Here is a 57,671-nt window from a genome sequence, read left to right as displayed (position 1 = left end):
TAGATATGAGTAATAAATCTTAAATTCATTTATTGCTTAAGAAACTTTTTCTCCACAGATTTACTATTGGGCTGGGAAATTTCAACCACGTAAATTCCGGAAGGAAGCTGCCCGATATCGATTCGGTTTCTACCGGAGCGTAGCGGCTGCTCATTTAAAACCCGAGTCCCTTTAGCATCAAATACAGAAGCGGTACCTGAAGATTTCAGCTCTATAAAAATCTCACTTTTAGCCGGACTTGGATAAAGTGCTACACCATCTTTTTCTGCAAGAATATCATTGGTACGCAGTGTTGTAAAACTTAACGGAAGAACAGATGCCGTATAAGTATTTTCCTCCGTAAGATAAGCTCTGAAAGGATTGATGAGAGGTTCGCTTCCCGCTGCCACCTTATAAAAGCCTGTAGTTCCGTTAACGGTTTTTAAAACATAGCTGTTGGCAGGAACTTTTATGATATTATAAACTCCGTTCATTTGGTTTACGGTGATGGCTTTCGGAGTGGAAATGCTTCCTGTTCCCTGGAAGGTAATGTTTCCGGTTGCATTGATGAGTACAGGAGTGTTCGCAGGGATAGTTCCGTTGGTAATCGTAGTACATGTGATAGCAGAAGTTCCCGGTGTCATCATATAGGCGGTTACTCCGGAAGGAATGGTCGCAGTGAAAGGTAATATCATAACTTCCAAACCATTAAATGTACGAGAATATGAAGCTGCCGTAGCATTAAATGCAAACGGAACCTGGAAATCTTTCCCCTGATCTGAAAGTACAAGATTGGTACAGCTGGTTCCTGAAATTACATTGTTGCTGGATGAGGTCACTGTGTTGGGTATGTAATAAATGCTGTTGGAATTAGCACTTGCCGGTTGCCAGTTGTTGGCCGATGTAGTTCCAGTGGTATTTCTAAAATCTACTGAAGTATAATATCCATTTTCCAACGCATCCATCAGGTTGCTGTCGCCATCAGAATATGTTCCTGAAAATTTAGAGGCAACTTCGTTTTCGATATTGAAATATACATCGCCTAAATTCAGGGTAAGGACAGAACTGTAATTGGAATTACGGAGTCCTAAAATTCCTTTACATCCGTCAGTAAGCACCTGTCTTGAAATATCCAGCGTAATATCAAAATTACCACCGGTCGGGAAATTTATTTTTCCGTAATTATAAGATTTTACAGCGCCCTGACTATTAATATAATACAGTGTGGTATTGTCTGAATAACTTTGTCCTGCGGTGGTAAAACTGTTCACATGCAAAACCATTTTGTTGTAACGGTCGTTAAGCTGTAAATAACCGTTGGATGCTGTAGTATTTGAACTAAAGAGTGGACTTGCATTGGAGAATGTCGCAGTCGTATTGCTGATGTTGTATCCCGTTCCGAAAGCTGAATTCGTAGGTGTCATGGTTTCAATCTTATTGTAACGGATATCACTTCCTGTCATTTGTGAAACAGGACGATCACCGCTTTTATTGAATACAAAAGTCATTACACTTGAAGCATTGATCGTCACTCCCGGACGGAAAGTCTGAGCCATTGTCAAAGAAGTGGTTGTCATATTGTTCTGTGCATCGGTCAGCACTTTTGTCCCTGAGGTGGTATAAAACGGAATATCAACTTTAAGATCATAAGAATTCGCTGAAGGATTAATCACCATTAATACCACCTGATTTCCATCCATTGAAATATAGGAAGATCCCTGAAGTACGCCTGTATTATCGCCCCAGGTAGCGGCGATACGTGTTTTTCCGGTCGTATATTTCGCGTAATGAGAAAGAATGTAGCCTCTTTTTGTCATAACACCTGTAGTCGTTCCGTTGGTTCCGTCACCCATCAGCCCATAATATCGTTTTGCAGAATAATGAATCCAGGCATTCACATTCCCAAGCATTGTATTATTGATGCTGGTAGCAAAATTAAACGCATCCAGATTCCAGTCAAAATTACGCGGCGTAGCATTGGAAGGATTCCAGTTGATGAGATATTCTGTCTGCCAGATTTCTTTGTTGTAATTCTGAAACTGCTTGTAGGCAGACTGCATCAATCCGTACTGGTGACCACCATACACTTCAAAATTATCCATCGTTGCGGAATTCAGCATCGCATTGGCAAAATTATCCGTTAAACCCACACTTTCAGGAGCAATCACCTTACAGTTAATAAGATGTCCATAATCCCTTACAAAAGTTGCAATCTGCGTAGGCGTCCAGATACACCCTTGATATTGAGCCATTTCATCAGGCTCATTTTGAATAGAAATATAATCTAAAGTCACTCCGTTATTTTGCAGATAAGTCACAAAACTATTCAGATAGAGTGCATAATCCTGATAGTTTTCTGTTTTAAGATAACCGATCTGCTGTACGCCATTGGCATCTGTGTACACCGCGTTCACACTATTGTTCGTTTTCCAGGCGGCCGGCATGGTCCACGGACTGGCAAAAATAGTAAGTCCCATAGATTTTGCAAGTTGCGCCGTTGGCAGCACAGAACTCCAGTTGCTGCTTCCTTCCGGGATATACAGTCTCATGATGTTGTAGCCAGCCTGGCTGTTGGTTCCCCAAAGCGTCTGGATTTCCGAAGTCGTCATGTGATTATAACCAAACTGCGGACTGCAGACGAAGCCTCCGAAGCCTGTTATTTTTTGATACGTAATGTTTTTGTTGATTTTTACTGTCGTAAGCTGCCCGAATACGGTAATGTTTGTAAGTAAACACACGACAGCCAGGGCAATACGCTGAGCCAGTTTTTTCATAGTTTTATTTTGATTGGTTTAAATGCTTCAGCCATGTATGGTGAAGGAATATTTCAGGTATTGTTTCAGGATGAGTAAGATTAAATCCGCCATCGGGAAACTTTCCTGACTATTAAAGTCAGGCTAAGAATCTTTTAAATAAAGTCGTGGCAAATCCTCCTTCGTATTCAATTCTTGCTAAGTCGAACGATATTTAAATACGAAATCTAAAGTGGAGTCATGTATTCATAATAATTGGTGTGTTTGGTTGTACATTAGTTTTTAATGAAGCATAGTGCTTTCCGGTGCTCCGAGATAAGTAGGTTTTAGACCACCCGTATCTATTAATATTTTCTCCAAAACGATTCCCGGTTCTAAAACTCTGAAACGTAATGTATGTTTTCCGGGTTGTGAAATCTGATGTTTTGTAATGGATTTAATGATGTGTTCAGACTGCCATCTTCCGAGTTCGCCTTTGTAATGTCCGTTAAAATTAACTGTCTGTGGCGTTTGTCCGTCGAAAGAAATTTCATAACGCAAACCTTTATTGTGATTATAATTTAAAGTTGGCGCCAATAATAATTGAACATCAAACTCACCTTTGGATTCAAAATTAATATCGTATTCGAGGTAAATATTTTCATCAGTTTTCGGATACGCATTTTGTGGAAAAGTCGTCACACCGGATTTGGTTTTCCCGAAATCAGGAATCACTTCCCAATGAATTCTGTCCGAATTATTCATTATTGCAAAATTTTCCGCTTCAATTGAAATGTAACCATCTTTCTCCTGGAACACTTTCTCCTTCTCAAAATTAGCTTCAGAAACATAAGTTACTTCAGGCATTACATTTACTTTTCCGTCAAACCAAGCTTTGTATCCTATCTTCATCTGGTCCATCATATGCTGCCACTTTCCGCCGGCAATTACATTGTTGTATTGATTGTCCAGATAGGCATTTCTATCAAAATATTCTTTTACTTTATCTGCGTAATAATTGGCTTTCAGATCATATTTGGCAGCCAATTCCCTGTTTTTAGCAACGGCATAATACATTTCATATAAATTACTGCAAGCATCAATCGGATATAAAACCAGCTGATAATACGCATCCTGATATTCTGCAGGAATCTGCTCTTTCAATCGCAAAGCTTCTAAAGCCAACGCTCTGTAATCATTCAAAACAGTTTCAAATTCGTTATAATTTTCCAGGCTGAATGTTTTGCTGTCCAACGTTTCCGGCGTTACCCTGCGGTTGTATTTAGCATAAAGATTAATCATTCTTGCAATTTCCTTTGAATGTTTTTCACCAAACTGTTGAGCAGACCATTTTTCCGTGTAATCTAAAAGATTTTTTGAATTGAATTGTTTGGGATTCCAGGCCATTTCTAAGAAAAAGCTGATGGGGAACTCCATAGGTTTCAAATCTCCGACATTCACGACCCAAACCTTGTCTACTTTATGTTCGTAAGAAAGATTCATCTGTTCCCATACGCGCTGAATCGGACTGATATTGATCCATTTAGAATTTCTCGGTCCGCCCACATAATCAAAATGATAATACATCCCGTAACCACCTTTGTGTAAAGGTTTTGAAAGGTCCGGAAGTTTTCTTACATTTCCCCAATTGTCATCACAAAACAGCAAAATAACATCATCCGGAACCCGCATTCCTTTGTCATAATAATCCTGAACTTCTTTGTACAAAGCCCAAACCTGAGGCGTTTTATCGGCTCGTTTCCCTGTGACATCCGCAATGATTTTCCGCTGATCGTTCACCACTTTTTCCAGAAGGGAAATGTTCGTTCCCTCTCCCATCGCTTCGTCGCCGTCCCCACGCATTCCGACAGTCACAAGTTTTTCCCAGTTTTTGCTTCTTTCCAATCCTGACTTCCAGAATTCTTTCAACACTTTCTCGTTTTTGGCATAATCCCAAACATTAGGCAGATTATTTTTCTTGATGTATCGGTGCCAATCGGTCTGCGCCAAAGCCATCGGTTCGTGGTGCGAAGTTCCCATTACGATTCCCATTTCATTCGCCAATGGTCCGCTCAAAGCATCGTCATCATAAAACGCTTTGCCCCACATTGCAGGCCAGATGTAATTGCCTTTCATTCTTAAAATCAGCTCAAAAACTTTTTCGTAAAATTTAGAATTAATTCCTCCAAAAGTCGCTCTCGCCCAACTTCCTAATGAAGGTTCTTCATCATTAAGGAAAATCCCGCGGTATTCTACGGCAGGTTCGCCATCGGTATAAATTCCTTTTTTGAAGTATAAATTTTCCTTCGCCGAAACCGGAACATCTGCCCAATAATACCACGGCGAAATGCCAATCTGCTGAGACATTTCGTAGATTCCGTAAATCGTTCCGCGTTTGTCACTCCCTGCAATTACAATGGCTTCAGAAACACCTGGAAATGGATTAATAATATTCTGAATGATATATTTTTCGTTTTTTCCCGTTAAAGATTTTCCGTCGATTTTTTTTTGTTTAATTAAATCATCGATCACCGATTTTGTTCCGATTGTTCCGATGATAATTAAAGGCGAATTCATTCCTGAAATCTGATTCAAAATCGTTGGCTGAGTTCCCGTCACTTTCTGAAAATCTGATTGCAGATTCTTAACAGCTCTCAAAATTCCATTGTCGATTCCACTATTGGTGAAAATGGAAAGATTGACGGATTTTTCTTTTAAAACGATATTTTCTGATTTTTTTTCTGTGCTGATAAATGGTTCTGTTGCATCAATCTGCAGACAACATCCGAAAAAAAGCGACGAGAAAAAATATTTTTATTTTATTCATAATTTTTTATTTTTAAATTATTTCAGTTCCTCAAAACAAAACCTCCGTTTGGCTGAATTTCTACATTGAAATCTCCTTTAGCACTTATTTTCACTTCTTTTTCTGATGAATTTCCCTGCATATCGTCGTTAATGATTTTCACCAATTTTCCGGCTAACATTGGAAGATTGATTTTCAGTTTTTTCACCGTTTTTTCTGCATTGATTCCCGCTATAAACCATTGATTCTGATGTCTTCTGGCAATCACCGAATATTTCCCCGGATAACCTTCGATGAGAACTGTTTCGTCCCAAAGCGTCGGAATTTCTTTCATAAAATCAAGCTGAAATTTTGGAGCGTCTGTAAGGTTATTCGGCATCACAGCAAACATCTGAACCGGATTTTGAAACAGAACTGCGGTTGCCAACTGGAAACCGTCCGTCGTGTGTCTCTTATTTTTCTCTTTATTGGATTTCGTTAGATATTTATTAAGGAAAGTACCACCAAATTCCATACTCCCGACCGTGTTTCTGATGAACGGATGCAAAGCCGCAAAAAACGCTTCCTGCTTGCGCACATCTTCCGAAAAGTAAAGCATTTCTGAGGCAAGAACCGCTTCGCTTCCTGCATAATTCGGATACATCACTTCCCAACCTCTCGGCAAAGTAGCACCGTGGAAAATTATCTTTAGTCCAAAATCATTGGCATCCGACAAAATATCTTCATATAAACGCATTGTTTCTTGTTTGTCTCCTCCAAAAAAATCAACTTTAAGACCTTTCACGCCAGCTTCTTTCAGCCATTTCATTTCTTTTTTTCGCTCTACGGAACTGCTCATTTTGTTTCTCGGTCCCATCGGCGCATCGTTGGCCGAACCGTTGGAATTGTACCATAATAAAACACCTACATTCTTAGATTTTGCGTATTGAATGAGGTCTTTCATTCTTTCTTTTCCGATATTTTTATCCCAAAGTGCATCCATCAAAATGTATTCATAACCAAGTTTTGATGCTAAATCGATAAAGAGACTTTGATCTTCATAATTCATACTGTTATCCTGCCATAGAATCCAGCTCCAGGTAGATTTTCCGAAAGTGTATTTCTGCGAAGGTTCATACATTGGTTCAACAACGTCAAAAGGAATTGTAGTTTCAACAATTGGGTTTAAAGAATCGCCAATCGTGATGGTTCTCCACGGCGTTTTTCCCGGAAGTGAAATCGCGGCTCCGGTACTTCCGAAACCATTGTTTTCCGCCATATTCGGATAAGCAACCTGATAAAGATTTTTTTCGGAAGTCGTATCTAAATGAGAAGCACAATAGAGACTGTTCACACCCGTTTCGGAAAGTAAAATCCATCCGTCATTTCCAACGTGAAATAAACCTGGGAAAACATAACCATAATCGGCTTTTGTTCCTAATTCTGCATCTGCTTTGTAACCACTTTCGTAGCTTGGCGCCGTTCTGGCAAAACCGGTCATCGGTTTCATCATAGGCGAAAGGAAAGTTGTGGTTTGGGAAGGGAATCTGTAACCCGTAATTTCTGACTGCACGACGGCACTCAGACGCTCTTTCATCGGTGCAATATCATACCTGAAAGCAATATTGTTGTTGCTGACCTGAAACTCAATTCCGATATTGAATTGGTCTGAATTGGTAAAATTAACCATTAAAGAATTGGCTTTATAATCAACCTCCGATTTTTTAATTTTTTCGTTGAAATATTTTTTAGAAACCTGGTCTTTTTTTACTGTCAATGAATTTCAAGTTTTTAGAAAAATCAGATTCATTGGTGATTAAACCCAACGGAGATTTATCCAACATCTGCTTTCCCTGAAAAGTCACAGAGTATAATGCATTCCCATTCTCCGAAAAAACATTCAGTTTCAGTTTTCCATCGGGGCTTGAAACCTCCGCCACCTGTGCTGAAAAAGTGTTTAGCAACAAAACACTTAGGATGAATGATAGTTTTAGAATAAATTTAGTCATAATTAATTATTTTCAAGAAATGTCCAAGAATCGAAAAACATAATATCCTTTTCTGCTTTTCCGTTAAACACAAAATAGATGTCATGAACGCCCGTAATTTTTTCTTTTAATTCAGCTTTCACGTTTTGCCACCGGTCGTCTCCTCCGGTCAGCGGAACTTTTACCGACGCAATAACATTTCCGTTGAGACTGTCTACACGAACATCCATTGTTACTTCACTGTTATGCGTCGTTCCCACTCTTGCAGAAAAATTAGCTGGTCCTTTTTTACCAAAATCGACATTTTTCACACTGGTGTAAGCACCGCTTTTTTTAGCTTTTATGAAAACGCCGGCTTCTTTATTCTGATACGATTTTACATTTTCCGACCACGCAATCATTTCCGCCTGATTGAAAACGTAAGGATTGACCGTTACAATGGCTTTTGTTATTCCATTATTCATTTTGAAAGGCGAAATCGAACCGTCTTTGTTGAATTCCATTTCCTGCACGCTTACTGACCTTGTGAATCCGCTTCCGCCCGGCAAAGCACCGTTGTGATAGAAAAAATAGGTTTTCCCTTTAAAATCAATTACACCGGGATGGTTGGTAAATGATTTTCCTTCTGAAGGCATCACAATTCCGCCATATTTCCACGGTCCCTGTGCGCTTTTACTTGTGGAATATCCGATGAATTCAGGAAGCGGACCGCCCGGCCAGAAAAGGTAATACAGATTTTTTCTTTTGTAAAGCCAAGGTCCTTCTTCGTATTTTGTAGGTCTTTCAGGGTTTTCTTTTCCATCTCTTTTGCCGAAAGATTCTGCCGTCATCGGAACCTCAACAATATCACCGGAATAGGAAATCATATCCTGATTCAGCTTTACATATTTCAGTTTCGGATTTCCCCAATACATATGCGCCTGTCCGTCATCATCCACGAAAATGGTCGGATCGATATCGCCCCATTCGCTCTGCACCAACGGTTTCCCAAGCGGGTCGTGAAAAGGACCGAACGGACTGTCGCCCACCGCAACACCAATTGCACCTTTGTTATTGGTTTTACTAATCATCGGAACGTACATAAAGAATTTGCCATTCCTTTCGATACATTGCGCCGCCCATGCATCACGCTTTGCCCAGTCGAAATCTTTATAGGAAAGAATGGTTCCGTGGTCTGTCCAATTCACCATATCGTTGGTAGAATAGACTTTCCAGTCGTTCATCGTAAACCATGTGGAATCGTCTTCATCGTGGGTGGTATAAACGTACAGCCTGTCATTATAGACCATTGGTGCCGGATCGGCGGTGTAATTGGTTTGAATAATGGGATTCTGAGATAAAAATGTTCCCGAACATCCTATTAGACAAATATTTATGATTGATTTTATTGTTTTTTTCATATTTAATTTTTTGATTGTTGTTTGAGTCTGAACACTAAGCCCACAAAGTTTTTAATTAAAAATATTTTCTTTTAGGTTTCACAAAGCCGCTAAAGCTTATAAAAGCTGCATTATTTTTTTCAAGTAATTCTAATAAACCACCCCGTCAAAAATCTGCGATTTTTGCCACCCCTCCAAGGGAGGGGAATTTTTATCTTATTTCTTTTTAAAATTCCAGTGGTCGAAGTTGAAAAGCTTTCTTCCTGCCGTGATATTTTTACCTTTAAAAACAAAATACACATCGTGAACTCCGGAAACAGCTTCAGTTATTTTCGCAGTTAACATTTTAAATTCTTCCCAACCGCCAGTTCGAGGAACCTCAATTTCAGCAATTTTATTTCCGTCTAATTTATCCAGTCTGACTTCTAAAATCCCACCATCGATTCCTGCCCCTACAGAAGCTGAAAACTCAGACGCACCTTTATCAAAATCTACCGCACGAACTTTAATATAACCTCCCACTCTGATATCTGAAACAAAAACGCCAGTTTTTTTGTTCTCCGACGTACTACATTTCTCTGACCACGCCATCGTCTCCGCTTCATTTCTTTGGTAAGGATTTAAAGTTCCCACAGGATTTACGCCTTCTTTGGTCATTGCAATTTTTGGGATGCTTCCATCGGCATTATATTTAAATTCCTCAATCGAAGTTGAACGACCGTAGCTTCCGCCATTCGGCAATAATGCTGTGTGATAAAATAGGTAGGTTTTCCCTTTATAATCGACAATTCCGCCGTGATTAGTGAAACTGTTGGTTGGCTGGTCGGTCATTATTTTCCCCTGATATTTCCAGGGTCCGGTTGGTGAAGAGCTTGTTGAGTACGAAAGACATTCTGTGCGGTTTGTCATTCCGGCATACATCATATAATACTGATTTTTACGCTTGTACAACCAAGGTCCTTCCACGTAAACATCTTCAAATTTTTCCTGTTTCTGTAAAACTTCCTCACTTTTTCCGGGACGTCTCAATCCGCCGAAAGCTTCTACCGATTGCGGAATTTCAGTAATTTTATCATCATAAGTTGTCATATTTTTATTGAGTTTAACATAAAATAATTTGCTGTTTCCCCAATAAAGATAGGCCTGTCCGTCATCATCAATAAAAACGGTCGGGTCGATATTATCCCAGGTTCCCGTTGTTACCAAAGGCTTTCCCAAAGCGTCTTTGAAAGGACCTGTCGGACTGTCTGCCACCGCAACGCCGATTGCCATATTGTTATCAACCGTCTGAGCGCAGATGTACCAGTAAAATTTACCATTCCTTTCAATACATTGTGCCGCCCACGCCCGGTCTCTTGCCCAACTGAAAGATTCCAGTGAAATCGGGGCGCCGTGGTCTGTCCAGTTGACCATATCTTCGGTGGAATACACCCGCCATTTGGTCATCGTATAAAAATCAAATCCCGGTTGGTCGTCTCCTGTATAAACATAGAGTTTATTTTTGTAAACCATCGGCGCAGGGTCAGGCGTGAAATGGGTTTGGATAACCGGATTCTGAGCTAAAATTGTATTTAAGCCGCAATAAATCAGACTGAAGGTTATTACTATTTTTTTCATATATTTCTTTTTATTTTAAAATTTAATGGTAAGTTCATTCCCTTCGTAAAAAACTTTTTTGGTAGTAACTTCCTTATTGATGCCTATAATCTCAAGATTAAAAATTCTATGGTTTGTTTGTCCTCTATAAAAACCAGAACGGGTTTCAATCTGTAATTTTCTTTTTTTATCATTCCATTTGAAAGGAATCAAGGTGTAATTCCCTTTTTCATAGTTATAATTATCACCTTCGTCTTCGTACAAAGTAAAATTTCCATCATTGCCCGCAAATATTTTTATAGTAAGCTCCTCATTAGATATTTCTGAGGAATACTGCATTACACGACCAAAAGGAATTATAGAGCCTGATTTTATAAAAAGTGGAATTTTATTTTGCGAAGCATCGGCTAAAATGGTTTTCCCACCATTATTTTTTTGGTTGGTGTAGAAATCGTACCAGAAATAGCCGTTAGGAAGATAAACGTCCCAATTTTCAACATTTGGTTTGATAACAGGAGCAACCAGTATAGATTTTCCAAACATATACTGATAAGACTGTTCAATAGCTTTTTTATCTCCTTGAAAATCCATTACCATAGGCCGCATAATGGTAGAATTATTTTTTGAAATTTCCCAGGATTGAGAATAGATGTAAGGCAATAATTGATATCTAAGATTCATCAAATTGCGCATATCGCTTTCAATTTTTTCTCCATATTTCCAAGGTTCTGTTTCAGACTGATAACCGTGCATCCTGAAAACCGGACTAAAAACACCCCACTGAAACCATCTCATCAAAATATCGTGGTATTTTGGGTCAGAATATTGGGAAGAACCGGGGCGGAAAAATCCTCCAATGTCGGTTGTCCAATAAGGCATTCCGGAAATGGAATAATTAAGTCCGGCCACAATTTGTCTTCTGTAAGCATCCCAGTCCCAGCCAATATCACCGGACCAATTGATCGTTCCGAACCGCTGTTGCCCGGGAAATGCAGACCTGGTTAAAATGACTACTCTTTTATCAGGATTAGTTGCTCTCTGTCCCTCATAAACTGCTTTGCTCACAAAAAACGGATACGTCAATCTGTAAAATTCACCAATTCCAAAAAAAGTATTTTTCCCGACCAATGCATCATTTTCCGGTTCTGTAGCATCCATCCACCAGGAATCTACTCCATTGTGAAAAAGATTTTTGTTCAACGCATTCCAATGTATTTTTTGTGTTTTCGGATTAAAGATATCAATCCACGGACTGTCTGGGATGTACAGCCCATCATAATCTTTGGCGACCTCAGATTTTTTATCTAAATTTTCCCAAACGGATACTGAAAATTTTGAGTGAAGCTGATGCAATTTTTCAATAAACTTTTCGGGTTCAGGATAGTTTTGCTCATCAAATTTAGGTACACCCCAACCATATTTCCCCCAATACTGCCAATCCTGAACAATGACATCTACCGGTAAATTACGCTTTCTAAATTCTTCTACTGTCTTTACCAGATGTTCTGCAGAAGTATATCGCTCTCTGCATTGCCAATATCCGAAAGCCCATTTTGGTAACATCGGCACCTTACCTGTGATTTCCCGGTAAGACGAAATAACCTCATCTGTATTATTTCCTACAAACAAAATATAATCTAATGACTTACTGTGCGGTGAACGGAATGTAGAAATGTCTTCCGCCGATTTATACTGTAATGAAGGGCTGTTGGTTGCTTTACAAATCACCTGAAAATGATGTTCCCCTTTCGTAAGAAAAACTTTAGTACTCACGGCAGGAGGAAGCCAAAGGTTAGACTGGTCTATTATCGGTTTCCCATCGATGGAAAGAAAATGACGGTTATCCATATTCCCCAAGTCCAGCATAAAAGTATATTCTCCATCTTTTTTAATTAAAATCTTACCTTTATGCAAGGCTTGTTGCTGAGAAACTTTTACGGTTCCTGAAGTACCGGTTACTTCTCTCTCTACCCCATCAGTAACGGCTTCTTTTTCCAAAGAAACTGATTCGTCTGCCGGATTATACCAGGTTAATCCAAACTGATTCCACAAGATTCCGTATCCTTTTGAAGAATACAAAAAAGGCAAAGCAATCTGGCTGTTGACCTGAATGAGTTTTCTGCTGATATTTTTCAAATTGTAATGACCATCCTGAAACTGACCTAATCCCAGAAGCTGCTCATCTTTATCATTGATAAAACTTTGCTCTGCAATATAACATGATTGAGAAGAGACTCTACTTTCTGTAAGCTTTCGGCTATTTACAGCTTCTGAAAGCAAAACTTTACCATTGCTATCCAGAAAGGTAAGCTGAGCCGTTTTTTTATTGAACAAAACAGCATAATTTTTAGTTTTCAGTTTTAAAGAAGAAGTATTTTCTTTAAATTTAAAATCTGAAGAATTATTTTCATTGATAAAAACAAACTGATTTTCTTCCGGTTTTATTTCTTTTATAAACTGTATTCTTACCGCATTTTCATTCATAGGTCTTAAGACTAAATATCCGTCAGAAAGCTTCACAGAAACCTCCTCAGTATTCTTGCTATAGGATAAATAGTGTTGTCCAAAAACTAAAATGGGAAGAACGGTAAGCCAATATGTTATTATTTTAAATCTCATAATTAAACTTTTACAGAAGAGAAATCACCGCCACAAAACCGCCTTGTCGCAACACTTTCACATCGATAGAATCTATACTTTCTATGACAGAATTATCGGTTAAAAGCTGTTTATCATGTTTCCCGTCTTTGATTAATCTCAGTTTGTATTTTTTATTTTTATCTAGAAAATGAAACTTAATTTTGAGCGTTTTTTCAGTATTCTCCCCATTGATTCCACCGATGTACCATTGCGTATTTTTGTTCCTTGCCATCACCACTTCTTTCCCGGGAAAGCCTTGTAATAAAAGTGTTTTGTCCCAACTTGTCGGAATTTCTCTTAAAAATTTCCTGGGTTCATCAGGCAATTCATAATAACCTTCCGGTCTGTCGGCGAAATGCTGAAGTGCAGATTCGAATAAAACGCTTAAGGCTAACTCGTGACCATAAGAAGTCAGATGTGGAAACTGTGAATTGGTAAATGTTACGGGTGTGTAATCCATAGAACCAACCACATTTCTGGTAAAAGGAAGAATGGTGTTGTGAACAGGCGCAGTTGCGGTAAATTCCGGACCGTTGTTGTACCATTCGGCACCGCGAACCGCTTCGTACGTCATCAGATTCGGATACGTTCTCGACCAGCCTCGTGGAACCAGACAACCGTGAAAATAAACCATCATTTCAAATTGAGAAGCATCTTCCAGAATATCAATGTAATATTGAATCATATCCTGCTTTTCACTTTCGAAAAAATCTACTTTTACACCTGCAACGCCTAGCTTTTTAAGCTTTGAAAATTCTGCCATACGATTCTCGTGCGTAAGCATTCTGTCTTTTGGCGTAGAAGAAACCCACGTATGGTCGCCACCCGAATTGTACCACATCAAAGGTTTGATGCCTTTGGAATGAATATATTTCAAAGCATCTTCCAGGTTTCCACCATTTCCCATCGAGTCCCATTCCCAGTCGAGCAACGTGTACGGCCAATCCATCGCAACCGCCAAATCTGCAAATTCGCAAACCGTTTTGAAATCTTTGGTTCCGTGATTACTCGACCAATAATTCCAGGAAACTGTGCCCGGTTTTATCCAATCCGTATTTTTAATGACCGAAGGCGGTGCAACATCATCCACCAAAGTGGAAGCTACAATATCATTAAGATTCCCAAGGATGATGACTCTCCATGGAGATTTCCACGGAAAAGTGATTTTTGGCAAAGATTCTCCTTTTCCGCGACCGTCTTTCGGGTCTGGAAACGTGATTTTATATTTATTTTTATCTGATTTGTTGCTTAATTTAGAACCACAATAAGTTCCATCAACAGCCGATTCGTGCAGTAAAAACCAGCAATTATCCTTGGTCTGAAAAAGCGCCGGATAACACCACTCTTCCTGCTGAATTTTGTTGCCAACCATTGATGCATAAAGTCCTTCATTTGCCGGATTCCATTTTTCTGTCCAACGTGTGGCTTCCTGGTTGACAGAATAGGAAGTCAATTCATCCTGAACGGTGAAATTTCCCTTTCCTGACAGTGAATATCTGAAAGCAATGCCGTCATTATAAACCCGAACAGTGATATTTAATTTCTTCTTTTCTGTATTTTCAAAGGTAAAAACAACTTCATTTCCTTCATTTTGTCTTTGAGAAGATTTTCCGTGAGGCATCGAATAATTTTCCTTTATTAAAAGCAGTTTTGACGATTTTATTAATTTCATTTCATCAAAAGAAATGCCTTCGGAAAGAATTAATCCCAAATCAATTGCCGAGATGGTTTCTGTAATTTTTCCATTATCATTAAGTTTCACATTCAAAGACCATTTCCCGTTTTCGGTATTATTTAAGTTGAAAAGACTAACGATAATTTTCTCATTGGGAGATTTCACCATCAAATTATTCGCTGAAATCCAATAAGAAAAACCAAACAAAACCATCAACAGAATTGTTTTTGATAAGATATTTTCAACGATATGATTTTTGATGCTATTCATTTTGATTTGGAATTTCTCACTGAACTATTTTGAAATGAATTTATAAAAAGAAACGCCGTGCGCCGGAATATCCAAAGCCAGATTTTCCTTATCTGTATTGATTTTTGCAATATCTTTTTGTCTCCAGATATCTCTCACAACCTGATTTCCCGAAATTCCTAATGATTTGAAATCCTTGTAAGAAATCTTTACTTTTTCTCTTCCGAAATTGGCAAAAGCCACCGCTTTCCCGCCGTCTTCCAATTCTTTGACATAAATTTTAAGTTCGCCGATCGTCTGCAGGCAAACACCCTGTTTTCCTAAAACGTCTTGGTTAACGGCAATGACTTCATCATTCGTTAAAAGATTTAACGTAAAATCATCCAGTTTTTCAAGGTCGCAACCAATTAGCAACGGCGCAGAAAATATACTCCATAAACTGATATGTAAATACTGTTCATCGGGTTTCAAACGGCTCTGGTGCGGATTTCCCCAACCTACAATGCCGACAACCAGCATATCCGGGTCGTTCCAGTTGCCGGGTTTTGCATACGGCGCGGCTTTGTCCTGTGCTAATGCAATGTTTTTTACACTTGCCCAGGTATCAGTAATATCGTTGGTAGTTCGCCAGGATTGCGCATCGCTCTCGTCACCCCATTTCCAGACATCGCCCATCCCGTATTGACAAAGGTTATAGACAATATCTCTCGGTTGCTGTTTCAAAAGACGGCCCATCAATTTGAATGGTTTCACACCTTTATCCAAATCTCCGCCGCCGTTGAAAGCCAGTGAAGGAACTTTGTTCGGATCGTTATCAGGCAAACCGTCAATCACACCGCCGTAACTGCACCAGTCGTATTTCAGATAATCCACGCCCCATTTGGCATAACTTTCTGCGTCCTGTTTTTCATAACTGTAGCTTCCGGCGCAACCACCGCAAGTCCAAGGTCCGGGCGAAGAATAGATTCCCATTTTCAAACCGTTTCCGTGAATGTAATCGCCGAGATTTTTCATATCAGGAAATTTGGAGTTGGTTAAAATATAACCGTTTTCATCCCGCATTTTTCCTTTAAAAGACGGATCTTTTCCGTCTCTGTTAAATTGCCAGGAATCATCAATATTGATATAATTCCAACCGTGATTGACCAAGCCGGATTTCAACAAAGCATCGGCTGCGCGTTTTACTTTATCAGCAGAAACTTCGTGTCCGAAACAGTTCCAGCTGTTCCAGCCCATTGTTGGCGTGAGTGCGATTCTGTCGCCTATTTCTATCTTCAATTTTTTTGAAGCTGACCCTTTTGCGTTTTTTGCATTCAAGACAAGTTCATAAGTTCCTTTTTTATCCAATTTTCCGGTAATAATTCCGGTTTCCGAATCTATTGTTAAACCTTTTGGAAGATTGTTTGCCGAAAAAATCATTGGTCTGTCGCCTGTCGCGGGAATTCTGAAAAGAAAAGGTGATCCCGGACGAGCACCATAAACGCCTGCCGAATTAATTTTTGGGGTCGGAGTTGGTTTTGGGGTTAAAATATAAGGCTCCGAAGCAATTGGATTGAATGTTTCCAGCGTATTGATTCCGATGGTTTCAAATTTCGCATTCACCCAATCGGCATGGTCGTAATACGGGCCGTTTCCACCATCAGCAACGACTAATTCTAATTGTTTAATTCCTTTCAATAATACAGAAACAGGTTTCGCTTTGTCGCCCAATTTCATAATTCCGCTTGACCAGAGTTTTTTGTTGTCACCATAAATTTCAAATTCGACGGCTGGATTTTGTCCTTTTATTTCGTCGTCAATTCCTACCAAAGCTGAGAATTTTTTGACTTTTCCATTTAATTTAATCAACAGGGAACTTTCAGCGTGCGTTCCAAAACCTCTGTCGAAAGTTTCGCCTGCAATCGTCATTTTTTTTCCATCCACAGAAGTATTGATTCCGGGTTTGCCGTGACCTTGCGTGGCGACGCTCAAATCCAATTGGTCCAGCCAAACGATGGATTGTGCATTTAAACAACATCCGGCAATGAGAAAATTGAGAATAAAGAGTTTAAATCTGTACATTTTTGAAATTAATTAAGATGATTTATTGCGTTTAAAAAATATAGAGTTGTCCATAACTTCACCTAGTCTTCGACTCCACTAAAATTCAAACGTCTACTATGAAATGTCACACTGAGCGAAGTCGAAGTGTCTGTGTAATTTTTAATTTGCACTGAATTTCCACCAATCAAAATAGAAAAGGTCTTTGCTCCCTTTGAATACGAAATACACATCGTGTACGCCTTTTATATTTTTTACCGAAGATTTTATGGTTTTAAAAACATCGCCTTCCGCTTTTCCGGTGACCTGAACGGTTCCTAATATGGGTCCGTCAACAGCATCGGTGTGGATTTCTATGCTTCCACCGTTCATTGAGGCAACTGATACTTCAATAAATTTTGTTCCTTTTGAAAAATCAACGCCCTGAACTTTGAGGTAATCTCCGTTGTTAATTGATGAAACCACGAGACGATCGGTAATTTTTTTGCCTGTGTCGTAAGGATTATTCCTTTCCCACTCGGTCATTTTTTCTGTTTTCAAACCTTCACTGTACGCAATGGTTTCCGCTTCAACTTTATTATAAGGATTCAGTGTTGCGATTCTTTTTACGCCTTCAGGATTCCAGAACGGCAGTTTTTGAATAGTCCCATCGGTATTGTAAGTCAACTCGCTTACACAGATGGAACGACGCTCATAATGCTTGCTTATCGTCTGTTTTCCGAGATTGTAATGGAAACCGAAGGCATAAGATTTTCCTTTGTAATCTATGATTCCGGGATGATTTCCATTGGAGCGTTTGTCGCTGTCCATAATCATTCCCTTGAATTCCCACGGACCGGTTGCCGATTTGCCCATCGCATAACCAATTCCTTCCGGGCAACAAGTGGACGCATACGCCATATAATAATTTCCGTTTCTTTTCCACGCCCACGGTCCTTCCTGATAATGAAACGGATCGGGAGAACCTTTGACTTTGGCAATCGAAGGGTCTTTTACGACCGGTCCATCCACAGAAATCATATCTTTATTCAATTTTACGTACCATAAATTGGGATTTCCCCAGTACAGATAAGCCTGTCCATCATCATCAATGAGAACAGTCGGATCAATATCATCGCTTGAATTTTTAACCAACGGTTTTCCGATTGGGTCTTTGAAAGGCCCATACGGACTGTCGGCTACCAAAACACCGATTCCTCTCTGTCCCGGCATCGGACAATACATATAAAACTTGCCGTTTCTTTCGATAACCTGAGGCGCCCACGCTCCATTTTCAGGGTCAGTCCACTTGAAATCCTTTAATGAAGCCACCACGCCGTGGTCTGTCCAATTGACCATATCGGTCGAAGTATACAACAGCCAATCTTTCATTTTAAATCCGAATGCATCATCTTCATCGTGACTGGTGTACAGAAAAACGGTGTCCTTATAGACCATCGGCGCAGGATCAGCTGTAAATTTGGTCTGAATGATGGGATTTTGGGCAGACAGCGAAAATCCTGTAAGCATCAAACCAATATTTAAAGTATATTTTAAAACTGTTTTCTTAATCATAATTAGTTTTTTTGAATTTAATATTTAATGATTTGTTCTGTCCACGTCGGACCTGTAATGTAAAACATTCCGTCTTTGTAATGAACGGGTTCGATTCCCATTTGCGGACCTAATTCCCAAGGCTGGAAAGTCTGACTGTATGGATATGGTCTTTTTTTCGTACATAAAATAATGGCAGGAATTCCAGAGATTTCCGTCGGGACCGATGAAAAGTGCATTATGTCCGGTTTCCTGATAAGGATCTTCTGTATCTGTAAAAAATAGATTATCGTAGCCGTTTTCTTTTGCCATTTCGGTTCTGTAACCTTTTTTTCGAGTTCCGAAAATAGGCTCAGGTGATGCCAGTTCCCAAGGTCCAAGAGGTGATTTTGATTTCAATAAACCAACTTCATAACCTCGAGTCCAGGTGGAGAAAAACATAAAATAAGTACCCTCTTTTTTGATGACGAAAGGCCCTTCGATGCCACCAACCATCCATTCCGGCCATCCGGGTTGTTTTTTTGTCGAGAAATTTTTGAATAGGTGTGGTTAGTTTTCCTGTTTTTAAATCAATTTTAGCCTGAAAAAGTCCGTTGCCACTGCAATACAAGTAAACCTGACCGTCTTCGTCTTCAAACAAGGTTGAATCATTATTATATTGAGGCGTCAAAGGTCCGTTGACCAATTTGTAAGGACCGGTCACTTTATCTGCTGAAAACAACCAAACGCTGTGCGTCGCCATTCCTTTCGGGTCTTCTTTGGTAACTTTTCCGCTGTTCACGGTCAGCCAATATTTCCCTTGAATAAAATGAATTTCCGGCGCCCAGAATCTGCCGTTGTAAGGCGTGTCTTTCGGAAGTTTTTTGGCATCAATGATGAATGAATGCTGTTTCCAGTTGATTAAATCTTTAGAAATCAACATTCGGACGCCGGGATTCGGGCCTGTCCAGACCGGGTTGGAAGTTCCCACGCAATACCACATATCATCTACTTTAATAATAAAATGATCGCGCATCGAAATGGCGGAATCTCTCGTAATTGGATTTGTGTAGCGAAATTCTTTCTGTAAGGAAGTTTTGCTTTTTTCAGATTGAGCAAATCCATTATTCAAAGTAAAAATAAATAATGAAAATGCGAGAATATTTTTTAAAATCTTCATATTTTAATTTTATCTTTTATAAGAACTTTCATCCATTTTCAAATAGTTTTTTTCGTAACCGCCGTTGTCGACTACTACTTAAAGTTTTATCATTATTTAAAAATCACTTTAACATTTTTATCTGAATAAGCCACTATTTTCTGCTGACCATTCGGAAGAATAATGGTGAAGCTTCTGTTCTCAATCATTCCCTTATATTTTCCTTTTCTAGTGTCAATGGTAAGTGTACGGGATTTGTCATTCCAATGCATTGGAATTTCGGTGTAATCGCCTTTTTCGTAATTGTAATTGTCGAATTCATCTTCGTACAATACAAAATCTGCATCTGAACCCGGATAGACTTTCAGGGTAAGATTATCCCATTTTTTCTCTGTTGCATATTGAACATCGGGACCAAACGGAATAATGCTTCCCGATTTCACATACAACGGAATGCTTTGAAGATTAACCGTTTTCTGAATTTCCTGGCCGCCTTTTTGTTTTTCATTCGTCCAGAAATCAAACCAGTCTGATCCTGCCGGAAGATAAACTTTCACGGTTTTATTTTGTGTGAAATCTACATTGGAAAGTGTATTTTCTTTGCTTTCATCTTTTTTATCCCAGCCTTGGTTTTCATCTGTTTTTACAATTTTTTCAGGTGTGTATTGAGGATTAAGAATTGGCGCAACTAAGAATGATTTACCGAAAAGATATTCATTATTGATATCCCAGGTTTTTTTGTCTGATGAAAAATCCATCGAAAGTGCGCGCAGAAAACTCGAATTATTTTTAGAAACATCCCACGAAACAGAATAAATGTACGGCAACATAGTGTAACGCAACTTGATAAATTTCTCTATCGCATCGTAAACCACATCGCCTTTTTGTCCGAACTGGTAAATTTCTCTTGGTACATCAGTTCCGTGAGAGCGCATCATCGGCGTGAATGTTCCATATTGCAGCCAACGAACGTACAATTCCTGAAACATCGGATTTTTTGAACCTGAACTCTCGCTCCAGCCTTTTTTGTAACTTCCGGCAAAGAATCCACCGATGTCCGAATTGAAATTAGGGTTACCGGTAAGGCTAAAATTTAAACCAGCCGGAACCTGATTTCGCAACGATTCCCAGGAAGAATTGACGTCACCCGACCAAGTATTTGCGCCATAACGTTGCTGTCCTGCAAAGGCAGATCTTGTCAAAATAAAAACTCTTTTATCACTCGTTGTAGCCCGCTGATGGTCATAAACGCCACCAACAGCCATCAACGGATACGCATTTCTAACTTTTCTGAAAGAGCCTAAATATGTTTTGGTATCTAAATCTTCGGGTTTCTGGCTAAGATGATCCGGTTCTGTAGAATCCATCCACCAAGTGTCTACGCCAAGACTGAAAACGCCTTTGTTCAGATATTTCCAATAAATATCTCTGGCTTCGGGATTGTAGGCATCGTAAACACGCACTCCGGAAGGATAATTCATATCCGGAGGCCAAACTTCCCTGCCTGATTCCGGCCAGGTTTTAAAATTGAAAAGCATTCCTTTTTTGTCCATTTCACGATATTGCTTGGTCATCGGCCCGAATGACGACCAGATGGAAACAGACAGATGTGCATTCATCCCGTGAATGTCATTAATCATTTTTTTGGCATCAGGAAAATCGGGGCTGATAAAATCCATTGCATTCCATTGGTAATTGTTTCCCCAATATTGCCAATCCTGAATAATTCCGTCCAAAGGAACTTTCAGATCTCGGTATTTTTTTACCACATCTACCAATTCATCCTGACTTTTGTAGCGTTCTTTGCTTTGCCAATAACCGTAAGTCCACAATGGAATCATTGGCACATTTCCTGTCAGATTTCGCATTCCGGCAATGATGCCATCCGCATTTTTTCCGTAGATAAAATAATAATCCACACCTTCTCCAACTTCCGAAGAGAATGATGTTTTATCCGGTTTATCGGTAAATTGTGTCGGAGAATAATTATCCCAAAAAACGCCATACCCTTTCACAGACTGAAAAAACGGTACAAAATCCCAGGTATTGTTCTGCACCATTCTGATGTCCTGATTTCTTTGAGATAATTTTCCGTTCTGCAAAATTCCCAAACCATAAATAGGCTCATCTTTTTCTAATTGAAAAGATTGGGTTACAGAATAAGTTGGATTTCCTGCATCATTAAAAGATTTAAAATTACTTCCTTTTTCTTTCAGAAGTTCTTTTCCTGATGTTGTTGTGTAGGCTATTTCTCCGTTTTTCGTATTAACGGATATTTGCAAATCATTCGTTTTTATTGATAAAATATCTTTATTTTCTGTAACTGAGAATTTTGTTTTTTGTTCTTGTTTGATAACGGACAGACTGTTTTTTACAAATGATGTTCCCGAAGGATATTTGATAATTCTTACCGTATTTGGTCCGTAAAACTTCACTTCCACATTCATTTTATCTGCATAAAAACTCAAACCTGAATCCGTTTTTTTGTAAGACTGTGCGCTGACATTCTGCTCTATTCCTGATATTACCACAATGGTGATAATTAAAGCTTTTATGTTTATTTTTTTGAAATTCATATTTTGTGATTATGGATTTGAATTAAACTTTAACAGCTTAAAAACTGAAGAATAAATTTTAATTTTTAAAAAGTAATTGGGCAAACTGATACAGATTATTTCTCCAAACCGGCCAGGTGTGACCTCCTGGATATTCGGAATAGGAATATTTAATGCCTAATTCGTCGAATTTTTTATTCATAATCTGACCATTTTTATAAGCGATATCATCTTTTCCGCCCATTGCAATCCAGAAATTTTTAATATTTGAATTGAACTTTTCCTTATTTTCGGCAAGAAATTTATACTCATCATCCGCTACATTCTGCAACATAGGAAGCATCCATCCGGAACTGAAAACGCCCAGAGAAGAAAACATTTCAGAATTCTGAATTCCTGTGTACAACGTATAAATCCCGCCCATTGAAAGTCCAGCCAAAGCTCTGTTTGTCGCATCTTTTTTAACTCTGAAACTCGATTCCGTAAATGGAATTACAGATTCTTTCAGTTCTTTTTCAAACATCTGAAGGTTTCTGATACCAAAATTTCCAAATCCTGCAGGTCCGATATTCGCATCCGGCATCACCACAATCATCGGTTTTGCTTTTCCTTCCGCAATCAGATTATCGAGGATTAAATTTGCTTTTCCCTGAGTTGCCCAACCGCTTTCGTCCTCGCCACCACCGTGAAGGATATAAAGTACAGGATAGCTTTCATTCACATTTTTGTCATAACCAGGCGGTGTGTAGATGAACACCCGTCTCCACGAATTGGTCACTTTTGAAAAAAAATTCTGGATCCTGATGTCGCCGTGAGCAACGTCTTTCATTGCATAATAATCATCGCCTGAAAAAGGAACTTCAATACCGCTGGCGTATCTTCCCATTCCGTAAAATGATTTGCTTGACGGGTCTGCAACCGCTACATTATCAATCAGTAAAGAATAATAATGAAAACCTTCACTCAAAGAATCTGTGGTAGTCGTCCAAATGCCATCCGTTTCTTTTTTTAAGGTCATATTTTTTACCTAAATCGATCTGAACTTTCTGTGCATCCGGAGCTTTTACTCGGAAAAGTGCTTTTCCGTTGGGTAAAATCTGTGGAAATTGAGCACTTCTGATGTTTGATTCGGCTGGACTTCCAAACACGGTAAATTCAGAAAATTTAGTTTTGTCGACAGGTTTAAAAATTAACTGTGAAAAAATATACAAATCGTTTTTCCAAACTTTGAAATCGTGACCGCCCGGTTCTATGTAAAAAATATGCGGAATTTTATTTTCTGTGAGATAATCACTTGTTCTTTTGCTGAAAGGCATCAAACCGTCCTGGTCGCCACACGAAATGAAAAGTAGTTTTAGTTCTTTTGCTTTTTGTGGATTGGGAAGCAATTGTTGAGGTTCTCTTGTATTTGGAGCCGAGGAAAAAGCACCGACCCAAGCAAATTTATCGATATTTCCCAATCCAAAATTAAGGGTTTGTCCGCCACCCATTGACAGTCCGGCAATTGCACGGTTTTCTCTGTCTTTTTTAACAGGATATTTTTTTTCGATAAAAGGAATCAGGTCGTTCAGCAAATCTTTTTCAAAGGTTGCGAAAGCTTCCACTTTGTCTTTCGCCATAATATTTCCGGTCGCTCTGTCATCCTTCATCGCTCTTCCGTTGGGCAAAACAACAATCATTGGCGTGAGTTTTCCCTGCGCGTAAAGATTGTCTAAAACGATTTGAGGCGTTCCGTTTTTGTACCATTCTTTTTCGTCGCCACCAATGCCGTGAAGCAGGTATAAAACCGGATATTTATTACCCTTTTTATATTCCGGTGGTGTGTAAATCAATGCTTTTCTTGTAGTTCCTACAGTTTTAGATGCGTATTGTATAGAATCAATTTTTCCGTGGGGAATATCTTTTTTCTCAACATCGAAACCTTGCGGTGCCTGTCTTTCAGTATTTTGAGCGGAAACAAACAGTCCCGACAACAAAAAAAGCGATAGTCAATACTAGTGAATTTCTCATATATTTTTATTTGTAATTTTTACACTTATTAATTTAGACAAAAAAATAATACTGGCAAGGTTTTATCTTTTTTTACATTTTTATTGTTAGTTTTTCGTGACCTTTAACAGGTCGCCTCTACGAGACTTTGTTTTGATGACCCCTCTTTTTTCCTATTAACATATTGCTCTTACAGAGCAGTAATTATGATTCTTTTTAAACGCTGGATCTCTCGTAGCCCGACTTGAGCGGAAATCCTTTTTTGCTTGTACACTAGTTCTATTTATTCTGAAATCCCCAAGCAAAAAAAGATTGGGAGCGGAAGGCGGATAAGCTACCCAAACATTAATTCTTTCTTTATTATTCTGAAGTTTTGTTTACTCTGAAAAAATCAACATCCACAAAACCGCCTGTACTTTTCGTGGCATAATTGAAAATCGCAAACTTGGAACCCATAAAAAATCTTCGGTAATCGAAAATCATTTTGTAGTCTTTTGCCATTTCCGTCCAGTTTTTTTGGTTGGTGCTGTATGAGAAATTTGCCAAATCTTTTCCGAGGTTGAAATCGGCATCAATTTTAAAATAAACCTTGTCTGAATTTAATGGAATTCTCTTTTTTTCGTCTTTCTTAACGCCCGTAACTTCCTTAGTTTTATTATCTAAACTGATTTCATTCGTTTCAAAAACGACAAACTTTTTACCACCTTCCTTCATGACCGACAGAATCCCGGAATCTCCGTTGAAAGCACTGAAACCTGCTACATCGCCGTCTTTCATTCCTTTCACATCTAAAGCAATGACAGCACTTGATTTCGGGCCTTCCATCCTCTGAGTCAAAGTGTTTGGGGCGAGATAAATGTTATCGACCACTCTACTGGTTTTCAGTCTTAAAAATCCTTTTCTGTCGGACAAAGACCACGCTGTATTGACAGGATTATGATTCCATTGCCACTGAATTTTCATTGTTTTGCCGGAAAATTCGTCGCTTTCTACCAGATGATTTTCCGGTTTAAATGTCGGAAGCGGAACTTCTCCTGTTAAAGGTACTTTTCCGTTGTCGCCTAAAACCGGCCAGTCGTTTTCCCATTTTACAGGAATCAAAATCGGAACACGTCCCACTCCATTTCTGTCCTGAAAAATCAGTGAATACCAATTGCCGTTTTTGTCGTCAATCAAAGCACCTTGTCCTGCGTAAGAAAATCCAAGAAAATTATCCTCAAGAATGACTTTTTTCTCGAACGGTCCGGTCACTTTATCGGCTCTGTACACTTCCTGACGGCGTTTTCCACCTCTCGGCCAGGAAATCATCATCATATAATATTTCCCATTCTTTTTAATGATTTGATTGCCTTCTAAAAGTCCGGTTTCTGAAGCATCTTTCTGAAAAACTTCTGTTCCATCCGGGTTTCCGATAATAGTTTTAAAATCCGGACTCAGCTCAAAAACTTTGTTGGAAGTAAAGACATATACTTTGTCATCATCATCGAAAAGCAAAGACGCATCGTGAAAATGTCTTGTTCTGGTAAGCAGTTTCCAGTTTCCTTTTTCAGGATTATCGGAAACATAAAAATAAGATTTAAAAGGCTCATCATTCGGGGAAAACAAAACATAATATTTTCCTTTGTGAAAGCGGATGGATGAAGCCCATTGTCCGCGTCCGTAAACGCTTCCGTCAATTAAATCGTATTTGGAATTATCAGTTAATCTGTCAAAAACATAGCTCGACATTTCCCAATGGACCAAATCTTTGGAATGCATCACCGGCGCGCCCGGCATCAGGTGCATCGTGGTGCTTATCAGGTAAAAATCATCGCCGTTTCTTGTGATAGACAAGTCCGGCGCATCTGCCCAAATGATGGGATTGGTAAATTCAGTAGTCGCTTTTTGAGAGGGCTTTATCTGGGCCGAAAGATTATTCAGCCCGATAAATCCCAAAAAAGAAACTATATAAAATGATTTTTTAATATTCACGGTTTTGATATTTTGGCTTTGATTTAATTTATTTTAATCAATCTTAAAAACACTTCGACAAGCTCAGTGTAACATTGCTAATACTAACTGTTTACTTCAAACTGGCTTATCATATCAAAGCCCATATTATCTTAAATTTTGGCTAAAGCCAAATTGACTATTCTTCTTTGAAAACGGGCTAAAGCCCCTATTGATATCGTATGTGATTATTTCAATATTAATTCGGCACAATATCGTTAGACGAAGTGCTGTATAAACCGATTAAACTTCCTGTGAAACCGCCTGCAACATCTGTTGAAAGAATGTCTCCGGAAACCGGACCACCCAAATTTTTGAAGTTTTTACCATCCAAAGAATAATTAAAACTGATATCATCTTTCTCGCCAACAGCCTGGAATTTAATATTTTTAGACAATGAAATTTTCTCGCTTGCAATCAGTTTTGAAGTCCCTTTTTCGGTTCTTTCCAATACGATATAGAAGTCTTTGTCCTTCTTTGTAATTCCGAAAACGTAATTGAATCTTTCGCTTTGGTAACAAGTAATTCCGGCTAATTCTTTTTCAGATTTTGGCTTGAAATCTAATGTTACTGAAGTTTCAAAATCTTCGTGCTGCAATCTGTGGAATAATGCCGAAACGGGAGCCAACGCTTTGATATTCGTTTCCATAGGATTCACTTTTACACCGTTTTTCGTAGCCGTAATGAAATTTTCACGAGGTCCACGCATTGCAATCCAACGGAAATCAAGATTTTTATCAGTTAGTCTATCATTGTATGTGAAATTTCCGTTCGGGAAAAATCCGTTTTGTCCGGTTTGATTTTTCACGCCGTCAGGCATTTTCAATTTCGGTTTCATTGGAACCAAACCGTTTTGAAAAACAGGATATGTTCCACTCCAATCTACAGGAAGAATGAATGTTTCTCTACCGTGATTTACACGTCCTTTTTCGTTGGGACGAATCGCTAAAAATACGCCATACCATTGTCCGTTTGGACCCTCCACCAAATCTGCGTGACCTGCCCAATCCACTTTTTCCTTTCTGTCTTTCGGGAAATATCTTTGCGTAAGAATCGGGTTGTTTTTAGCCGGTATAAACGGTCCTTTCGGAGAGTCTGCCATAAAAATAACCTCGCTGTGGTTACCTCCTGTTCCACCTTCGGCACACATCAGGTAATATTTTCCTTTAAATTTGTACAAATGCGGGCCTTCAATCCAAATTGGTCTTTGAGAAAGGTCAACGCCTCCGTTTACGATAATTTTATCTGAACCTGCGACAACCTGGTCTTTTTCCAAATCGTAATCCCACATTTTGATGACGCGGTGACCTTGGTACTGCTCTGTTCCTTTTGGGGGAGCATCATTGTGAACGATGTAGGCTTTTCCGTCATCATCGAAAAAAATAGCAGGGTCGATTCCGTCGAAATTCAGTTTTTGAACTTCACTCCAGCCTTTTGCAGGGTCTTTGGTTTTCACGACCATATTTCCGACTCCACCCGCAATCTGCGTGGTAATCATATAAAATGTGTCGTTGTATTTGTTGTATTTGATATCTGGTGCGTAAATTCCCTGAGAAACGCCTCCTTTTTCTACTTTAAGCTGAGAAGGCCTGTCGAGAACGTGACCAACCTGTTTCCAATTCACTAAATCTTTGGAAGTAAAAATCGGAACGCCCGGAAACATTGAAAATGAAGAATTTACCAAGTAATAATCTTCGCCTTTTTTGGTGATACTTGGATCTGGGTAACAGCCCTGAAGAATCGGAGAATAGAATTCGTCTGATTTTAACGGATTATCGTTATATATTTTGTCGTTTCCTTTGTATTGGAAATCGGTAAAAGTCTGTGCTGATAAACTGGTTACAGAAAGTAAAGCCAGCGTAGCAAAAATGCTGGTTTTGTTTTTTAGAAAATTTGGATTCATTGTTATCTTTTTCATATAATTTTTAATTTTTTGTTGTTATTGTTGAACCCTTTCAGGGTTCGCGGTTTGTTTTGTTATCATTCCACAGGTTTCACTTGTGGCTATTGTTGTTGAACCCTTCGGGTTCTTTTTCTATTTCATTTTTAAAATATATGTTTTACCGGCTTCCGTCGGGAAATCGTACATCACAGATTCTTTTATTTCGACAGGATTTAATTTTACTTCACTGGAAATCAGTGGCTTTTTAATTTCAGGTGTCTCAAAAAAAGGATTAGGGTTTCTGCCTTCTGCTTTTTTGAGTTTTATTTTACCTGATAATTCCATTTCGTTGGGAATTCTGACTCTACAGTTTCCGCCTAAATTTGATTTTATGGTGATTTGTTTGGCTTTATTATTTTCCCAGACAATGCTGATTTCAAAGTCGCCATACGTTTTCAGTCCTGATATTTTTCCGTTTTTCCATTCATCGGGAAGCGCGGGAAGAATGTCGATAAAACCGTTTTGAGTCTGTAAAAGCATCTCAGTAATTCCCGAGGTACAGCCGAAATTTCCGTCAATCTGAAACGGCGGATGTGCATCAAAAAGATTGGGATACGTTCCGCCTTTGCTACCCCAACCGTCTTTTTCTACCAAGGTTAATTGGTCTTTGATTAATTTGTTAGCGTGATTTCCGTCTAATAATTTTGCCCAAAGATTGACTTTCCAGCCCATACTCCAACCTGTGGAAACGTCGCCACGATGCAGTAAAACGGTTTTGGAAGCATCCAACAATTCAGGAGTCGTAAACGGATTGATTTGGTTAGACGGAAATAATCCGTAGAGATGCGAAACGTGTCTGTGATTGTCTTTCGGGTTGTCCCAATCTTCCGCCCATTCCTGTAGCTGTCCATATTTCCCGATTTTCATCGGTGGTAATTTTGAGATTATATTGTCCCAAACCTTTATTTTTTCCGAATCAACATTAAGGATTTCAGCTACTTTTTTTGTTTTAGAAAACAGGTCAAACATTAACTGATTATCCATCGTATTTCCGGCTGCCAAAGCACTTCCGTGATGTCCGTCCGGAATATTTTCGGGAGACATTGACGGATTTACAATCAGCCATTTGTGCGTTGGTTCCCCAATCAGAAAATCTTCATAAAATTGAGTAGCAGATTTTAGAATCGGATAAATGGATTTGAGATAATTTTTGTCGCCACTGTACAAATATTTTTCCCAAAGATGTTGCGAAAGCCAAGCGCCACCCATTGGCCACATGCCTGCATTAGCAAAATCTACAACGCCTGTGATTCTCCAGATATCCGTGTTGTGATGCGCGACCCAGCCACTACTCTTATACATTACTTTTGCCGTTTCTTTTCCGGATTCGCTCAAATCTTTTACCATCTGAATCAGCGGTTCGTGCATCTCGGAAAGGTTGGTTTTTTCCGCCGGCCAGTAATTCATTTCCGTGTTGATATTGATGGTGTATTTGCTGTCCCAGGCAGGTTTGTTGGAATTATTCCAGATTCCCTGAAGATTGGCTGGCTGACCCTTTGGTTGTGAAGACGAAATCAAAAGATAGCGACCAAATTGGTAATATAAAGCAACAAGTTGCGGGTCGTAATGGGTTGCGAAATTTTTAATTCGAACGTCGGTTGGATTTTTTGAAGCCTCGGAAGTTCCTAAATCAAAATCAACTCTTTTGAAATATTTTTGGTAAGAAGCAAGATGATTTTTGAATAAAGTATTAAAACTCTTATTTTCTGATACTTCGATGTATTTTTTACTTTTTAAAACTTCGTTGGTGCTTAAAGTTTTATAATCTGTAAAATTGGTCGCAATTGAAATGAGAATCATCACTTCATCGGAATTGCTTACGGAAATTCCGTTTTCTGAAACTTCCGTTTTGCCACCTTTGTTGATGAATTTTGCGAGTGCATTGAATTTAACCTGACCCTGAACGCCGTCTAAAGTTGAAGACAATCCGTCCATTTGCAAGGTGTTTGAATCAATGGCTTTACTATTTTTTTTGAGTTCGCTGTTGAATTGAGCGGTGAAACTGAGGGCATTTTTTTTGTCTGAACTTAATTTAATTACAATCACATTGTCCGGAATTGAAGCAAAAACTTCTCTTTTGAAATTAATCCCATTGGCTGAAAATGTAGTTGTAGTAATTGCTTTTTCGATGTCTAATTCTCTGTAATAATTTTTAACATTATTAACATTATTAAAATCAAGCGTAAAATCACCGATATTCTGAAATGCCGAACCGTGAAGTGTTTTGGCGGTCAAACCTTTATCAGCAAGGATTTGCGCTCTTTTGTAATTCCCATTAAATAAATAATATCGGATAGAATCTAAAACTTTCGGGCCATCGGGATTATCGTTTCGGGAAGGTCCGCCTGACCAAAAAGTAGCTTCATTCAGCTGAACTTTTTCCTGAGAAGGGTCGCCAAAAACCATTGCTGCCAACCTTCCGTTTCCAACTGGTAATGCTTCCACCCACTGTTTAGCAGGTTTGTCGTACCAAAGCTTGTATCTTCCTCCTTTTTGAGCAAAGGAAAATCCGCTGAGGAAAAGAAAGGTTAATATGGAAAGCTTGAAGTTCATTTTTTTAAATTTTCTTTTCTGAAACAGAATTTCCGGTTGCATTTCTATTAATCAGCCAAATAATTCCCCACGCCGCAATGTAAGAAACACCGGCAATGAAAAATATGATGTTGTAACCGCCGTTGATATTTCCGGCTTTTTTAAATGTATCTAACACAATCCCGATGAAAAGTGGAAAGAGAATTCCGGCTGCTGAACCCAGCATTCCGCCAAAACCGATAACCGAACTCACGTAATTATTGGGTAATTTGTCTCCGACCGTTGTCATCAGATTCGCTCCCCAACCCTGATGTGCAGCTGTTGCCAAAGCAATGATAATCGTAATCATCCACATATTGTCAACGTATTTTGAAAACATTACCGGAACGACCATTAAGGCGAACAGTAACATTGTAAAACTTCTTGCTCTTCCGATGCCCCAGCCTTTTTTAATTAAAAATGAGGACAGATAACCACCGCCAATACTACCAATTGTGGTTCCACTGTAAATGATAATCAACGGGATGGAAGGCTTGGTCAAATCCATTTTAAAAACGTCTGCAAAATACGCCGGAAGCCAGAACATAAAGAAATACCAAATCGGGTCGGTAAGGATTTTTCCGATGGCAAAAGACCAGGTTACCTTATATTTTAATATTTCGGACAAAGGAACTTTAGACTGCTCCTGTGTTTTTCCGTCTTGGTCACTTTTAATGTATTGTAACTCTTCCTGACTTAGTTTTTTTGTTTTTTCCGGAATGGTGTAAAATCTCCACCACAAAAAAATCCACAATAAACCCAGTGCACCGATCCAGACAAAAGTTTCCCTCCAGCCGTAATGTCCCAAAATAAAAGGAACCAGCAGCGGTGCCAAAATGGCTCCTACTGTTGCGCCCGAATTGAAAATTCCTGTTGCTAAGGCTCTTTCTTTTTTCGGAAACCATTCGGCGACAGATTTTATTGCTGCCGGAAAATTTCCTGCTTCACTGATTCCTAAAGTACTTCTCGCAACTAAAAACCCGACCGTACTTTTTACAAAACCGTGTCCGATAGACGCTAAGCTCCAGACAATCAAAGAAACGGCGTATCCGATTTTGGTTCCAACCCGGTCGATAAATCGTCCCATTGCAAGATAACCTATGGCATAAGTTGTCGTAAAAGCCATCACAATGTAGCTGTAATCCTTTTCGTCCCAGCTGAATTCCTTTTCAAGAACAGGTTTTAGCAAGCCCATTACCTGACGGTCGAGATAATTGATGGTCGTCGCAAGGAAGACCAAAGACAGCATAAACCATCTGATATTTCGGTTTTTAGGAGCCTGCATTTAGTTTTGATTAAGTTGTTGTAATAATTTCTTCACCTTTTCTGTAAGTTCCTGCTCTTTCACATCTGATTTTACCAAAGAACTTCCCAATCCAACTGCCATTGCACCACCTCGGAACCATTCATTGATGTCCTCAACATCGGCATTCACGCCACCTGTTGGCATAAAATTCATTCCGGGAAAAACAGGCTGAATGGATTTGATATAATTTTTACCTAAAGCATCGGCTGGGAATATTTTAACCAGATTAAGTCCGCTCTGAAAAGCCAGATTAACATCCGACGGCGTAAAGCAGCCCGGAATCAGCAGTACATTTTTCTTTATTGAATGTTTAATAAGTTTCCTGCTAATGACCGGTGTAATAATAAAATCGGTATTTGCATTAACATAATCGTCTATTTCGTTTGTATTTTTCACAGTTCCGATTCCTAATAAAAGTCCGGGAAATTCTGTGGACAAAATTTCTTTAAGCTTGGTGAAATTTTCCAAAGCCTGAGTGCCACGGTTGGTGTATTCTATAACACGGATTCCGCCGTCATAAAGGGCTTTTACTATATTTTTTGAAACTTCAAAAGATTCGTTGTAAAACAACGGAACAATTTTCTGGTCTTTTATTTTTTGTATGATTGGATTCATAATTTTTCGATATTTATAGATTCATCAATGGTGTCGCCTTTTACAAATAATTTTCTGAAAGCAACTTTTGTCGCATCGTCTAAAATCTGCTGTGAAGAATTTCCTTTGATTTTTCCGTGAATTAATGCAGCCATAAACGAATCTCCACTGCCGACTCTTTCCTCAATTTTGTCAGATTGATATTGTTCCGAAACCAAAAGTTGGTCAGTGAACAAAGTCGCATAATAATTCACTTTTTCACTCATTGTGAAACGGAAAGTATTCGCTACCATTTCCACATTCGGAAATTGTTTCTGAATTTCCAACGCAGATTTTTCGGCTTGTTTTAAAAGATTTTCGTCATCAAAATTTCCATTCAGTTCGTATTCAATCGGGATTTCCATAAACTGCTGAATCGACCAGATATTTCCCATCAAAACACTGATGAAAGGCATCATTTTTCTGATTAATTCTGATGGATTTCTTCCCTGCCAAAGCGCTGAACGGTAATTTAAATCCAAAGAAACAGTGATATTTCTTTTTGCAGCTTCACTCATCAAATCGAGACATTTCCGATAAGCTTTTTCGCTCAACGCCGGCGTAATTGTACTGATGTGAAGCCATTTAACTTCAGAAAAAATTTCATCAAAATTAAATTGAGAAAAGTCGGACTGTGTAAAAACCGATGGAAAACGATCATAGACCACCGAAGCATTTTGCATATCGCCATCCGATGAAAGGTAAAAAGTTCCGATTCTGCCGTTACTTTTTTCTGCTAAAATTTCGATTCCTTTATTTTGAAGCTGAATTTTCAATTGATTTCCGACAAAATTTTCCGGTAAAGCTGAAAGTAATTTAACAGGATTTTGCCATTGCGCAAGTGCAGAAGCCACGTTGTATTCTGCGCCGCCGACGAAGATTTTCAGAGACTGTTCATTCAGCCATTTTCCTTCGGAATCCGGAGCGAAATGGAGAAGCAGCTCACCAAAGCAAAGTATTTTTCCTGAATTCATTTTTTATTCTTTATGATCTTTTACTTTCATTATCGGCAGGAGCTTATTCAGAAACTCCTGCGAAATAACTTCTCATTAGATTTATTTCAAACTCTCAGAATCCGAAATAGTTTTTTGTATTATAATAACAGATGTCCTGTATAATTTTTCCTACCCATTCTTCGTCGTTGGGAAGAAGCCCTTTTTCCATTTCGGAGCCAAATATATTGCATACAAGTCTTCTGAAATATTCGTGTCTTGAAAAAGAAAGAAAACTTCGCGAATCCGTCAGCATTCCGATAAAAGTGCTTATCAGTCCTAAATTTGAAACTGTATTCATCTGTTTTTCCATCCCATCCAGCTGATCCAGGAACCACCAGGCGGCCCCGAACTGTACTTTTCCTTTGATTCCTTCTTCATTAAAGTTCCCGGCCATGGTTGCTAAAACTTCATTAAGCGTTGGATTGAGGGTATAGATAATAGATTTTGCCAGCTTATCTTCCGCATTGAGTTCGTCAAACATCACACTCATTCTTTGGGCAAAGTATAATTCTCCGATAGCATCATAACCGGCATTTATACCGATACGATGAAGCATTTTCGAATTGTTATTCCGGGTTGCGCCTACATGAAACTGTTGTACCCAGCCTTTAGCCGCATACATTTTGCAAAGCTCTTTCAGAAGATAGCCGGATAAGGCCTCAGGATCTGAAAAAGTTTTTCGGTTACCTGCTAAAAACTCACGGAACTCATGGTCTAAAGTGCTGTTCCACTTTGTAGTATCCGGAAAAAATTCAAATCCATGATCTGAAATTCTGGCTCCGTTATCGTGAAAATAATTTATTCTTATGTATAATGCTTCCAATAGATCAGAAGCTGATTGGATAGCTATTCCACTGGCATTTTCAAGTTTCTGAACATTTTTACGGTAAGCTTCCTCATCGGTAAAAGTGATGTAAACATCAGGTCTGAAAGCAGGAAACACACTAGTTTTAAAATCAGATGTTTTAATATCCTGATGAAATTCCAGATTGTCTGAGGGGTCGTCTGTGGTACAAAGTATTTCTACCCCGAAGTGCTGAAGCAACTGTTGCGGCCTGAAATTATCTGACTTAAGCGCATCATTCATTTTGGAATACACCGCTTCCGAATTTTTCCCGGAAAGATATTCTGTGATTCCGAACGGGTTTTTAAGCTCCAGATGGGTCCAGTGAAATAAAGGATTTCTGAGTGTATAAGGTACTACTTCTGCCCATTTGTTGAATTTCTCTTCGTCTGTTGCATTTCCGGAAATGAATTTCTCCTGTACTCCGAAGTTTCGCATAGCTCTCCATTTGTAATGATCGCCATCCAGCCAAATTGCTGCAGGAGAACGGAAATTTTTATTTTTTGCAATGACATCAGGTTCGAGGTGATTGTGATAATCGATCACCGGGAGATCTTTTGCGTAAGAAAAATACAGATTTTCAGCTTTTGCTGATTCCAACAAAAACGATTCTCCGAAAACTTCTTTATTGTTAATGAAACTCTTCATTATTAATAGCATTATTATATTACATAGCACAGTTTTTCACCTGTGACTGTCTTTATTAACCCTTAAGATTAATTAGTTTTTAACTTAAAAAACAAGACCCGATGAAATTTTCACAGAGCCTTGCCTCTATATGAAGAAAATTAAGTTTAATTTACAATTTAAACACCACTGAAAGCACTGAAACCGCCATCAACAGGCAATAATGCACCGGTAATGAAGCTTGCAGCATCTGAACACAGGAACTGTACCGCTCCGTTGAGCTCTTCCACATCTCCGAAGCGTGCCATTGGCGTTTTAGCGATAACTTTTTTTACTTCTGTCGGTTAAAGATCCATCAGGATTCAATAAGATAGCCCGGTTCTGATCACCTATGAAAAAACCCGGAGCAACAGCATTAACGCGTATTTTATCTCCAAATTTTAAGGCAACATCAGAAGCCAGCCATTGGGTAAAATTGGTAATCGCAGATTTTGCGGCCGAATAGCCAGCAACTCTTGTAATCGCCGAATATGCTGCCATCGATGAAATATTAACGATACTTCCGCTTCCCTGCTCTGCCATTACTTTACCGAAAACATAGCTTGGATAAACGGTCCCGTTGATATTAAGGTCGGTCACTTCATTCCAGCCTTCTATTTTCATATCAAAGAATGACTGTTCGGGAGATAAAGTTGCAGCAGGAATATTTCCACCGGCAATATTTAATAAGATATCTATCTTTCCATATTTTTCTGTGATCTTTTTTGATGCTGATTCAAGACTTTCGATGTCCATTACATTCGCTTCTACAGCAAAGGCATCACCGCCTGAATCGCTCAATTCATTGACGCGAGCATCCAAAGTTGTCTGATTTCTTCCAAGTACTACCACTTTAGCTCCGGCTTCTATAAAGCTTTTCGCCAGACTTCCTCCCAAAACTCCTGAAGCTCCCGTAATAACGGCCACTTTATCTTTTATGCTGAATATTTCGTTCATTATTATGATTGATAATTGATGATTAATAATTGATCTAAACGTAATATTAATTTCCCTTCGACATTTCGTTTTGTACAGTTGCCATTACGCCTTCAATCTGTCCCAAAGCCAGCATTCTTCCTAAAAATGAATATCCTGGATGATAACCTTTATCAACATCATCGGTTAAAAGCCTTCCGTGATCGACTCTCATCGGAAGTGAAGGATTTTCTTTTTCAAATACACGAATCACGTCAATAAGTTTACCTCTTCCTGATAAATGTGTAGCTTCTATAAAATCGCCGTTCTCGAAAACATTGGTACTTCTGAGGTGAACAAATTTTGTTCTGTGTGCATATTTTTGGGCGAGCTTGGGAACGTCATTCTGAAGACCGGCACTCAGTGAGCCTGCACAGAAAGTAAGTCCGTTGTGAGGATTATCCACTGCATTCAGGAACCAGTCGATATCTTCTTCATTAGTCACGATTCTCGGTAAGCCCAGCAAAGCAAAAGGCGGATCGTCCGGGTGTACGCACATCTGAATGTTCCATTGCTCGCAGACAGGCATGATTTTTTCCAGAAAGTACTTCATGTTTTCACGAAGCTGATCTTTATCAATCCCGTCATATAAACTCAATAAATTCTTAAATAAAGCTACCGGATTCTGATCGCCTTCTTTAATATTTCCATTGACAAATCCCTGAGTTTTGACAATAACTGAATCAATCAAATCATTGTTATCAGATTCTGTCAGGGTATTTTTAAATTCTTCTACTTTTTCAAGTATTTCTGAATTATAATCGTTTTCAGCGCCTTCTCTTTTCAGAATATGAATTTCGAAATAAGCAAATTTAGCCTTATCAAAATAAAGTGATGAAGCACCATCTTCCCATTGATAAAAAAGATCGGTACGCGCCCAGTCCAGCACCGGCATAAAGTTATAGCAAACGATATTAATGCCAGCTTTTCCCAGATTCTCCAAGCTCTGAATATAGTTTTCTATTAAAGAGTCCCGGTCTTCACCTCCGTATTTGATGGCTTCACTTACAGGAAGACTTTCCACTACAGACCAGCGAAGACCGTGACTTTCTATATATTTTTTATATTCCTGAATGGCATCCAGGGGCCATACCTGTCCGTTCGGAATATCGTGGAGAGCAGAAACAATACCTTCCACACCGATCTGACGGAGCATATTTAATTTTATTTTGTCTTTCTGACCAAACCATCGCCAGGTTTTTTCCATAATCTTTAAAAATTTTTATTCATTAAACAAAGCAGGTGCTTTTGGTAAACACCTACTTTGCTGTTAATATGAATGTAAGAATAAAATCAATTAGTATCCAGGATTCTGGAATTTTGCCTTAACATCTGCACTCACTTCCATCGCATCAAGCTGCCCCTGTGGAATCGGTCTCAAATAATGGAAAGGCTGAATATTTCTTGTTACGGTTTGCGGAGCGTGGTCACCATATGATGCACCACCTATCTGATACGTCGCTGCATATTCTCCCCATTTCTGTGTACGTACCAAATCATACCATCTATAGAATTCACCATAGTATTCTCTTGATCTTTCCGCAAGGATATAATCAATGGTGATCGTAGAGGGAGTTGCAGCGATCATTGCTGCACTGTTATCAGCTACGAAAGGTACATTTTGGGCATTGTTGAACTTCCATTTTCCTGCTCTTGCACGAATCACATTGATAAGATCTCTTGCGCTCATAGCACCAGAAGCTCCTTTTACTGCTGCTTCAGCTGCAATAAAGTAAAATTCAGAGAATTTAGCTACCGAGAAAGGACGAGTAAGACCTGCGTTCGGATATCCAAGACCATTTGGGTCATCTGTACGGTAAGTTCCTATTTTCCATAGCCCAGGATAAACAATTCTGTTAATTCCGTTAGGAGCAATTACCCAGTCTGCTCTGCCTGCAAGTGTTCCAGCCCCTACCCCGCTTTGTCCTGCACCGGTAGGATATGAAGGGGTTTGTGAATCATCATTAAGGAAACTTAAAATAGCTCCACCCGGCTGTACAGGTAAGTTATTGGCATTGTAAAGTGTTCCTACCGTAGTAAGCCCTGTTCCATTTTTGTTCCAGTTTCCACGGTACGTGGTTACAAAAGTACCATCGTATCTTGAGTCATTAGTTTTATCTGCGAATGTATTCTTAATTACGCCTAATGTCGGACACATACGTACCCAAGGACGGCCTAGCGACTGAGCTGCTTCACGCTGTACAGAACTAACAATATCAGTAGAAGCCCAAGCTGTCGTCTTGCTACTTTTGATAGCTGTATAGTTCCATGTCTGCATCCAGGCAGCAAAATTATCAGGAGCCCATCCTGAACCGAAACCTACAGGATCACTTTCGTTATAATACGTGCTGGATTGCGTATGGTCTGCATACAGCATACTTTCTGTATTTCTGTCGTTCGAACCTACGTTAACATCGTAAAATGTAGGCTGTAAAGCATAACCATTAGGATTGTTGATTCCTTCTAAAGCGAGATCATAAGCCTGCTGAAAATACCACTGTGCGTTATGTCCATTAGGATCGGTTCTTGATGTTTCCGGGTACGTAGGTATATTATTAGGATTTTGCAGCCACCAACCATAAGTAAGATAAGCTTTAGCAAGCATAAGTCTGGCAACATTTTTTGTTACTCCTCCTGTTACGCGCGGTGCCGTAGGAAGATTATCTATGGCCATTTTAAGATCCGGAAATATGGCTTTCGTATATACTTCAGTAACAGTATTTCTTACAAATGACGTGGAAGGAAGTGTATTATATTTTAATTCTCCCTGTCCCATATCTAAAGGAACACCTCCATAAGTCTGTACAAGCATAAAATAATCAAACCCTCTGAAAAATCTTGCTTCTGAGATCATAGATTCTGCAATACCAAATCCGGGGCCTTTTTCGATAATTCCGTTTGCAGTATTGATATAAGGGAAAACTGCTCCCCATACCATACTGGTCGGAAAAGTGTTAGGATTAATATTTCCCTGACCAGACATGTCCAGTTCTTTAAAGTTTCCATCGGCACTTTGTGCCCATGTTGATTCGTCTGTTCCATTCTGGCAGTTACTCATAAAGTAACCATTTCCGTACAGAAGTCTCATTTGTCTATATAATGCAGTAAAACTCTGCTTTACTCCATCGGCTGTATTGAAATAATCAACACTGTACCCTGATCTTGGCTGTTCGTCAAGAATCTCGTTACAACCTGTAAATGTTAATGACAGGAAGATGGCTCCCAAAATCATTTTTTTATTAATATTTATCATGACTATACAGTTTAGAAGGTTAAGTTAAGTCCCATTAAATAGTTTCTTGTAGATGGATTGTTTGTTCCGATTACAAGCTGACGGCTTTGATAGCCGCTTACGGCCTGGTTTTCATTCCCTAGAGAGTTAGGTTCCGGATCCATTCCTGAGAATTTGTGGTATGGTGAAAATAATACAAGAGGATTTGTCACAGTAAAATATATCCTGAAGCTATTGATTTTGAAATCTTTCAAAAATTCTTTATCAATATTATATCCTAATGTAATTGTACGCAATTTAAGATAGGAAGCATCAAACATAGCGAGTGTCGAAGAATACTTAGGGTTATCACCACTCAAGTGTCTTCCCGGACGTGGAAAATAAGCATCCGTATTGTTTTCTGTCCAGTAGTCTACATCAACGTTATTACCTCTCCCCGTAAGCCTGTTAAGATAGCTTGCAGATCCGTACAATGTACTTACAAGAATACCACCTTGCTGAAATGCGCCCACGGTGCTGAGTTCAAAATTCTTATATGAAAATCTCATATTGAAACCTCCCTGAAATTTCGGAGCAGTATCAAAAATCTGGCGGTCATCGGCATTGATAGCTCTCATTGGAGATCCATCAGCATTGTAGCCTCCGGTATAGAGAACTTTAATCGATCCTACGACATCAGCAGCTGTTCCCGGCTCAAGAATATTCTGATAAGGATCTCCCGCCTGCCATAAGCCAACATACTGATAATCATACAGAGAATTGATGTTATGGCCTACGAACCAAAGGTTATTTACGTCACGTTGTGTTCCTGACGCAAGGGATAATATTTTATTTCTGTTTGTATAAAAATTCACTCCGGCTTCCCAAGAAAAACCATCAGGATTATCGAGAATTAATCCGTTTAAAGAAACTTCAAAACCTTTATTTTCGGTTTCTGCAACATTCTGAACAATTGATCCCCAACCGCTTGAAGGTGCCAAACTTTTTTGAGTAAGGAGGTCTACCGTATTCGTTTTGTAATATTCTGCACTACCCGTTAGCCTGTTTCCAAATAATCCGAAATCTACCCCATAGTTTTGTGTTTTTGAATATTCCCAGCCTAATCCTGGATTCGGAGCCTGATCACCATAAACACCTGTACTACCCGTTCCCCCAAAGTTGTAAGGAGCGACATTCATTCTTCCCATTGTAGAGTAAGGATTCACGGCCTGATTTGAGGTTTGCCCCCATCCTGCTCTGAATTTAAGTAGGTTTAGCGCCTTTATGTTTTGCATAAAAGATTCATTTGTAACATTCCATCCTACTGAGATCGCAGGGTAAGTATGCCATTTGTTGCCGGGAGCCAGCCTCGACGATCCGTCCGCACGAAGTGTTGCCGTCAACATATACTTATTATCGAAAGTGTACATCACTCTTCCCATCGCAGAAAGTAATCCGGTTTGTGAATAGCTCTGATCTTCCGGTCTTACGGTAATGTCGGCCTGAGGAGACTGTCCCAAATTATAATATTGGAAGAAATCAGCAGGGACATTCTTCGCACTCATGTAAGAGCTTATCAGACGGTTTCCTTCGGCAGAATATAATCCGACTGCATTGATTTTATGTTTACCGAATGTACGATCATAAGTCAGCAAATTTTCCAAAACCCAATGGTAAGTCTGATTATTTCCTCTTCCTGCGGCTGACGGAGCTGACGGGTTAGTACTGAAAACGCCGACCCCAGTATAATTCCCATTATTTGCAGTACGGTAGTCCAAACCTACATTCAATCTGTATTTTAACCCATTTAATGGGAGATTAACTTCCCCATATAAATTATTATACGATGCAAATGCTTTACTTTCATCAACATATTTATCTCTTAATGCTTCCAGATTCTGGCGAGTATAAATCCAGCTCTGATCGATTCCGCCGGCGGTAGTCATAATTGTTTTCGGGGTCCCGTCTGCATTATAAGGATTTACTAGCGGCGAGTAGCCAAGTACTGCTCCTGGACTCACTCCGTTTCCTTCCGAAATGGCATAATTGGTATTTGTAGTGAAACCGAAACGGAACATTTTTCCCACCTGCTGATCAACTGCGGCACGTAAAGCAAATCTTTCATAACTCTGTAGAGGAACGAGTGCATTTTGCTTGTAATAAGATAGTCCTACGTTATAGTTTCCGCCCTCTGTACCGCCTGACACGCCAATATCATGGCTGGTCATCATCGCCGGTTTATAATATAAACTTTGCCAGTCAGTGTTAGTGCTGTTACTTTCGTCTGCACCATTAGAATATAAAGGTGTTGAATTTCCCGCAGGAGTGGCATAAGCACGGAGCTGTGCAAATTGAGGTCCATCCATCATGGGATACTTTGAGAAAAGTGTCTGAACACCTGTAAAGGTGTTATAGGTAAACCTCGGTTTTTGTCCTTTTGTTCCCCTATTTGTTGTCACAAGAATAACTCCATTTGCTCCTCTTGAACCATATATCGCAGTTGCAGAAGCATCTTTAAGGATGTCAATACTTTTAATATCACTTGAACTGATGTCTCCTAATGATCCTACAAACGGAATACCGTCAAGTACAATAAGTGGGTTGTTATCACCTGTTAATGATCTCGTCCCCCGGATTCGGATTTGCATGGCCGCACCAGGTTTTGTGGAAGTTTGAGAAATATCTACACCCGCAGTTCTACCTTGCAAAGCCTGTGTAATGTTGGCTGAAGGTACCTCGCGAAGTGCATCTCCCTTTACGGTAGCTACAGATCCTGTTACGGCTTCTTTTCTTTGGGTACCGTATCCAATCATGACTACTTCCTCTATCTTTTTCTCCTTGGTCACCGTATCTTTCTTAACCTGGGAATACGCCAAGCCGGAAGGTAATAAGGCCATGGCAAAAAAATAAGGCCGCCTTATTGGTTTTAGCTAAATAAAATCGGTTCATAATTATTATTTTTAAATATTAGGGTTGAATAAAAAGGCCATTAATAATTATAATTCTGAAAATCCTTAGTGTTAGCAGCCTTTTCATTTTTTATTAGATATACATGTTCACAATAGCTTCAAACAATTCTTGTTTTCCACTTTTTGGCTCAGGTTCCCCGATTTCATGTGCTATTCTCTGAAGATCTTCCAATTTAAGGTTGCCTTCTTCAAATGCCTTCCCGTTTCCGTTGTCAAAAGAAGCGTAGCGATTCGTTCTTAATTTTTTATAATCTGAATTTTCAAGGATATCGGCTGCTGCCAGAAGTCCTTTTGCAAATACATCCATTCCCGAAATGTGAGAGATAAACAAATCTTCAGGATCAATAGAATTTCTTCTGATCTTAGCATCAAAATTAACTCCTCCATTTCCTAAACCTCCTGCAGGAAGCAATACAAGCCAAGCCTGAACCATCTCAAGATAATCTACAGGGAACTGATCTGTATCCCAGCCATTCTGATAGTCTCCTCTATTAGCGTCGATACTACCCAAAAGTCCTGCATCTACAGCAACCTGAAGCTCATGCTCGAAAGTATGGCCTGCCAGCGTAGCGTGGTTAACTTCAATATTTAATTTAAAATCTTTATCCAATCCATAGTGTCTCAAGAAACCAATCACCGTTTCAGAATCGTAGTCATATTGGTGTTTTGTAGGCTCCATTGGTTTAGGCTCAATCAGGAAAGTCCCTTTAAAACCTTGCTGACGTGCATAATCTCTGGACATTGAAAGAAAACGTGCCAGGTGATCTTTTTCACGTTTCATATCTGTGTTCAGAAGGCTCATATATCCTTCTCTTCCGCCCCAGAATACGTAGTTTTCACCACCCAAAGCAATTGTCGCGTCGATGGAATTTTTCACCTGAGTTCCTGCACACGCAACAACATCAAAATTAGGGTTTGTAGAAGCCCCGTTCATGTATCTTTCGTGAGTGAAAACATTTGCTGTTCCCCATAAAAGCTTGATTCCAGTCTCTGCCTGCTTTTGCTTTGCATACTCTACCACTGCCTGAAGGTTTTTTTCGTAATCTTTCCAGTTGTCGGCCGGGTCTACAAGATCGATATCATGGAAACAATAGTAGCTGAAGCCCATTTTAGACATAAACTCAAAACCCGCATCCATTTTGTGCATTGCTCTTGTGACAGCGTCATTACCGATATCCCAAGGATGATGAATGGTAGCTCCTCCGAAAGGATCGCTTCCGTTTGCACATAAGGTATGCCACCATGCCATTGCAAAGCGTGTCCAGTCTTTCATAGGTTTTCCCATGACAACTTTTTCAGCATCATAATAGCGGAATGCCATTGGATTTCTGCTTTCCTTCCCTTCAAATTTAATTTTGTCGATACCTTTAAAAAACTCTTTCGTACCTGTTAAAGTGTTCATATTTCTTATTTATTTTTATTTAAAGTTTGCGTAGTCATTCCCTTCTCACTGATGTAGAAAGATCAGTAAGTGCCGAGGAATTTTTCCGCTGATTCGTTTTTAGATTATTTCATTAAGATGATGCTTCCATCTTGTATAGGCTTCCAGATATTGTTCTTGTTTCTCGTGTTCAGGCTCTATCACTGCAATTTTTTCGAGTGATGAAAATGCTTCTTTAGAATCTGCATAAAACCCTATTCCTATTCCCGCAGCTCTTGCAGCTCCTACAGCTCCGTCGGTATCATAAAGTTCAATTACTGCATTACTGACACTGGAAAGTGACTGACGAAAAATTGAACTTAAAAACATATTGGCATTTCCTGCACGAATCACCTGAATATCCATCCCGATATTTCTCATGATATTCATTCCGTATTCGTAAGAAAATACGATTCCTTCCTGCGCTGCGCGCAATATGTCTCCTTTTGTATGAATATTAAAATTAATCCCGTGTATTGAACAGTTGGTTTCTTTGTTTTCCAGTACTCTTTCTGCACCGTTTCCGAAAGGTACAATACTTAATCCTTTAGAACCTACCGGAGAAAGTGAAGCCAGCTCATTCATGTCTCCATATGAAGATAATGATGTTGCAAAATTATGTTTGAGCCACGAATTCAAAATTCCTGTTCCATTGATGCAAAGTAAAACGCCCAGTCTGATCTGCTCTGGTGTATAATTAACGTGAGCAAATGTATTGACCCTTGATAATTTATCGTATTCAAGCTGATCCAGCACCCCATACACCACTCCTGAAGTTCCGGCAGTGGAAGCAATTTCTCCCGGATTAAAAACATTTAGTGAAAGTGCGTTGTTTGGCTGATCTCCTGCTCTATATGAGATCGGTGTTCCTTCTTTTAAACCTAATTCCTGAGCTGCTGCTGCAGAAACCGTAGCCTGAATCCCGAACGTAGGAATAATCTCCGGGAAGAAGCTTTTAGGAATTCCGTAATGGCCGATTACGTCTTCCGAAATACAATTGTTTTTAAAATCCCAGAAAATCCCTTCCGACAACCCTTCGATCGTTATTCCGATTTGTCCGGACAGTTTCATAGCGATATAATCTCCGGGAAGCATTATTTTATCAATCTGATCAAAAATTTCAGGTTCGTTTTCTTTCACCCATGCTAGTTTTGATGCTGTAAAGTTTCCCGGTGAATTTAATAAATGAGATAAACATTTTTCTTCACCAATTTCTTTAAAAGCCTTTTCTCCATACGGCACTGCGCGGCTGTCGCACCAGATAATGGATGGTCTTAATAAATTCTGATCTTTGTCTACAAGGATAAGCCCGTGCATCTGCCATGTAATGCCAATTCCTTTAATATCTTCCGCATGTACTCCTGATTCATGCATAACAGCTTCATGAGCCAGTTTCAGGTTTGTCCACCAGTCACCGGGGTTCTGTTCTGCCCATCCGGGATTGATGGCGGTGATTTTCATTTCCTTTTTTTGGAGAAAATTCTGAAGCAATCACCTTTCCGCTAGATGCCTCGATGAGACAAACTTTTACAGAAGAACTGCCGATGTCATAGCCTAGTAAGTACATAATTTAGATAGAAGCGTATTTATTTGATTAGTTTAGTATTATTTTTCTTGTAGATCTTTGCATCGAACTTATAATATCTTGCAGCACGGTGCGAAACGTTTTTCTCAATCTCATCCAACGGTACAATATAGTTGAAGGATGATATTTTTTTATGAAAATTTTTAATGTCAATATATTTTTCACTTAATGCGCTGTAAAGCTGGTACAGTTGCCTGATCGTAAACCTCTTCGGCAGCAGCTCAAAAATAATGGAGAAGTCGGATTCTATCCACTTTCTGATCTCCACCAGCGATTCGCTGATAATCTTATTATGATCGAACGGCAAGGTCGGCACTTCATCAATCGGAAACCAGTCTACTGTGTCATATTTTGTGCTGTTGATCTTATGATCGATCTTACAGAGCGATAAATATGCTACTGTAATGATCCTGTCTATATGATGCTTATACTCCTTTCCCATCCATTTTATATCATGTTCATTGTTGGCACGACTGGGATCTGCAAAACATTTGAACTGCTTAAGGACCATTTTCCTGATTCCTGTCAACTCGTGAAGTACTCTTTCAGCGGCATCATCTACATCTTCATCACTAAAAATCAAACTGCCCGGTAGTTTTCTCTGTCTTTCCAAAGGGATCTCATCCACATGTCGCTGAACCAATAAAATATTTAGGCGGTTTTCGAGATCAAATCCGAATACTACACAATCTACAGATACATACGTATGAATAAAGTTAGGGCTCATTTAATTGTTAACATTTATGTAACATCACAAATATAAAAATTCAAATGAATAAAAAAAATAAATTTACTGCTATTACCTACATATCAATAATTTACATATCGATTTTTTATGATAACAATTGTATATAAAATATGATAAGGTTATCATATTTTATATACTTATTCTGATCTTAAAATATGAGTTTACAACACTTTGTAAAAAAAATGTTAAAAAATAATAATGAAATTTTCCTTACAAAATACTATGATAAGAAACGTTAAAAAAAATATTAACTTTTTTTATTAAAAAGTGTAAAAAAAACACTTTTAAGGGTTAAAATACTCAAAAAAATCGTTTTTTTCTTTACCGTTTTTATACCCAAGATCATAAAATTATGCTAAAAAGGAAATATTAATGAAAGTTTGTAAATTAATTTATGATAACATACCGTTGAACAAATTTAACCTTAAATATACCCTGTATTCTGCACGCATTTACAGCAGATCAAAAGAAGAAGCAGAAGTTTATTATTTCCTTACATTCCATTAAGCATATAAAAAAATAATAATTTAATGTGAGTATAATTTTACATTGGAATTGTTTGTATGGCACAACTTCTGATATAGAAAAGGCAACACTAAAATCAAAAAATTATGTCTATAAAAATACAAGTTGCCATATGCAAGGATTGCAATGGCTATTACTGCGCGGCTCCTTTAGAAAAAAAAGACGTTCATCACCCTGAAATCATCGATCATTTTTTTTATCATGGTGAGCCATGGTTTACTCTTGATAAAAGTACTTTTGCAAAGTTTAAAAACTATGAAAATTCGGAAATCGTAATCGTTGATCTTCATCAGCATCAAAAGCAGGATCACCAGTATTGCAGATGTACAAAGAGGAAAACAGTTTCTAAAAAGAAATATGCCCACAGCGTTACCAGAAAGCAAAAAAGAGGTTGTTTTTGTAGAGAAAAACGATGCTGATACTGATATTTATTTTAAAGATTTATATTATACTTATAATAATTTCCATGGTTTAAATACCAATAGTTATAGTAACTCTAACAGGAAGTTTCATTAAGATGTTTCAGCAGCTTCAAAAGAGCTCTTTAGAATAAAAAAAGCCAGAGATAATTTGAATTATCTCTGGCTTGTATTTTCCGGACTAGTATTAATTTTAGTTTTATTAGGTGTCTTTTATGAATAATTAAATTATTCAATGGTAGGTGTGTGGTGTGGTTTACGAAACTAAAATCTTTTTTATTTGAAAAAACATTAACCATGACTTTTTCAATTCTGCTTCGATCAGCATCTGTCAAATTAGATCCCGAAGGAAGGCATAAACTAGTATTGAAGAGTGTTTCTGCAAAGTTACCTCCATAATACGGTGCATCTTTGAAAACAGGCTGCATATGCATTGGTTTCCATATAGGACGTGATTCTATATGATCTTCTAAAAATGCCAGGCGAAGATCTTCGTGGCTTTTTGATGCTAATTTCTTATCAACCGTAATTACAGACAGCCAGTGATTGCTGTAAAAATCTCCGTTCGGCTCGGAAAAAAGTTCAATACCATCCATATCTTTAGTAACATCAGCATAGAAATCGTGCATTTTTCTGCGGCCTTCTACTCTGCTGTTCAGAACTTCCATCTGACCTCTTCCGATTCCTGCACATATATTGCTCATTCTGTAATTGTATCCGATCTCAGAATGCTGATAGTGTGGTGCTTTATCCCGTGCCTGTGTAGAAAGGAATACAGCCCTGTCCTTATCTTCTTTAGAATGGCAAACCAATGCTCCCCCACCCGAAGTAGTGATGATTTTATTACCATTAAAAGATAAGATCCCGAAACGTCCGAATGTTCCGCACGTTCTGCCCTTATAGGTTGATCCTAATGATTCGGCAGCATCTTCAATCAAAGGAATATCAAACTCTGAAGCTACTGCTAAAATTTCATCCATTTTGGCGGGCATTCCATAAAGATTGACCGCAATGATTGCTTTTGGCTTTTTCCCTTTGGCAATTCTATCCTTCACTGCCTCCCTTAAAGCTACAGGACACATATTCCAAGTGTCCTTTTCTGAATCTACGAATACCGGAGTTGCCCCAAGATACACGATAGGATTAGCAGATGCTGAAAACGTTAAAGACTGGCAGATCACTTCATCTCCATACCCTACATTACATTCAATTAATGCAAGGTGTAAAGCCGCCGTACCTGAAGAAAGAGCTGCGACCTTTGTTTTCTGATTTAAAAAATTTTCCAAATCACCTTCAAAACCATTTACATTGGGTCCAAGAGGAGCAATCCAATTGGTCTCAAAAGCCTGGTTGATATACTTTAGCTCTCCACCTCCCATGTGAGGTGAAGAAAGCCATACCTCGATGTTCATACTCAATTTTTATTTTTATTATTTATAATTCGGTAACTTTTATTACTTTACCAGGGTTTCCGACCACTGTTGCGCCGTCAGGAATATCACTGATGATAACTGCTCCTGCCCCGATAGTACACCATTTTCCTATTCTTATGCCCTGGATTACGCTTACTCCTAATCCAACATGTGTTCCTTCTCCTACATAAACGCTTCCTCCCAATGCAGCATTTGGTGAAATATGCACAAAATCTTCAATAACACAATCATGATCTATTGATGAATTGGTATTGATAATACAATGCTTTCCTATACTCACTGCAGAGTTGATGCTGACTCCTGACATGACAACTGTTCCTTCTTCTATATCTACTCTTTTGGAGACCGATGATTTCGGATGAAGTAAGGTAACATAAGTAAATAACGTATTCTGGTCAACAATATTCTTTCTACCCTATTATTTTCTATTGAAATGATGATATCTATTTCTGATAGCGGCTCATGAAATTACAGAATAATAGTAATGTAGCTTTAGATATATTTCATTTATAAACTAATAATGTGGTATCTTTTTTCTTCTGCAACTTCAGCAACTACCTTGCCATGGTCACTTGTTCCGTATACAATACATGTTGTTATGTTAATTATTTCCGTTAAAAACCTCTGTCGTTGCCTGCCCTTCCTTATTAATTCCTTCTTTTTTAAAAACTTTCTTAAAAGTGAGAAATATAATTTTGCAATCCAATACAAAAGACAAATGATCGATGTACCATACATCCAGTTCAAATTTCTTTGCCCATGAAATAGCATTTCTTCCGTTTACCTGTGCCCATCCGGTAATTCCCGGGCGAACTTCGTGTCTGCGTTTCTGAGACTCGTTATATAAAGGCAGATACTGTGGCAATAAGGGCCGGGGACCTATCAACGACATATCCCCTTTCAACACATTGATAAGCTGAGGAATTTCATCAAGAGAAGTCTGACGTACGAAACTACCAACTTTAGTAAGTCTCTCTGAATCTGATAACAAATTACCATGACTGTCTTTTTTATCTGTCATCGTTTTGAACTTAATGATCCTGAACAGTTTCTCATTAAGCCCCGGTCTTGTCTGAAAAAAGAATGGTTTACCATCATTCTGAAAATATAAGATAATCAGAACGATCACGAAAACAGGCGATAGTACAATTAAGCCCGTAAAAGCGATCAGAAAATCGATCATTCTTTTTATCAAATTTTTATACATCTATCTTTTCTCTTTAAGCAATGTTTTGGTTATCCGTCCCAGATTAAGAATCCTTACAACAGAAATCGGATTTTCGGTAATAATGGAATTTCAGCAACAAAGCTGAGACTTTTAAATTAAACAACAATTTTTAATTTTTACTTATTACAATCATTAGGCTTCAAATAACCAAATTGTGATAACTAATAATAAATCTTCACCGTATTATAATCTGGAATCACAATCTTCCAGAATTCCTTTTACATCATAAATTACTCCATTCTCCTTTAAATAATCATTAAGATTCAGGCTCATGAATTCTTTATGGGCAACGGTAAGAATAATAGCATCAAATTTCTGATCAGGAATTTCATTAGCTACTGTAAGTCCATATTCGTGCGCTACTTCTTCAGGATTAGCCCATGGGTCGAATGTAGTTACTTTCAAAGAATAATCTTCAAGTCCATGGATTACATCAACAGCTTTTGTATTTCGTACATCCGGACAATTTTCTTTAAATGTTATCCCAAGATTTAAAACTTCACCACCGTTAATGCTGATATTCTTCTTAATCATACATTTCACGAGCTGAGAAGCGACATACTGTCCCATAGAATCATTCAGACGACGTCCCGCCAATATGATTTCCGGATGATAACCATGTTCCTGCGCTTTCTGTGCAAGGTAATAAGGGTCTACCCCAATGCAGTGGCCTCCTACCAGTCCCGGTTTGAAAGGTAAAAAGTTCCATTTGGTTCCCGCTGCCTTTAAAACTTCATGCGTATCAATTTCTAATAAATTGAAAATTTTAGCCAGTTCATTTACAAAAGCAATATTGATATCTCTTTGAGAATTTTCAATTACTTTAGCAGCTTCAGCAACTTTAATAGTTGGAGCAAGATGAGTACCTGCTACGATCACCGATTTATAAATATTATTTACTATTTCACCAATTTCAGGTGTGGAACCAGATGTCACTTTAAGAATTTTTTCTACCGTATGCTCTTTATCCCCCGGATTAATGCGTTCCGGAGAATAGCCTGCAAAGAAATCTTCGTTAAATTTCATTCCTGAAACTCTTTCCAGAACCGGAATACATTCTTCCTCCGTTACTCCAGGATATACAGTAGATTCATAAATGACAATGTCTCCCTTAGAAAGTACTTTTGCTACAGTCTCCGATGATTTATACAACGGTGTCAGATCGGGACGATTATGTTTATCAACAGGAGTTGGAACGGTTACTACATATATATTTGCTTCTTTAATATCCTGTATATCTGAAGAGCCAAAAAAACCATTTTCATTACCGTTAAACGGATTTCTGTCTATTAAAACAGACTTTAAAACTTCAGTTTCCACTTCTAGCGTGCTGTCTGTTCCTGATCTTAATTCTTCGATTCTATTCTGATTGATATCAAATCCTACCACCGGATATTGAGTTGCAAATAAACGAGCCAATGGTAAACCTACGTAACCAAGACCGATAACGGCAATTTTATATTGTTTTTCCACAAAGATTTTATTTAATTATTTACTTTAAATTTTCCCAATACCATGTAATGGCTTCTTTCAGACCATTTCCAATAGTATGGCTGGGCTTATATCCCAAAAGGTTCTGAGCTTTTTCTATAGACGCCAGCGAATGCGGAATATCTCCAACACGGTTGGGACCATGTACGATTTCGATATCAGCAATATTCCCGTCGTATTCACTTAGGTATTTTTTAATATAATGTACGAGGTCATTTAATGTGGTACGGTCACCAACTGCTGTATTATACACTGTATTAACAGCTTCAGGATTGTTTGTAAGCATAGCCAGCTCATTCATCTGAATCACATTGTCGATATAGGTAAAATCACGTGAATAATCCCCGGTTCCGTTAATTTTAGGAGACTGATGATTCATCAGCTGTTTTACAAACAAAGGAATTACAGCGGCATAAGTTCCGTTGGGATCCTGTCTGCGGCCAAATACGTTGAAATATCTAAGACCTACACATTCTATTCCGTAGGTTTTAGAAAAAACATCTGCATACAATTCATTTACATATTTGGTAATCGCATACGGAGATAGTGGTTTTCCTATAACTTCTTCCACCTTCGGAAGTGATGCGGAATCACCATAAGTAGAAGAGGAAGCAGCGTACACGAAACGTTTCACTTTGGCATCTCTTGCAGCAACGAGCATGTTCAGAAACCCTGAAACATTTACTTCATTGCTTGTAATGGGATCATTGATTGATCTTGGAACAGAACCTAATGCGGCCTGATGCAAGACATAATCTACATTCTCTACAGCTGCCTTACAGGTTTCGAGATCACAGATACTCCCCTCGATCAGTTTGTAATTCGGATTTTTTAAAAAAGCTTCGATATTGTATCGATGTCCTGTTGAAAAATTATCAAGACAAACTATCTCATATCCTTTATTTAAAAAATATTCCGTAAGGTTGGAGCCTATAAATCCTGCTCCACCCGTAATTAAAATTTTACCCATTTTTATGATTTAAAAATTTTATTCCACCAGCTTTTTTTAGTTTCTTTGTCATTATAGCCGTATCCATATCCATAATTGTAACCGTATCCATACCCTCTTGCGCTTTTTGAAATATCGTTTATAACAAAAGAAACATTCTTTAATTTTGATTCTTTCACGAGATCCTGAGCAAAATCAATAAGTACTTTTCGTGAAACTCCTGATCTTACCACATACAATGTTGCATCTGCAACATCTGCTATACTTAGGGTATCTGAAACCAGCATAAGTGGTGCCGAGTCAATAATAATATATGCATATTCGGATGACATCTGCTCTATCAGTTTCTGGTATCGACCATTAGAAAGAAGTTCCTGAGGATTTGGAGGAATAGTACCTGCATAAATCACATCACAATAAGGATTTGTATAGGATGTATGAATAAGATCATGCACATTTACCGACTCATCATATAAGAATTCTGTAAGACCCTTTCTTTTTACGGGTTCGCTGTCATATCTCTGGATCTGTGGGTTTCTGATATCCGAACCTATCAACAACGCCCTACCGTTTTTATTTCCTACCGTTAACGCAAGATTTACAGAAACCAAGGTTTTTCCTTCTCCTTTTACAGATGATGTCACTATAATAACTTTGGCCGAATCTTTTTTAGGAAGTATAAATTTAAGATTGGAAACCAATATACGGAATGACTCTGCCAGTTCTGAAAAGTCGTTTCTCTGTATCAAATGATTATCATCAACTTTCAATGAAGGTATGTCAACCAAAATTCCAAGATTAGACCGTTCTTTAATATCTTCTCTTGTGTAAATCTTATCATCTAAAATAAAAAGCAAGTAAAAAATAGCGAAAGGGATGAGCAAGCCAAGCAGAAATGCACCGATGATGATGATATCTTTTTTTGGAGAAACAGGAATATCATCTGTATATGCCGGATTTACAATTTTAGCCTTAGGAACATCGACAGATAAATTGATCGCATTTTCTTCCCTTTTCTGAAGAAGAAATAAGAAAAGTTGCTCTTTCAGATTCTGCTGACGTTCTATACCCCTGTAAATTTTAGATTGTCCCGGTACCTTATCTATAGCACTATTATTCGTCGAGATCTGGTTCTGCAACTGAGAAATAGTGGCTTTTACCGCATCTTTCTGCTCACGAATATTATCACGGATAATATCTTTAAGGGAAGCAATTTCCCTGTTCATTTCGATTACGGCAGGATTTTCATTCGTTGCCTGCTTCAGCGTTTTATTCCTGCTGATGAGAAGAAGGTTATATTGAGATATTGTTTGCTCCAAAGAAGGATTAAGCCCAAGATTAGAAGGCATAAGCTGATTATTTCCTTTTGAAGCTTCTGTAGTAAGAGAATTCAGAAGATCAAGTTGTGCCTGCTGCTGAAGAAGTGCTTTTGTATTCTCACTGGTATTTTGTAGAGCCAGCTCAGCCTGAGCCTGAAGGTCAAAAATACGATTTTTGTTCTGGAAGTTTTCTTTCTGGTTTTCTACACCCGAAAGATCTCGAGTAATTACCTCTAATCTTTTATCAATAAATGTTTGTGTATTACGAGCCTGAAGGTTTTTATCTTTCTGCCCATCTAAATTATACTGAAGCGTTAGCTCGTTAAGAATTGTTTCAGACTTTATAGGAACTGTTCCTATGAGACTTATATCCATCAACAAAGCTTTATCATCAGGTATATCAACTTGAATGGTTTTTTCAAGTTTTTTTACTTTCTCAATCGGGTTCCAAAAAATAATTTTATATCCAGGTTTTAGAGTATAATGAGAGTCTCTGGTTAATACCACAACACCGAAATCAAGCTTAAGAGGAACATTAAATTTCCCAGTAAACTTCCCGTGATTTTCATTAACAAGCGTAAACTCATCTCCACTGATTATCTTTAAATTATACTCTGATGATACAAATTTTTTATCAAATTTCAAAATTCTTCCTGATACAGGAACATCTGTAAATAACTGATAATCTTTAATTTCTCCTGTGTTAAAATATTCAACATTGAGATTAAGATTTTTTACAACCTGCATTAAAATTGGCCTCGAATTCACAACTGCAGCTTCGCTCTTCAATTCATCGGCATTTCCAAGTCCGATACCTAAGTTACTCAGGTCAGATAATGCTGAAGTAAGATCGTTTTCTTTTTTATCAAATTTAAGTGTTGTTTTACTTTGATATTTAGGAACACTGTATCTGAGGTAAACATATGCGCTTATCATACAAACCATAACAGATACCAGAAACCATGGCCATTTGTAAAAGTATTTTGTAATCGTACGTCTTAAATCGATCTTTTCCTCATTTTCCTGAAGTTCTATCTGCTGCATATATATATGGTTATCTTTTTAAAGCAATAATTAGAGTAGCTGCCGTTATTAATGTACCTATAATCTGGAAAGTAAGCGCCCTGTTAGGATTTGAGTTTGCCTGAATCTGCTTATTCTTATCTGGTTGTACATATAATACGTCGTTTTGCTTCATATAATAATAAGGAGAACTTACAATATCCGCTCTGCTAAGATCCAGATTGACAATTTCGTCATTACCATCGTCTTGCGTACGGATGAGCTTTACATTGGTGCGGTCTCCAAAATCTGTCATGTCGCCCGCAAGGCCAAGAGCCTGAAAAACATTTATTTTTTGTGATAAGCTTTCTTTCTGTCCCGGTGCTTTTACTTCACCCAAAACACTTACATTGAAGTTTTTGAGCGTAATTGTAACCAAGGGATCCGTGAGATATCTTTTTAAACGTGATTCCAAATCTTGTTTCAGCTGTATTTGAGTCATCCCTTTTGTATATATACTTCCCAAGACAGGAAAGTTAATATAACCTTCTTCATTGACCAAATATTCACTCGGCTGTACATATTGATTCATTGCTGAATTTCCTTCACTTCCAACTTTATTTGCAGTATTAAGGTTAAAGGGCTTCACAGCAGCTTCATCAAGTGCGGAAACAAGAATAAGAAGAACATCTCCTTCCTGGATGTGTAAACCCTGAAATTTCGCTTTGGCGACTTCCTCTTCCATATTGCTTTTCGACATATACACCATATTCTGTTTGGGCTTGCATGATAATAAAGTAATAGATACTAATATCAGAAGAGTGATAATATTTCTGTTCATATGTAATTTTAATCTACTGTGGTAACGCTCTCAATTTTTAGATTTTCAATGAGCGAACTAAATATTTTTATGGTTAATATACTATTTTATAATAAATGTAAAATTTGCAACGCGTATCTTAATCAATTTGTTTGCCGAAATAATGTTTTAATGTAAAATTTAAACATAATATTCGTAATTACCAGATAAACAACCAAATTAAATTATGTTAACCTTCGCGGAATTTATATAAATATTTTTTGAAATTAATTTTTGTTCATTTATTAGATTACCATTTATTATCAATTTTATTTTATGTTTTAAAATATTAATACAAAGCTTTCTGCTGTAATGGCAAACATTCACTATAAAAATCCGATACAAAAACATTCTCCAAAAATGCATTTCAGAGTTTAATTTTCGCCAAGAATAAGAAAAATTTAAATAAGAAAAAGTATTTGAAAGAAAAATTAAAACTGGTGAATACATATGGAAGCACTCCAGCTCCCTAATATTAAAAAGATTTTTACCCAAAAGAGTATTAAAACAAAGGTACAACAGTTTCATTTTAACAGTATATGATTTCAGTACCCAAATATAACAATTATGTACAGATTAATGATAATTAATTTATACTGTCAAGACGGTACGAATATTGTCTTTAATTCAACTCAAGATCAAAAAAAATCCAACACCGCAAATATACATATTTTCCCGATATAGGGAATTTGTAAACTTAATTTAATTCTTGGAAAAAGTGAAAAATATAATGATTATAAAAATAGTAAAAGATTTTTTTTACAAGCCAAATCTTGTTCTTATCCAATATAAAACATATTTTCTTTATCAGATATACATGAGAGATAAAAATTTCACCTGTCAGGACGATCTTTCGCGCGAATACGGTACCATATATAGAATAAATTCGGTATCATTTTAACAAAACTTATATCATCAAATGGCGATGTAAGTGTATATCAAGCAAAAATAACAATTAATGTAAAATACTATTATTCTCGTCTTGAAATCTACATACCGTCGGAAAAGTTTGATTTTCCTTTATTTAAGAACTTTCAGATATGTTATTTCTTTCATTATAACAAGAAATAAGATTTCATATTTATAAAATAAATTAAAAATTGGAACTGCCGAAATAATTCAATATTGATATAGAATTATCTCTAATCAAATAATATTTATAGCATAATGCAAAAAATTATATTAGTCGGGTACTAATTTACCACAATATAAAATGTATATAATTACAGATCAGTTAAAAGATATTGGCTTCAGTGTAAATCGATTGGATCATATAATTAAAAGAAACAATAACAAAAGAAAGCTGAATACTCTGGAATTTTATTGTATTTATATCGTCATGCAGAATATTCGTCTCACGGTTGAAAATATCGCCCATGACATCGAAGCAGGCAATATTGTTTTCGTAGGGCCCCAAAAGGATGTTGAGTTTGGCCCGTCCCGAGGCCATGATGTTTTAATCGTTGTTTTTTCGACAACTTTTTATGAAAGGTCTGTAAAAGACTCACTTTTCCTGAATTCACAGCTTTTTTTCAATTACAATTCTGATATATTTATCGCCCCTTTTGTCAACAAGGAAGAAATGCGTGTGGTTTTTATGGATCGAATGGAAAGTTTTCGAAAGAAAGATAAAAGTCTTTATGTCTCGGCGGCACACAATGCTATTGAGAGACTGATTTTAGACGCATTTTTGCACATTCCTACGGAAGAGGTAAAAAAAGATGTAAAATTTGATTATCTTTATTGCGTTAATCGGTTCAAGATCGTACTCCAAAGGGATTACAAAATTTCAAAAAAGGTTTCCCATTATGCCAGCGAGCTGAATATAACCCCCAGAAAGCTTACTGAAATGACAGAATATGTTCTCGGCAAAACAGCAAAACATATTATAATAGAAAAGCTCATTCATGAGTCTAAAAAAATGTTGAGTTATTCTAATTATACCATATCTCAAATAGCTTATGAGCTGGGATTCAGCGATGAAGGAAATTTTACAAATTTTTTTAAGAAGCACACCCAAAAAAACCCTTCTGAAATGAGGAATTATTGAAAAATAATTGTATATTTGGTTAAGTAACCATAAGGTGAAAAACAAACCGATGCATATCAAATATTTTTTTATTTTAATCTGCCTCATTACTTTCACTTACTTCCGTGCACAAAACGACGGAACTACGGTTAACATACGTTTGTATCCTACTCAGACACTGACTATCAATCCTGCAGATGCAGACAAAAGTTCTTATAATGAAAGTGATGATCAGGATACAAAATTTATTATGATTTCAAGCCCTTCAGGTTTTGAGGTAAGACT

At 38.1% G+C, this 57,671-nt stretch carries 39 protein-coding genes and 1 pseudogene (1 of these 40 cut by a window edge); 3 read left to right on the top strand and 37 right to left on the bottom strand.

The window, feature by feature from the left end; all coding sequences use genetic code 11:
* Positions 1-29: 29 nt before the first annotated feature.
* The 30 genes and pseudogenes from AAHI02_RS01275 to AAHI02_RS01130 form a co-directional block, all read right to left on the bottom strand.
* Positions 30-2,753: a T9SS type A sorting domain-containing protein gene (locus AAHI02_RS01275; RefSeq protein ID WP_346985079.1), complete on the bottom strand. Its 2,724-nt coding sequence runs from the start codon at positions 2,751-2,753 to the stop codon at positions 30-32.
* 261 nt (positions 2,754-3,014) lie between these two features.
* The gene (locus AAHI02_RS01270; RefSeq protein ID WP_346985078.1) at positions 3,015-5,369 is read right to left on the bottom strand and encodes a glycosyl hydrolase 115 family protein; all 2,355 of its coding nucleotides are present in this window, start codon (positions 5,367-5,369) and stop codon (positions 3,015-3,017) included.
* A 191-nt stretch (positions 5,370-5,560) separates the two neighbouring features.
* On the bottom strand, positions 5,561-7,273 hold the full coding sequence (locus AAHI02_RS01265) for a glycoside hydrolase family 97 catalytic domain-containing protein (protein WP_346985077.1): 1,713 nt from the start codon (positions 7,271-7,273) through the stop codon (positions 5,561-5,563).
* Entirely contained in the window at positions 7,245-7,505 is a 261-nt protein-coding gene (locus tag AAHI02_RS01260; protein WP_346985076.1) for a glycoside hydrolase family 97 N-terminal domain-containing protein, read from the bottom strand. The genes AAHI02_RS01265 and AAHI02_RS01260 overlap by 29 nt, the downstream gene beginning before the upstream one ends.
* 2 nt (positions 7,506-7,507) lie before the next feature.
* Positions 7,508-8,884 carry a glycoside hydrolase family 43 protein gene (locus tag AAHI02_RS01255; protein ID WP_346985075.1) on the bottom strand — a complete coding sequence of 459 codons (1,377 nt, stop codon included), beginning with the start codon at positions 8,882-8,884 and terminating at the stop codon, positions 7,508-7,510.
* Positions 8,885-9,079: 195 nt separating this feature from the next.
* Positions 9,080-10,480: a glycoside hydrolase family 43 protein gene (locus AAHI02_RS01250; protein ID WP_346985074.1), complete on the bottom strand. Its 1,401-nt coding sequence runs from the start codon at positions 10,478-10,480 to the stop codon at positions 9,080-9,082.
* A gap of 15 nt (positions 10,481-10,495) precedes the next feature.
* Positions 10,496-13,078, bottom strand: a complete 2,583-nt coding sequence (locus tag AAHI02_RS01245) for a TIM-barrel domain-containing protein (RefSeq protein WP_346985073.1) — start codon at positions 13,076-13,078, stop codon at positions 10,496-10,498.
* 10 nt (positions 13,079-13,088) lie between these two features.
* Positions 13,089-15,044 carry a glycoside hydrolase family 97 catalytic domain-containing protein gene (locus AAHI02_RS01240; RefSeq protein ID WP_346985072.1) on the bottom strand — a complete coding sequence of 652 codons (1,956 nt, stop codon included), beginning with the start codon at positions 15,042-15,044 and terminating at the stop codon, positions 13,089-13,091.
* Positions 15,045-15,068: 24 nt separating this feature from the next.
* Positions 15,069-17,084, bottom strand: a complete 2,016-nt coding sequence (locus AAHI02_RS01235; RefSeq protein ID WP_346985071.1) for an NPCBM/NEW2 domain-containing protein — start codon at positions 17,082-17,084, stop codon at positions 15,069-15,071.
* 141 nt (positions 17,085-17,225) lie between these two features.
* The gene (locus AAHI02_RS01230) at positions 17,226-18,617 is read right to left on the bottom strand and encodes a glycoside hydrolase family 43 protein (RefSeq protein WP_346985070.1); all 1,392 of its coding nucleotides are present in this window, start codon (positions 18,615-18,617) and stop codon (positions 17,226-17,228) included.
* Between the two features lie 24 nt (positions 18,618-18,641).
* A complete protein-coding gene (locus tag AAHI02_RS01225; RefSeq protein ID WP_346985069.1) occupies positions 18,642-19,091 on the bottom strand; it encodes a family 43 glycosylhydrolase in 450 nt (149 codons plus the stop codon).
* On the bottom strand, positions 19,006-19,755 hold the full coding sequence (locus AAHI02_RS01220) for a family 43 glycosylhydrolase (RefSeq protein WP_346985068.1): 750 nt from the start codon (positions 19,753-19,755) through the stop codon (positions 19,006-19,008). The genes AAHI02_RS01225 and AAHI02_RS01220 overlap by 86 nt, the downstream gene beginning before the upstream one ends.
* 92 nt (positions 19,756-19,847) lie before the next feature.
* Complete coding sequence (locus AAHI02_RS01215) at positions 19,848-22,310, bottom strand: TIM-barrel domain-containing protein (protein ID WP_346985067.1); 2,463 nt, start codon at positions 22,308-22,310, stop codon at positions 19,848-19,850.
* Positions 22,311-22,368: 58 nt separating this feature from the next.
* Positions 22,369-23,307, bottom strand: a complete 939-nt coding sequence (locus AAHI02_RS01210) for an alpha/beta hydrolase-fold protein (protein ID WP_346985066.1) — start codon at positions 23,305-23,307, stop codon at positions 22,369-22,371.
* On the bottom strand, positions 23,249-24,262 hold the full coding sequence (locus AAHI02_RS01205) for an alpha/beta hydrolase-fold protein (protein ID WP_346985065.1): 1,014 nt from the start codon (positions 24,260-24,262) through the stop codon (positions 23,249-23,251). The genes AAHI02_RS01210 and AAHI02_RS01205 overlap by 59 nt, the downstream gene beginning before the upstream one ends.
* A 376-nt stretch (positions 24,263-24,638) precedes the next feature.
* On the bottom strand, positions 24,639-26,249 hold the full coding sequence (locus tag AAHI02_RS01200; RefSeq protein WP_346985064.1) for a glycoside hydrolase 43 family protein: 1,611 nt from the start codon (positions 26,247-26,249) through the stop codon (positions 24,639-24,641).
* A 217-nt stretch (positions 26,250-26,466) separates the two neighbouring features.
* Complete coding sequence (locus AAHI02_RS01195) at positions 26,467-28,185, bottom strand: glycoside hydrolase family 43 protein (protein WP_346985063.1); 1,719 nt, start codon at positions 28,183-28,185, stop codon at positions 26,467-26,469.
* Between the two features lie 117 nt (positions 28,186-28,302).
* Positions 28,303-30,762 carry a glycoside hydrolase family 95 protein gene (locus tag AAHI02_RS01190; RefSeq protein WP_346985062.1) on the bottom strand — a complete coding sequence of 820 codons (2,460 nt, stop codon included), beginning with the start codon at positions 30,760-30,762 and terminating at the stop codon, positions 28,303-28,305.
* Between the two features lie 4 nt (positions 30,763-30,766).
* Positions 30,767-32,065 carry an MFS transporter gene (locus tag AAHI02_RS01185; protein ID WP_346985061.1) on the bottom strand — a complete coding sequence of 433 codons (1,299 nt, stop codon included), beginning with the start codon at positions 32,063-32,065 and terminating at the stop codon, positions 30,767-30,769.
* Complete coding sequence (locus AAHI02_RS01180; RefSeq protein ID WP_346985060.1) at positions 32,066-32,701, bottom strand: bifunctional 4-hydroxy-2-oxoglutarate aldolase/2-dehydro-3-deoxy-phosphogluconate aldolase; 636 nt, start codon at positions 32,699-32,701, stop codon at positions 32,066-32,068. It lies immediately after the preceding gene.
* Positions 32,698-33,693 carry a sugar kinase gene (locus tag AAHI02_RS01175; protein ID WP_346985059.1) on the bottom strand — a complete coding sequence of 332 codons (996 nt, stop codon included), beginning with the start codon at positions 33,691-33,693 and terminating at the stop codon, positions 32,698-32,700. Before AAHI02_RS01175 ends, AAHI02_RS01180 begins: the two co-directional genes overlap by 4 nt.
* Before the next feature lie 94 nt (positions 33,694-33,787).
* Positions 33,788-35,206, bottom strand: coding sequence for a glucuronate isomerase (uxaC, locus tag AAHI02_RS01170; RefSeq protein WP_346985058.1), 1,419 nt, complete (start codon positions 35,204-35,206; stop codon positions 33,788-33,790).
* 158 nt (positions 35,207-35,364) lie between these two features.
* On the bottom strand, positions 35,365-35,493 hold the full coding sequence (locus tag AAHI02_RS01165; RefSeq protein ID WP_346985057.1) for an SDR family oxidoreductase: 129 nt from the start codon (positions 35,491-35,493) through the stop codon (positions 35,365-35,367).
* 7 nt (positions 35,494-35,500) lie between these two features.
* Positions 35,501-36,181, bottom strand: a complete 681-nt coding sequence (locus AAHI02_RS01160) for an SDR family NAD(P)-dependent oxidoreductase (RefSeq protein ID WP_346985056.1) — start codon at positions 36,179-36,181, stop codon at positions 35,501-35,503.
* Positions 36,182-36,227: 46 nt separating this feature from the next.
* Complete coding sequence (gene uxuA, locus AAHI02_RS01155) at positions 36,228-37,406, bottom strand: mannonate dehydratase (protein ID WP_346985055.1); 1,179 nt, start codon at positions 37,404-37,406, stop codon at positions 36,228-36,230.
* Between the two features lie 90 nt (positions 37,407-37,496).
* Positions 37,497-39,452, bottom strand: a complete 1,956-nt coding sequence (locus AAHI02_RS01150; RefSeq protein WP_346985054.1) for a RagB/SusD family nutrient uptake outer membrane protein — start codon at positions 39,450-39,452, stop codon at positions 37,497-37,499.
* Positions 39,453-39,463: 11 nt separating this feature from the next.
* The gene (locus AAHI02_RS01145) at positions 39,464-42,307 is read right to left on the bottom strand and encodes a SusC/RagA family TonB-linked outer membrane protein (protein WP_346985053.1); all 2,844 of its coding nucleotides are present in this window, start codon (positions 42,305-42,307) and stop codon (positions 39,464-39,466) included.
* A gap of 145 nt (positions 42,308-42,452) precedes the next feature.
* Positions 42,453-43,781 (bottom strand): xylose isomerase, encoded by a 1,329-nt coding sequence (gene xylA, locus AAHI02_RS01140; RefSeq protein WP_346985052.1) that lies wholly within the window; start codon positions 43,779-43,781, stop codon positions 42,453-42,455.
* 99 nt (positions 43,782-43,880) lie between these two features.
* Positions 43,881-45,366, bottom strand: a pseudogene (locus AAHI02_RS01135) (FGGY family carbohydrate kinase).
* A 19-nt stretch (positions 45,367-45,385) separates the two neighbouring features.
* A complete protein-coding gene (locus AAHI02_RS01130) occupies positions 45,386-46,111 on the bottom strand; it encodes an NUDIX domain-containing protein (RefSeq protein WP_042719662.1) in 726 nt (241 codons plus the stop codon).
* Positions 46,112-46,743: 632 nt separating this feature from the next.
* On the opposite strand from AAHI02_RS01130, the gene AAHI02_RS01125 reads away from it, so the two are divergent.
* A complete protein-coding gene (locus AAHI02_RS01125; protein ID WP_346985051.1) occupies positions 46,744-47,076 on the top strand; it encodes a hypothetical protein in 333 nt (110 codons plus the stop codon).
* A gap of 125 nt (positions 47,077-47,201) precedes the next feature.
* Here the strand turns inward: AAHI02_RS01125 and AAHI02_RS01120 are convergent, their stop codons facing one another.
* The 7 genes from AAHI02_RS01120 to AAHI02_RS01090 form a co-directional block, all read right to left on the bottom strand.
* The gene (locus AAHI02_RS01120) at positions 47,202-48,488 is read right to left on the bottom strand and encodes a DegT/DnrJ/EryC1/StrS family aminotransferase (protein WP_346985050.1); all 1,287 of its coding nucleotides are present in this window, start codon (positions 48,486-48,488) and stop codon (positions 47,202-47,204) included.
* A 22-nt stretch (positions 48,489-48,510) separates the two neighbouring features.
* Complete coding sequence (locus AAHI02_RS01115; RefSeq protein WP_346986652.1) at positions 48,511-48,837, bottom strand: hypothetical protein; 327 nt, start codon at positions 48,835-48,837, stop codon at positions 48,511-48,513.
* 273 nt (positions 48,838-49,110) lie between these two features.
* Positions 49,111-49,716 carry a sugar transferase gene (locus AAHI02_RS01110; protein ID WP_346985049.1) on the bottom strand — a complete coding sequence of 202 codons (606 nt, stop codon included), beginning with the start codon at positions 49,714-49,716 and terminating at the stop codon, positions 49,111-49,113.
* A 204-nt stretch (positions 49,717-49,920) separates the two neighbouring features.
* Positions 49,921-51,210, bottom strand: coding sequence for a nucleotide sugar dehydrogenase (locus AAHI02_RS01105; protein ID WP_346985048.1), 1,290 nt, complete (start codon positions 51,208-51,210; stop codon positions 49,921-49,923).
* Positions 51,211-51,229: 19 nt separating this feature from the next.
* The gene (locus AAHI02_RS01100; RefSeq protein ID WP_346985047.1) at positions 51,230-52,198 is read right to left on the bottom strand and encodes an SDR family oxidoreductase; all 969 of its coding nucleotides are present in this window, start codon (positions 52,196-52,198) and stop codon (positions 51,230-51,232) included.
* Between the two features lie 2 nt (positions 52,199-52,200).
* On the bottom strand, positions 52,201-54,540 hold the full coding sequence (locus tag AAHI02_RS01095) for a polysaccharide biosynthesis tyrosine autokinase (RefSeq protein ID WP_346985046.1): 2,340 nt from the start codon (positions 54,538-54,540) through the stop codon (positions 52,201-52,203).
* A 10-nt stretch (positions 54,541-54,550) separates the two neighbouring features.
* Positions 54,551-55,339, bottom strand: coding sequence for a polysaccharide biosynthesis/export family protein (locus AAHI02_RS01090; RefSeq protein ID WP_346985045.1), 789 nt, complete (start codon positions 55,337-55,339; stop codon positions 54,551-54,553).
* Positions 55,340-56,570: 1,231 nt separating this feature from the next.
* Between AAHI02_RS01090 and AAHI02_RS01085 the strand changes: the two genes are divergently transcribed.
* A complete protein-coding gene (locus AAHI02_RS01085) occupies positions 56,571-57,407 on the top strand; it encodes a helix-turn-helix domain-containing protein (RefSeq protein WP_346985044.1) in 837 nt (278 codons plus the stop codon).
* A gap of 49 nt (positions 57,408-57,456) precedes the next feature.
* A protein-coding gene (locus AAHI02_RS01080) for a hypothetical protein (protein ID WP_346985043.1) crosses the window boundary here: on the top strand, positions 57,457-57,671 show its 5' portion. Its footprint extends 199 nt past the window's final position; only the first 215 of its 414 coding nucleotides appear in the window; its start codon is at positions 57,457-57,459; its stop codon lies beyond the right edge, outside the window.

It is taken from the genome of Chryseobacterium sp. POE27 (genome assembly GCF_039727685.1).
In the GTDB taxonomy this organism is placed as follows: domain Bacteria; phylum Bacteroidota; class Bacteroidia; order Flavobacteriales; family Weeksellaceae; genus Chryseobacterium.
This window is presented reverse-complemented; position numbering and strand designations above follow the sequence as displayed.

Bases quoted from the DNA above. Each gene is read 5' to 3' on its own strand.
- AAHI02_RS01160 (WP_346985056.1), bottom strand. From the start codon at position 36,181: ATGAACGAAATATTCAGCATAAAAGATAAAGTGGCCGTTATTACGGGA.
- xylA (WP_346985052.1), bottom strand. From the start codon at position 43,781: ATGAACACTTTAACAGGTACGAAAGAGTTTTTTAAAGGTATCGACAAA.
- AAHI02_RS01175 (WP_346985059.1), bottom strand. From the start codon at position 33,693: ATGAATTCAGGAAAAATACTTTGCTTTGGTGAGCTGCTTCTCCATTTC.
- AAHI02_RS01090 (WP_346985045.1), bottom strand. From the start codon at position 55,339: ATGAACAGAAATATTATCACTCTTCTGATATTAGTATCTATTACTTTA.
- AAHI02_RS01185 (WP_346985061.1), bottom strand. From the start codon at position 32,065: ATGCAGGCTCCTAAAAACCGAAATATCAGATGGTTTATGCTGTCTTTG.
- AAHI02_RS01230 (WP_346985070.1), bottom strand. From the start codon at position 18,617: ATGATTAAGAAAACAGTTTTAAAATATACTTTAAATATTGGTTTGATG.
- AAHI02_RS01130 (WP_042719662.1), bottom strand. From the start codon at position 46,111: ATGAGCCCTAACTTTATTCATACGTATGTATCTGTAGATTGTGTAGTA.
- AAHI02_RS01225 (WP_346985069.1), bottom strand. From the start codon at position 19,091: ATGGTTGGTGGCATCGAAGGGCCTTTCGTCATCAAAAAAGAGGGTACT.
- AAHI02_RS01240 (WP_346985072.1), bottom strand. From the start codon at position 15,044: ATGAATAGCATCAAAAATCATATCGTTGAAAATATCTTATCAAAAACA.
- uxaC (WP_346985058.1), bottom strand. From the start codon at position 35,206: ATGAAGAGTTTCATTAACAATAAAGAAGTTTTCGGAGAATCGTTTTTG.
- AAHI02_RS01215 (WP_346985067.1), bottom strand. From the start codon at position 22,310: ATGAATTTCAAAAAAATAAACATAAAAGCTTTAATTATCACCATTGTG.
- AAHI02_RS01190 (WP_346985062.1), bottom strand. From the start codon at position 30,762: ATGAACTTCAAGCTTTCCATATTAACCTTTCTTTTCCTCAGCGGATTT.
- AAHI02_RS01085 (WP_346985044.1), top strand. From the start codon at position 56,571: ATGTATATAATTACAGATCAGTTAAAAGATATTGGCTTCAGTGTAAAT.
- AAHI02_RS01220 (WP_346985068.1), bottom strand. From the start codon at position 19,755: ATGAAGATTTTAAAAAATATTCTCGCATTTTCATTATTTATTTTTACT.
- AAHI02_RS01255 (WP_346985075.1), bottom strand. From the start codon at position 8,884: ATGAAAAAAACAATAAAATCAATCATAAATATTTGTCTAATAGGATGT.
- AAHI02_RS01235 (WP_346985071.1), bottom strand. From the start codon at position 17,084: ATGTACAGATTTAAACTCTTTATTCTCAATTTTCTCATTGCCGGATGT.
- AAHI02_RS01180 (WP_346985060.1), bottom strand. From the start codon at position 32,701: ATGAATCCAATCATACAAAAAATAAAAGACCAGAAAATTGTTCCGTTG.
- AAHI02_RS01275 (WP_346985079.1), bottom strand. From the start codon at position 2,753: ATGAAAAAACTGGCTCAGCGTATTGCCCTGGCTGTCGTGTGTTTACTT.
- AAHI02_RS01245 (WP_346985073.1), bottom strand. From the start codon at position 13,078: ATGAGATTTAAAATAATAACATATTGGCTTACCGTTCTTCCCATTTTA.
- AAHI02_RS01120 (WP_346985050.1), bottom strand. From the start codon at position 48,488: ATGAACATCGAGGTATGGCTTTCTTCACCTCACATGGGAGGTGGAGAG.
- AAHI02_RS01100 (WP_346985047.1), bottom strand. From the start codon at position 52,198: ATGGGTAAAATTTTAATTACGGGTGGAGCAGGATTTATAGGCTCCAAC.
- AAHI02_RS01195 (WP_346985063.1), bottom strand. From the start codon at position 28,185: ATGAAAAAGATAACAATGAATCCAAATTTTCTAAAAAACAAAACCAGC.
- AAHI02_RS01125 (WP_346985051.1), top strand. From the start codon at position 46,744: ATGTCTATAAAAATACAAGTTGCCATATGCAAGGATTGCAATGGCTAT.
- AAHI02_RS01165 (WP_346985057.1), bottom strand. From the start codon at position 35,493: ATGGCACGCTTCGGAGATGTGGAAGAGCTCAACGGAGCGGTACAGTTC.
- AAHI02_RS01110 (WP_346985049.1), bottom strand. From the start codon at position 49,716: ATGTATAAAAATTTGATAAAAAGAATGATCGATTTTCTGATCGCTTTT.
- AAHI02_RS01250 (WP_346985074.1), bottom strand. From the start codon at position 10,480: ATGAAAAAAATAGTAATAACCTTCAGTCTGATTTATTGCGGCTTAAAT.
- uxuA (WP_346985055.1), bottom strand. From the start codon at position 37,406: ATGGAAAAAACCTGGCGATGGTTTGGTCAGAAAGACAAAATAAAATTA.
- AAHI02_RS01095 (WP_346985046.1), bottom strand. From the start codon at position 54,540: ATGCAGCAGATAGAACTTCAGGAAAATGAGGAAAAGATCGATTTAAGA.
- AAHI02_RS01260 (WP_346985076.1), bottom strand. From the start codon at position 7,505: ATGACTAAATTTATTCTAAAACTATCATTCATCCTAAGTGTTTTGTTG.
- AAHI02_RS01210 (WP_346985066.1), bottom strand. From the start codon at position 23,307: ATGACCTTAAAAAAAGAAACGGATGGCATTTGGACGACTACCACAGAT.
- AAHI02_RS01150 (WP_346985054.1), bottom strand. From the start codon at position 39,452: ATGATAAATATTAATAAAAAAATGATTTTGGGAGCCATCTTCCTGTCA.
- AAHI02_RS01145 (WP_346985053.1), bottom strand. From the start codon at position 42,307: ATGGCCTTATTACCTTCCGGCTTGGCGTATTCCCAGGTTAAGAAAGAT.